The sequence below is a fragment of the Bradyrhizobium sp. Ash2021 genome (assembly GCF_031202265.1).
GTDB lineage: Bacteria > Pseudomonadota > Alphaproteobacteria > Rhizobiales > Xanthobacteraceae > Bradyrhizobium.
Genome location: NZ_CP100604.1, coordinates 7,567,209 through 7,623,544, shown reverse-complemented (window position 1 = coordinate 7,623,544; position 56,336 = coordinate 7,567,209). Strand labels below are relative to the sequence as shown.

Annotated in this window: 54 protein-coding genes and 6 pseudogenes (2 of these 60 cut by a window edge); 37 read left to right on the top strand and 23 right to left on the bottom strand. The window is 60.0% G+C overall.

The annotated features are described in order from the left end of the window. Positions 1-726: the 5' portion of an MFS transporter gene (locus NL528_RS36705; protein ID WP_309185145.1), read on the bottom strand. Its footprint begins 615 nt before the window's first position; only the first 726 of its 1,341 coding nucleotides appear in the window; the start codon lies at positions 724-726; its stop codon lies beyond the left edge, outside the window. 840 nt (positions 727-1,566) lie between these two features. Here NL528_RS36705 and NL528_RS36700 point away from each other — a divergent pair. Together NL528_RS36700 and NL528_RS36695 are read left to right on the top strand one after the other, a co-directional pair. Beyond that, positions 1,567-1,743 (top strand): annotated as a pseudogene (locus NL528_RS36700) (IS5/IS1182 family transposase); the annotation flags it as partial. A 234-nt stretch (positions 1,744-1,977) separates the two neighbouring features. Beyond that, the gene (locus NL528_RS36695; RefSeq protein ID WP_309179249.1) at positions 1,978-2,310 is read left to right on the top strand and encodes a hypothetical protein; all 333 of its coding nucleotides are present in this window, start codon (positions 1,978-1,980) and stop codon (positions 2,308-2,310) included. A 477-nt stretch (positions 2,311-2,787) separates the two neighbouring features. Here NL528_RS36695 and NL528_RS36690 read toward each other — a convergent pair. The 4 genes and pseudogenes from NL528_RS36690 to NL528_RS36675 all read right to left on the bottom strand — a co-directional run. Next, positions 2,788-3,384, bottom strand: a pseudogene (locus NL528_RS36690) (IS30 family transposase); the annotation flags it as partial. After that, the gene (locus NL528_RS36685) at positions 3,332-3,526 is read right to left on the bottom strand and encodes a hypothetical protein (protein WP_309185350.1); all 195 of its coding nucleotides are present in this window, start codon (positions 3,524-3,526) and stop codon (positions 3,332-3,334) included. The pseudogene NL528_RS36690 and the gene NL528_RS36685, both read right to left, overlap by 53 nt. 252 nt (positions 3,527-3,778) lie before the next feature. Next, positions 3,779-4,201, bottom strand: a complete 423-nt coding sequence (locus NL528_RS36680) for an AAA family ATPase (protein WP_309179248.1) — start codon at positions 4,199-4,201, stop codon at positions 3,779-3,781. 724 nt (positions 4,202-4,925) lie between these two features. Next, positions 4,926-5,141, bottom strand: a complete 216-nt coding sequence (locus tag NL528_RS36675) for a hypothetical protein (RefSeq protein ID WP_309179247.1) — start codon at positions 5,139-5,141, stop codon at positions 4,926-4,928. A gap of 1,309 nt (positions 5,142-6,450) precedes the next feature. Here NL528_RS36675 and NL528_RS36670 point away from each other — a divergent pair. From NL528_RS36670 to NL528_RS36660, 3 genes are all read left to right on the top strand, one after another. After that, entirely contained in the window at positions 6,451-6,747 is a 297-nt protein-coding gene (locus NL528_RS36670; protein ID WP_309179246.1) for a hypothetical protein, read from the top strand. Continuing rightward, the gene (locus tag NL528_RS36665) at positions 6,729-7,256 is read left to right on the top strand and encodes a thermonuclease family protein (RefSeq protein WP_309179245.1); all 528 of its coding nucleotides are present in this window, start codon (positions 6,729-6,731) and stop codon (positions 7,254-7,256) included. The genes NL528_RS36670 and NL528_RS36665 overlap by 19 nt, the downstream gene beginning before the upstream one ends. Positions 7,257-7,544: 288 nt before the next feature. Continuing rightward, the gene (locus NL528_RS36660) at positions 7,545-8,207 is read left to right on the top strand and encodes a tetratricopeptide repeat protein (RefSeq protein WP_309179244.1); all 663 of its coding nucleotides are present in this window, start codon (positions 7,545-7,547) and stop codon (positions 8,205-8,207) included. A gap of 604 nt (positions 8,208-8,811) precedes the next feature. On the opposite strand, the pseudogene NL528_RS36655 reads toward NL528_RS36660, so the two are convergent. Next, a pseudogene (locus tag NL528_RS36655) lies at positions 8,812-9,878 on the bottom strand (IS110 family transposase). Between the two features lie 258 nt (positions 9,879-10,136). Then, positions 10,137-10,400: a hypothetical protein gene (locus NL528_RS36645; protein WP_309179243.1), complete on the bottom strand. Its 264-nt coding sequence runs from the start codon at positions 10,398-10,400 to the stop codon at positions 10,137-10,139. A 39-nt stretch (positions 10,401-10,439) separates the two neighbouring features. Between NL528_RS36645 and NL528_RS36640 the strand changes: the two genes are divergently transcribed. Beyond that, entirely contained in the window at positions 10,440-11,306 is an 867-nt protein-coding gene (locus NL528_RS36640; protein WP_309179242.1) for an MBL fold metallo-hydrolase, read from the top strand. Between the two features lie 233 nt (positions 11,307-11,539). Here NL528_RS36640 and NL528_RS36635 read toward each other — a convergent pair whose 3' ends face one another. After that, positions 11,540-12,517, bottom strand: coding sequence for an ABC transporter substrate-binding protein (locus tag NL528_RS36635; protein WP_309179241.1), 978 nt, complete (start codon positions 12,515-12,517; stop codon positions 11,540-11,542). Between the two features lie 578 nt (positions 12,518-13,095). On the opposite strand from NL528_RS36635, the gene NL528_RS36630 reads away from it, so the two are divergent. Next, positions 13,096-14,367 carry a hypothetical protein gene (locus tag NL528_RS36630; protein WP_309179240.1) on the top strand — a complete coding sequence of 424 codons (1,272 nt, stop codon included), beginning with the start codon at positions 13,096-13,098 and terminating at the stop codon, positions 14,365-14,367. Between the two features lie 392 nt (positions 14,368-14,759). Next, complete coding sequence (locus NL528_RS36625) at positions 14,760-16,190, top strand: IS1182 family transposase (protein WP_309179239.1); 1,431 nt, start codon at positions 14,760-14,762, stop codon at positions 16,188-16,190. A 175-nt stretch (positions 16,191-16,365) separates the two neighbouring features. On the opposite strand, the gene NL528_RS36620 is transcribed toward NL528_RS36625, so the two are convergent. Next, the gene (locus NL528_RS36620) at positions 16,366-17,016 is read right to left on the bottom strand and encodes a c-type cytochrome (protein WP_309179238.1); all 651 of its coding nucleotides are present in this window, start codon (positions 17,014-17,016) and stop codon (positions 16,366-16,368) included. A 449-nt stretch (positions 17,017-17,465) separates the two neighbouring features. On the opposite strand from NL528_RS36620, the gene NL528_RS36615 reads away from it, so the two are divergent. From NL528_RS36615 to NL528_RS36600, 4 genes are all read left to right on the top strand, one after another. Further along, positions 17,466-18,911 (top strand): cytochrome C, encoded by a 1,446-nt coding sequence (locus NL528_RS36615; RefSeq protein WP_309179237.1) that lies wholly within the window; start codon positions 17,466-17,468, stop codon positions 18,909-18,911. Between the two features lie 30 nt (positions 18,912-18,941). Then, entirely contained in the window at positions 18,942-19,715 is a 774-nt protein-coding gene (locus NL528_RS36610) for an outer membrane beta-barrel protein (protein ID WP_309179236.1), read from the top strand. Positions 19,716-19,816: 101 nt separating this feature from the next. Beyond that, a complete protein-coding gene (locus NL528_RS36605; protein ID WP_309179235.1) occupies positions 19,817-20,425 on the top strand; it encodes a c-type cytochrome in 609 nt (202 codons plus the stop codon). A 52-nt stretch (positions 20,426-20,477) separates the two neighbouring features. Then, the gene (locus tag NL528_RS36600; RefSeq protein WP_309179234.1) at positions 20,478-21,077 is read left to right on the top strand and encodes a c-type cytochrome; all 600 of its coding nucleotides are present in this window, start codon (positions 20,478-20,480) and stop codon (positions 21,075-21,077) included. A 138-nt stretch (positions 21,078-21,215) separates the two neighbouring features. On the opposite strand, the gene NL528_RS36595 is transcribed toward NL528_RS36600, so the two are convergent. The 3 genes from NL528_RS36595 to NL528_RS36585 form a co-directional block, all read right to left on the bottom strand. After that, entirely contained in the window at positions 21,216-21,632 is a 417-nt protein-coding gene (locus NL528_RS36595; protein WP_309179233.1) for a hypothetical protein, read from the bottom strand. Positions 21,633-21,747: 115 nt separating this feature from the next. Continuing rightward, on the bottom strand, positions 21,748-22,320 hold the full coding sequence (locus NL528_RS36590) for a hemerythrin domain-containing protein (RefSeq protein ID WP_309179232.1): 573 nt from the start codon (positions 22,318-22,320) through the stop codon (positions 21,748-21,750). 90 nt (positions 22,321-22,410) lie between these two features. Further along, positions 22,411-22,617 (bottom strand): DUF2892 domain-containing protein, encoded by a 207-nt coding sequence (locus tag NL528_RS36585; RefSeq protein WP_309179231.1) that lies wholly within the window; start codon positions 22,615-22,617, stop codon positions 22,411-22,413. A 227-nt stretch (positions 22,618-22,844) separates the two neighbouring features. Here NL528_RS36585 and NL528_RS36580 point away from each other — a divergent pair, with 227 nt between their 5' ends. Then, positions 22,845-25,547, top strand: a complete 2,703-nt coding sequence (locus NL528_RS36580; RefSeq protein ID WP_309179230.1) for a bifunctional acetate--CoA ligase family protein/GNAT family N-acetyltransferase — start codon at positions 22,845-22,847, stop codon at positions 25,545-25,547. 31 nt (positions 25,548-25,578) lie between these two features. On the opposite strand, the gene NL528_RS36575 is transcribed toward NL528_RS36580, so the two are convergent. Genes NL528_RS36575 through NL528_RS36560 form a run of 4 tightly spaced genes read right to left on the bottom strand, consistent with a single transcriptional unit; the run spans position 25,579 to position 27,105 of the window. Next, positions 25,579-25,824 carry a hypothetical protein gene (locus tag NL528_RS36575; protein ID WP_309179229.1) on the bottom strand — a complete coding sequence of 82 codons (246 nt, stop codon included), beginning with the start codon at positions 25,822-25,824 and terminating at the stop codon, positions 25,579-25,581. Positions 25,825-25,871: 47 nt separating this feature from the next. Next, on the bottom strand, positions 25,872-26,282 hold the full coding sequence (locus NL528_RS36570; RefSeq protein WP_309179228.1) for a hypothetical protein: 411 nt from the start codon (positions 26,280-26,282) through the stop codon (positions 25,872-25,874). Between the two features lie 51 nt (positions 26,283-26,333). Beyond that, entirely contained in the window at positions 26,334-26,828 is a 495-nt protein-coding gene (locus NL528_RS36565; RefSeq protein WP_309179227.1) for a phage holin family protein, read from the bottom strand. Between the two features lies 1 nt (position 26,829). Further along, positions 26,830-27,105 carry a hypothetical protein gene (locus NL528_RS36560; RefSeq protein WP_309179226.1) on the bottom strand — a complete coding sequence of 92 codons (276 nt, stop codon included), beginning with the start codon at positions 27,103-27,105 and terminating at the stop codon, positions 26,830-26,832. A 197-nt stretch (positions 27,106-27,302) separates the two neighbouring features. On the opposite strand from NL528_RS36560, the pseudogene NL528_RS36555 reads away from it, so the two are divergent. The 3 genes and pseudogenes from NL528_RS36555 to NL528_RS36545 all read left to right on the top strand — a co-directional run bounded on the left by NL528_RS36555 (position 27,303) and on the right by NL528_RS36545 (position 30,304). Beyond that, positions 27,303-28,413: pseudogene (locus NL528_RS36555) on the top strand (MlaE family lipid ABC transporter permease subunit). A 2-nt stretch (positions 28,414-28,415) separates the two neighbouring features. Beyond that, positions 28,416-29,195 carry an ABC transporter ATP-binding protein gene (locus NL528_RS36550; RefSeq protein WP_309179225.1) on the top strand — a complete coding sequence of 260 codons (780 nt, stop codon included), beginning with the start codon at positions 28,416-28,418 and terminating at the stop codon, positions 29,193-29,195. A 2-nt stretch (positions 29,196-29,197) separates the two neighbouring features. Next, the gene (locus NL528_RS36545) at positions 29,198-30,304 is read left to right on the top strand and encodes an MlaD family protein (RefSeq protein WP_309179224.1); all 1,107 of its coding nucleotides are present in this window, start codon (positions 29,198-29,200) and stop codon (positions 30,302-30,304) included. 3 nt (positions 30,305-30,307) lie between these two features. On the opposite strand, the gene NL528_RS36540 is transcribed toward NL528_RS36545, so the two are convergent. Both NL528_RS36540 and NL528_RS36535 read right to left on the bottom strand, forming a co-directional pair. Then, positions 30,308-30,889: an NAD(P)H-dependent oxidoreductase gene (locus NL528_RS36540; protein ID WP_309179223.1), complete on the bottom strand. Its 582-nt coding sequence runs from the start codon at positions 30,887-30,889 to the stop codon at positions 30,308-30,310. 47 nt (positions 30,890-30,936) lie between these two features. Continuing rightward, positions 30,937-31,254, bottom strand: a complete 318-nt coding sequence (locus NL528_RS36535) for a cytochrome c (protein ID WP_309179222.1) — start codon at positions 31,252-31,254, stop codon at positions 30,937-30,939. 195 nt (positions 31,255-31,449) lie between these two features. Between NL528_RS36535 and NL528_RS36530 the strand changes: the two genes are divergently transcribed. The 13 genes from NL528_RS36530 (at position 31,450) to ccoS (ending at position 43,642) form a co-directional block, all read left to right on the top strand. After that, positions 31,450-32,169 carry a helix-turn-helix domain-containing protein gene (locus tag NL528_RS36530; protein ID WP_309185144.1) on the top strand — a complete coding sequence of 240 codons (720 nt, stop codon included), beginning with the start codon at positions 31,450-31,452 and terminating at the stop codon, positions 32,167-32,169. Continuing rightward, complete coding sequence (locus NL528_RS36525; RefSeq protein WP_309179221.1) at positions 32,166-33,410, top strand: cyclic nucleotide-gated ion channel; 1,245 nt, start codon at positions 32,166-32,168, stop codon at positions 33,408-33,410. The genes NL528_RS36530 and NL528_RS36525 overlap by 4 nt, the downstream gene beginning before the upstream one ends. Positions 33,411-33,499: 89 nt before the next feature. Continuing rightward, a complete protein-coding gene (locus NL528_RS36520) occupies positions 33,500-33,640 on the top strand; it encodes a hypothetical protein (RefSeq protein ID WP_309179220.1) in 141 nt (46 codons plus the stop codon). Positions 33,641-33,674: 34 nt separating this feature from the next. Beyond that, complete coding sequence (gene hemN / locus NL528_RS36515) at positions 33,675-35,027, top strand: oxygen-independent coproporphyrinogen III oxidase (RefSeq protein WP_309179219.1); 1,353 nt, start codon at positions 33,675-33,677, stop codon at positions 35,025-35,027. A gap of 112 nt (positions 35,028-35,139) precedes the next feature. After that, on the top strand, positions 35,140-35,574 hold the full coding sequence (locus NL528_RS36510) for a hypothetical protein (protein ID WP_309179218.1): 435 nt from the start codon (positions 35,140-35,142) through the stop codon (positions 35,572-35,574). Positions 35,575-35,770: 196 nt separating this feature from the next. After that, positions 35,771-37,396: a cytochrome-c oxidase, cbb3-type subunit I gene (gene ccoN / locus NL528_RS36505; protein WP_375144095.1), complete on the top strand. Its 1,626-nt coding sequence runs from the start codon at positions 35,771-35,773 to the stop codon at positions 37,394-37,396. Between the two features lie 11 nt (positions 37,397-37,407). Further along, positions 37,408-38,142: a cytochrome-c oxidase, cbb3-type subunit II gene (gene ccoO, locus NL528_RS36500; protein WP_309179216.1), complete on the top strand. Its 735-nt coding sequence runs from the start codon at positions 37,408-37,410 to the stop codon at positions 38,140-38,142. Between the two features lie 12 nt (positions 38,143-38,154). After that, on the top strand, positions 38,155-38,319 hold the full coding sequence (locus NL528_RS36495; RefSeq protein WP_309179215.1) for a cbb3-type cytochrome c oxidase subunit 3: 165 nt from the start codon (positions 38,155-38,157) through the stop codon (positions 38,317-38,319). A gap of 7 nt (positions 38,320-38,326) precedes the next feature. Then, positions 38,327-39,199, top strand: a complete 873-nt coding sequence (ccoP, locus tag NL528_RS36490) for a cytochrome-c oxidase, cbb3-type subunit III (RefSeq protein WP_309179214.1) — start codon at positions 38,327-38,329, stop codon at positions 39,197-39,199. A gap of 99 nt (positions 39,200-39,298) precedes the next feature. Then, positions 39,299-40,762 carry a cytochrome c oxidase accessory protein CcoG gene (gene ccoG / locus NL528_RS36485; protein ID WP_309179213.1) on the top strand — a complete coding sequence of 488 codons (1,464 nt, stop codon included), beginning with the start codon at positions 39,299-39,301 and terminating at the stop codon, positions 40,760-40,762. Positions 40,763-40,832: 70 nt separating this feature from the next. Next, positions 40,833-41,279 carry a FixH family protein gene (locus tag NL528_RS36480; RefSeq protein WP_309185143.1) on the top strand — a complete coding sequence of 149 codons (447 nt, stop codon included), beginning with the start codon at positions 40,833-40,835 and terminating at the stop codon, positions 41,277-41,279. A gap of 12 nt (positions 41,280-41,291) precedes the next feature. Further along, positions 41,292-43,484 carry a cation-translocating P-type ATPase gene (locus tag NL528_RS36475; RefSeq protein ID WP_309179212.1) on the top strand — a complete coding sequence of 731 codons (2,193 nt, stop codon included), beginning with the start codon at positions 41,292-41,294 and terminating at the stop codon, positions 43,482-43,484. Then, positions 43,484-43,642: a cbb3-type cytochrome oxidase assembly protein CcoS gene (gene ccoS / locus NL528_RS36470; RefSeq protein WP_309179211.1), complete on the top strand. Its 159-nt coding sequence runs from the start codon at positions 43,484-43,486 to the stop codon at positions 43,640-43,642. The genes NL528_RS36475 and ccoS overlap by 1 nt, the downstream gene beginning before the upstream one ends. 451 nt (positions 43,643-44,093) lie before the next feature. Here the strand turns inward: ccoS and NL528_RS36465 are convergent, their stop codons facing one another. Further along, a complete protein-coding gene (locus tag NL528_RS36465) occupies positions 44,094-44,483 on the bottom strand; it encodes a DUF302 domain-containing protein (RefSeq protein ID WP_309179210.1) in 390 nt (129 codons plus the stop codon). A 28-nt stretch (positions 44,484-44,511) separates the two neighbouring features. Continuing rightward, on the bottom strand, positions 44,512-46,032 hold the full coding sequence (locus NL528_RS36460) for an aldehyde dehydrogenase family protein (protein WP_309179209.1): 1,521 nt from the start codon (positions 46,030-46,032) through the stop codon (positions 44,512-44,514). A 218-nt stretch (positions 46,033-46,250) separates the two neighbouring features. Here NL528_RS36460 and NL528_RS36455 point away from each other — a divergent pair, with 218 nt between their 5' ends. The 5 genes and pseudogenes from NL528_RS36455 to NL528_RS36435 all read left to right on the top strand — a co-directional run bounded on the left by NL528_RS36455 (position 46,251) and on the right by NL528_RS36435 (position 50,690). After that, positions 46,251-47,174 carry a zinc-dependent alcohol dehydrogenase gene (locus NL528_RS36455; protein ID WP_309179208.1) on the top strand — a complete coding sequence of 308 codons (924 nt, stop codon included), beginning with the start codon at positions 46,251-46,253 and terminating at the stop codon, positions 47,172-47,174. Positions 47,175-47,198: 24 nt separating this feature from the next. Beyond that, positions 47,199-48,541: pseudogene (locus tag NL528_RS36450) on the top strand (IS1182 family transposase). A 52-nt stretch (positions 48,542-48,593) separates the two neighbouring features. After that, a pseudogene (locus NL528_RS36445) lies at positions 48,594-48,779 on the top strand (zinc-dependent alcohol dehydrogenase); the annotation flags it as partial. 146 nt (positions 48,780-48,925) lie between these two features. Beyond that, entirely contained in the window at positions 48,926-50,020 is a 1,095-nt protein-coding gene (locus tag NL528_RS36440; protein WP_309179207.1) for an Acg family FMN-binding oxidoreductase, read from the top strand. 55 nt (positions 50,021-50,075) lie between these two features. Beyond that, positions 50,076-50,690, top strand: coding sequence for an SRPBCC family protein (locus NL528_RS36435; RefSeq protein ID WP_309179206.1), 615 nt, complete (start codon positions 50,076-50,078; stop codon positions 50,688-50,690). 114 nt (positions 50,691-50,804) lie between these two features. Here the strand turns inward: NL528_RS36435 and NL528_RS36430 are convergent, their stop codons facing one another. After that, positions 50,805-51,188, bottom strand: a complete 384-nt coding sequence (locus NL528_RS36430; protein WP_309179205.1) for a carboxymuconolactone decarboxylase family protein — start codon at positions 51,186-51,188, stop codon at positions 50,805-50,807. A gap of 172 nt (positions 51,189-51,360) precedes the next feature. Between NL528_RS36430 and NL528_RS36425 the strand changes: the two genes are divergently transcribed. Continuing rightward, entirely contained in the window at positions 51,361-52,521 is a 1,161-nt protein-coding gene (locus NL528_RS36425; RefSeq protein ID WP_309179204.1) for an IS30 family transposase, read from the top strand. Between the two features lie 25 nt (positions 52,522-52,546). On the opposite strand, the gene NL528_RS36420 is transcribed toward NL528_RS36425, so the two are convergent. Further along, the gene (locus NL528_RS36420; RefSeq protein WP_309179203.1) at positions 52,547-52,852 is read right to left on the bottom strand and encodes a hypothetical protein; all 306 of its coding nucleotides are present in this window, start codon (positions 52,850-52,852) and stop codon (positions 52,547-52,549) included. A 184-nt stretch (positions 52,853-53,036) separates the two neighbouring features. On the opposite strand from NL528_RS36420, the gene NL528_RS36415 reads away from it, so the two are divergent. Both NL528_RS36415 and NL528_RS36410 read left to right on the top strand, forming a co-directional pair. Then, the gene (locus NL528_RS36415) at positions 53,037-54,209 is read left to right on the top strand and encodes an FIST N-terminal domain-containing protein (protein WP_309179202.1); all 1,173 of its coding nucleotides are present in this window, start codon (positions 53,037-53,039) and stop codon (positions 54,207-54,209) included. Beyond that, a complete protein-coding gene (locus NL528_RS36410; RefSeq protein ID WP_309179201.1) occupies positions 54,206-55,564 on the top strand; it encodes an ATP-binding protein in 1,359 nt (452 codons plus the stop codon). Before NL528_RS36415 ends, NL528_RS36410 begins: the two co-directional genes overlap by 4 nt. Here the strand turns inward: NL528_RS36410 and NL528_RS36405 are convergent. Then, positions 55,483-56,336 carry the 3' portion of a response regulator transcription factor gene (locus NL528_RS36405; protein WP_309179200.1) on the bottom strand. 22 nt of this gene lie beyond the right edge of the window, so only the last 854 of its 876 coding nucleotides appear in the window; its start codon lies off the right edge, out of view; its stop codon occupies positions 55,483-55,485. The genes NL528_RS36410 and NL528_RS36405 overlap by 82 nt on opposite strands.

The window sequence follows — 56,336 nt, the reverse complement described above, 5'->3', positions numbered from 1 at the left end:
GGCGGGGTTGAGGAAGGCCTCGCGCCACGGATTCTTGCTCGTCTTCCCCTTGGCCTTGATCTCCTCGTAGACTGGCGACTCCTCGAAGTTTGCACGCATGTAGAGGGTGATGAACACCAGCAGGAAGGAGAACAAGAACGGGATGCGCCAGGCCCAGTCATTGAATACGGTCTCGCCGAAATAGCTGCGTACAGCGATGATCACGACGAGCGACAGTACGATGCCGAGGGTCGGCGAGGTCTGCAGCCATGAGGTATAGTAACCGCGGCGTTCTTCCGGCACGTGCTCGGCGACATAGGTGATGGCGCCGCCGTATGAACCGCCCAGGCAAAGTCCCTGGAGCATTCGCAAACAGAACAGAATGATCGCGGCGCTCAAGCCGATCTGTTCGAAGGTCGGAATCAACCCGATCGCACCCGTACCTAGCGCCATGCCGACAAGCGTCAAGATGAACGTATATTTGCGGCCGACGCGGTCTCCCATCCAGCCGAACAGAAGCGCCCCCAATGGACGGACCAGGAACCCGGCGGTGAACAACGCGATCGTGCTGAGCAGGGCCGCGACGGGATGGCTCTTTTCGAAGAATTTGACCGACAAGATCGTGGCCAAGCTCCCGAAAATATAAAAGTCATACCACTCGATGACGTTTCCCCCGGCCGCGGCCGTGATCACGGTCCGAAAGTTCTTCGGAACTCGAGCGGTTTGAGCCGTTTGTTCTATTGCCATTTGAGCCATGTCATTCTCCTCCTGTTTCAGGGATTCATGACTTCGCGGCGGAAGTCGCACCGGACCGCCGCCTAGCGAAACGCATCCTCGCCATTGAGCTTTGCAAGCTTTTGTTGAACTGAAGTTGGCCGTACTGGCTCACAGTTTTGGTCGGCTTAGTCGATGTTGGGTGGGCCATAGGCGCAACCCCCCTGCGAAATACAGCGAATGCCGCCGCTGGGTCTGGTCAGCGGCGGCTTATCCTGAGTTTCGTGACTTCGAGAGCGTTATTTTTATCTTTAGCAAGGTGTGTTTACCGCCCAGCCCGATAACCTGTTTTGATATTGATCAAAACGCGCCTCATACCTTAGTTGACCTACCTCAAAGCGGGAACCCGCGAGCGGCCTTACTAATATTACACACCGAGCGCCCCTCGGAATGCAGTTACGGTTGGGCCCCGGACTCCCAGACACTCCGGGACTCTGTCGGTTGGGGCACCTCTTTCAGATCAATTTGGTGCCCAGCAAAATAGCCAAGGGTGGTCGCTCCAGGACAGGAGGACGATCATGAACACGCTTCTTTTCTGTCTAGACGTGCTCGCTCTCTCGCTTTGCGCCATCTACGGATTTTGGCTTGCTGAAAGACGGCGAGAAGCACCTCCTCGCCATGTCCGAAGTACGGCACGAGATTCTTAAGCAGATCGGTCAGTTCCGGATTCGGATAGACGCCCTGCGAGAAAAGCCCGGGCTGGCTAATCGACAGGCGATGTCTGCTTCTGGCAGATTTTGTTGAAAAACTCTCCTGTTGAAGCGCAAGGAGTTCGCTGATTCATTCGGTCTCGTAGGCGGGAGGCCGGAAGCGATGATGGGTCCGCGACAGATTGATCAAGCGGCGCTGTTCTACGAGTTCTCACTTGAGCGACACGTTCCGGCCGGCCACTTGCTGAGGTCGATCGACCGGTTCGTCGATTTGTCCGATGTTCGGAGCCACCTGGCGCCATTTTACAGCTCTACTGGCCGGCCTTCGATTGATTCCCAGGCGGCAGCGTAACTTGGTTTCCCAAAATGGCTAGGACGGATATGCCGGGGAGAATGGCTGATGTCTGCGTTTGACCCAACTCAGACGTCAGCGATGTTGCCACGAAACAAAAACTCGGTTCTGAAAGCAGAGTTTTTGATCGGAAATAATTCAGCCATTTGAGCTAGATCAAAGGCCGTCAGGGCCGGGAGGAGCAACATATTCGATATATTCTCTAAGCTATGGAGAGAACAGATGAGCGTTCCGAGATTGTGGACGACGAATAGCCAAGAGCTGGACCCATTCCGACCGCGCCATATTACCGACGCCATGAAATTCGTCCAGGATCGCCCGTTCGCGAATCCAGAAGCCGCCGCGCGGAAACTCCTCGCACTCGTGCTGCAGCAGGATATCGACGTCGGCCAGTTCACCAATATCGGCACGATGAACCGCGCCTTTCTCGACACCGGCGGAAGCGAGTTGGAATACGTCGCCGGCTGCGCCTGCGCGATTGAAAGCCAATGGTTTAAAATTGACCCGTCCGGATTTCGGATCATCCTACTCGATGCCGGCGCCGAGCAGGCCTAACGGGAACCAATCGGCCGCGTCGCGGGCTACGCTAAGCTGCCGCGCGACAGGCGCCGGCCGCGCGGCCCGCGAGATCTATCCCGGCGCCGACTTCATCGCCGCAGACTTGAGCGAGAAAACGTCATTCGCGTCATCTCCGAGGGTTTGCAACTGTTGGGGTCGACGGAACGGCCATCGTTGGTCGAAAGAAGCTACAAAGTCGGCTATCAAAGCGAAGCTACGAAGTAAGGTTTACGTCGCGCGGTAATCGGCGCAGCGCGGCCCGCTGAGCGCCCTACTTTCGTTCCGTTTCAGCCTCTTGCTCCAGCCGCAAAATATGTGCGCGTAGCGCATCGAACCGCTCTTCGGTGAAGGAGCCTGCGGCGAAGCCCCGACGTCGTGAATAAGCGTTGCTACTCCAAACCTAACGAATTCCGAGTTTGGCACGAAACGGACCTGCCGACTGCGGTGCACGATGTCCGCTCTCAGGGTGCCGGCTCAACCGGTCGACGCAACACAGGCGTTAAATCTCTCTGCTGGTGTTTCAAATTGCAAGGTCTCACGTGGTCGTTCATTTAGCTGACGAGCCACTTTGTTCAGATGGGCTTGCGAATGCATCGACAAGTCGGTGCCCTTAGGAAAGTACTGTCTCAGCAGGCCATTGGTATTCTCATTCGACCCGCGTTGCCACGGGCTTTGCGGATCGCAAAAATAGACGTCGATTTTGGTCGCCAACGTAAAGCGACGATGATCCGTAAGTTCCTTGCCCCGGTCCCAGGTCAGGGATTTATATAGCTCCTTTGGTAGCTTCTTCGCCTGCTTGATGAGCGCGGTGACAACCGTCCGGGTGTCCTTGCCTGCCACCTTGGCCAACATCACGTAACGGGTATGACGCTCGACCAAGGTCGCGATGTAGGTGTTGTTCGGCCCGGACAGGAGATCGCCCTCCCAATGACCAGGCACCGCCCGATCTTCAACCGCCGCCGGTCGCTGACGGATTGAGACGATATCCTTGATATGCCCCCGTTTGTCGCCATTCGGGTCAACCGGCCTGGAGCGACGCATCGAGCGCTTCGATCGAAGATGGCCAAGCAAGGCGGCCGAACTGGTGCGCGAGCTGCAGGACTTCCGCGTCAAATATACCGAGGGCGGTCATCTGACGTTCAATGCCAGAGAAGGTCGGCACGACGATTTGGTCCTTGCGCTGGCAATCGCTGTGTGGCGCGCGCGGAAGCATATCACAAAGACCCAAAGCTTTTACATGAACTGGATAGAGCGATGAAACACGGGCGCGTGGTCATGCGCCCTTTCCCGGGGGCCTCCGCGCGCGATGAGGAGATCATCAGGTGGCTTGAGCGGCGTGAGAAGCGCAGGCGGAAAGCCATGTCTGCTCGTCCCCCGATACTGTTGCAAAACTCTTTTTGGACGCCTGGATACAAATTTTCAGAGCCGTACGCGCGGCGATCAAGAAATCATATGGGGGACTACATCATCCCACGATGAACTCACAGGCTACTTCGTTAGCGCGTTTGGGACGAGGTCGATACGCATTTGCTGCTTGTTTCGTCGTTTGGCGGGAAATTGATCGGGCTCCATTTTGGGACTTTTGCAACACTAAAATCTTGAACGTGCCGGCGATGAAGTAGACCTCGACCGTATCGACGTCGAAACCCATCTCCGCCGACATCGCGATCCAGCGCATTCGGATGTCATCTGGATTCTCGCCGGCGAAATAGAGAACCTTTCCCCTCTCGACATTGCGGCTGCCGAGCGGCCTGCCGAGCGCGACATGCGCGGCAATACGCAGCATGATTGCCGTCTTGCCGGTACCGGTTCTTGCTGTGAAGCTGTAGCAGAACCGGCGCTGCAGGATGCCATCTAGAAGGTAATCGGGCGGGATAAACCCCCGCACAAAGGATGCGCTCGATCCGATCAGCGGCTTGCTTGGCGGCGCCTCGTCTTCGATGTCTTCCGGGATGTCGGAATCGACTATCGGCGGGCTCTCGAGGTAGCTGGGCGGCTTGTCGTGATGATCCGCAACATCACGTTCGTAGGCCTCGACCGCGGCATTATCCCAGGGAATGTCGTCGTCGGGATCGACATCAGCGTCTTGATGTGAAGAGGACGGATTACTAGCTTGATCTGCCCCGCCAAGCCCGTAGGAAGGCCCGTGGTGAGTCCTGGTTTTGCAGGCAGTGGAGCGGGGCGATCAGCTGGAGCGCACCAGCGCCCCGCGGCTGCGCAGCCGTGTCGGCAATTGCGCTGCCGGAATGGGGAACTGCTGGCCGCCCGGGGAGTTCGTTTTCCAGGGGAGTGCGATGGTCGCAAGTCCCGAACGCAAGCGTGTAATCCGAACCGCTTGGAAAGAGCGCGGCGTCGCTCAATAGGATCGGGAGTTTCACGGCCGCGGGTTGGCTTCCTTAAACATCCCGGCATCAACGAAAAAGCGGAAGCTGACGCCCGGGCAAGCGCCGCTTCCTCGTCGTGACAATCTCGAATTTCGACTGGAGCGCAAAACGATCGGCCGCAGGCCGGTGACCGCGATCGTGTGCGAAGGGGTGGCCGTCGAATGGTGGCCGGTTAAATCAGGGTGAGACGCGGGGCCTCTCGACCCCGCGCTGGTTCTTGTCACCGCCTCAGCCGCCCTCGCGCACTTCCCGCTCAATCGCTTTCAGCCGTTTTCGGAGAGCGCGATCTATGGCGCTGACTTCTCTAGGCGCGATTCTTCCTGTGGTGATCTCGGTCAGTATCCTGCGCTGAAACTCTGCGATCTGGTCTAACGTCATCTGCTCGATTTGAGCTATCCGCGCCTCAACATCGGCATCTACTCCCGCCGCTTTCCTGTTGCGCATGACTTGCTCTCCTGGTGAGTCGCAGTGTGATCCTGGACCCCGGCGGCACCGAAACAAGACGCCAGCACCGCCGGGATTGTGGAAAACTACCGCCTGAGCCGCCGCCGGTTTCGCTTCCTATGCGATCGGCGCCGCCGGCATCTCATCTCTGTCCTTGAGCCGCGCTGGTGAGCTGCTCTTTGATCTCCCGGCTGGTTCTGGCAAAGCTCGCTATCAGGCGATTAGCGCGTCAGATAGACGTTACGCGGGTCGCAGGGGTGTATGTTGGTCGATTGATCCGTCTCGGCCGCAAAGCCACACTCGGGAAGCGCCGCGTTGCTTGTGGTTGCTGTTTGGTCCCATGGAATTACTCTGTTTATGGGGTTGCGCGGGCGTAGGCTGCTAGGGACACCCTGCGCGGCAGCTGCGGCGACCTGGACTGCCGGTGCGCTTCCCCTCACGACATTCGCATTCACATGGCCAAACGCATACGCGTGGCGCTGATGCGCTGCGGCCGGATTCGCTGCGCCGAGAGCAAGTATCAGAATCAGTATAGAGCGCATATTCATCTCTCCTCATGGCTGGTGTCTCGGGATGAGCAACACCGCTTCTGGGGTCACCTTACTCAGAGCACCGGAACGCTGAATGCCAGGTAGGATCGAAGAGATGCTCGTTCGTCTCGCCGATTCGCGAGATGCACTCATCTCGATCTATCCCCAGTGATGAGAAGCTATTGCCCTCTAGAGATCATTAATCCAACCGATTGTTCAGGTTATTCTAATCGATTTCATGTGTTGGTCGCCAAAATAAGCGTCAAAAAAGCGCGGGACCGAAGCCCGCGCGCGGTTTTGGAAAGAACGACCACGATTGTGAACCAGTTCACATCTGCTCGGCGTGGGGCCTGCTAAATTGACGGTGCTGGGGATTTCAGGGGCCCAGTAACATGCGCCGCCGGGACACGACATTTCGAGCCCGACGGCGTAAATTTTTTGAGGGCAGGTTACCGCCTCAGCCACCTGGCATGAGCCGTCAGCCGCTGCCGGTTGCGCTTCCGATGGTTGCGATTGCGTCGCTTCACGAGCCACGCTCCTCCAGGATTTCGCAAACCATGGTCCTGATCTCCTGTTGATCAGCCATCGACAGGGTTGAGACCGCCGCGGCGAATTCCCTCCCGGTCATGTCCGGGCCCAGCGTGAGAGGGTCGTTTTTGAAGATGCGGCCTTTACCTTCCAGCAACCATTCGAGGTTAACGCCGTGCTGCTCGCTGAAGCGCGCGTGACGCCGTGTGGCGCTCGACTACTCGACCCCGGCATGGTGAGACAATCACAGCATGCCTTGGTCCGCGCCGTTTGATGACCCGATACCGCTGCCGGACGGCCGCCAGATCGTCACGCTCAGAGATGCCGCCACCTACATTACCAAGCTGCCGAAAGCCGAGCACGACGCGCCGGAATGGCGGGCCGCCATCGAGGCGCTGATGCTGGTGGTGGGCCTTGGAGGCCCGACCATGTTCGCCCGCATCGGCGTTGTGCGTGCGCTCAACCGGGGCAGCGCGGCGGGGATACCAAGCCCTCGAAAGAAGGCAGCAAAAAAGTATCGGATCATTCGATGGTTTTGCGAAACGTGATAGCCGCGCTGTTGCTGCTCGCGTCGACCAGCATGGCCATGTCCGGCGACATGACCGGACAAGCCAGCGTCATCGACGGAGACACGCTCGAAATTCACGGTAGGCGCATTCGCCTTTGGGGCATAGACGCGCCGGAAAGCAGCCAGCTTTGCCGGAGTGATGATAGCTTGCAGTATCGCTGCGGCGCGAAGGCCGCGAATGATCTGGATGCCTTCATCGCCCGACGGCCGGTGAGCTGCGTTCCCGTGTCGCTCGATCAATATGGGCGGACCGTGGCGACGTGCTCGGTGGACGGCGCCGACCTCGCGGAATGGCTTGTCCGCAACGGCCTCGCGCTCGATTGGCCGCGATATTCGAGGGGAAGGTACGACCCCGCTCAACGCGGCGCCGAGCACACCGGGCGCGGGATATGGGTCGGGAGCTACGTTGCGCCGTGGCTCTATCGCGCCTGCATGCGCGAGGGCGGAACGCCGGGCGGCTGTTCGGATGACACGAATGCCCATCCGTGATCCCAGCCGGGTTAGAACATCCGTTTCCCAAAACGGTCGCCCGCTAAAGCCGTGGCCGCTGGCAGATAGCCGCCCCCGGGGCGTGGGCTAAGGGCGTCGGAATGGCTGCCGGGTAGCGAGGAGCGACAAGGCGGTTGGCGCACCCAAAGCCACGCTGCGGCCCGGCGCGTGGCTGGCTGGTTGGGTGCGCCGACTAATGTCCGCGAACTTGTTGATGCCGATGCTCAACGATCTGCGAATGTGCAAAGTCCGACTTCGACGGATCTACACATTCAGGGTTGGGCGCTCGTGAACAACAATACGACCCCTGAGGCTGTGCTGAAAGCGGCAGAGTACTACGAGCGCGCTTTGGTTCTCGACCCCAACAACATCGAAGCGCTAGTCGGAAGAGCAACCGTACATACTATCTTCGGCGCCGCGCTAATGGGGAATGACAGCATCCCCCACTTTGTGACAGCTGAAGCAGCTTTGATTGACGCGCTGTCCAAGAACCCTCAGCATGCCACCGCGCATTTGGTCCTTGGATCAGTCTACATTTTTACGAGCCGAGCGATGCAAGGTATTGCGGAATGCGAGCGCGCATTGGCGCTTGATCGGAATTTGGCCAGTGCGCACGCTTTTATCGGCCAAGCTAAGCAACTTCTTGGACGCGGTGAGGAAACTGAAGCCCACGTCAATGAAGCACTTCGGATTTCCCCTCGTGACAACTTTGCATTCTGGTGGATGAACTGGGTCGGTTTCTCCAAACTACGGCTCGACAGATTTGCTGACGCGGCCATGTGGTTTCGGCGAGCCATCGAAAACAACCGAAACTATTCTTGGCCCCATTTTGGGCTCGCCGGCGCGCTGATGCAGCTGGGTGATCTGGAAGCAGCAAGGGCTGCCGTGCAGCATGCGGTTGCGCTTGATCCGAATATCAAGGCCGTCTACGGACCAAGATGCTGTCCATAAATTCAGCCTTAGACGATAAGCATGAGCGATTTCTCAATAGTTTGCTCCGCGCTGGAATGCCGGAGGCGTGATGACGTTGGAGCAAGGTCAACGAGCTGGAGATCCGCTTGTAGCAGTAAAGCGGACTTCGGGCCGGTGTCAGCCGATGTCGCAGTTTGACCCGAATGTATGTTCCGGCCGCGCGTTGCAAGAGGTTTCGTCGACCTGGCAGATGCGGTCTTGCATCAATGTATCCGGCCTCTGATTGGAGCGTGTGGTGCTCCGGGCCATCATGGATATCAGCGCGCATTCGAGCTAATTAGCGGACAGGCCTCGAACGGGCCATTCGGGTCACCAGTGTTCGCATGCGCCGGGAAGACCGATCCTCCATCGTCGTCTCATCCTCTCGAAGACCTCGGCGGGTAAGGGATGTTGGTTACGTCATCGATAGCTCCTCACTTCGCGCTGTTCCTTTGTTCGTGCCTGGCGGTCGTTCCTTCGTCCCGGCCTGCGCGCGCAGACGCGCCGCGCGCAAGGGCCGTCAAGGCCGGCCGTCGTGCTGTCCTGACGTCTTGCTCTACCGCTGCCAGGCTGCGCCTTGACGGCCCCGAGCACGGCGCGAGGATCAAGCGAGTCGGACGCCTGCATCGTCGGTCCTCGTCAGCTCGAAGGCGCGTCCTTTGGCCAGCACCGCCCAGGCGATGCGGGCAAGTTTGTTGGCGAGCGCGGTCGCGAGCACGTTGTGATGCAGCCGCTTCTTGGCCGCCTCGATCCATCGCTTGAGCCCATAGCCCCACCTGGTGGGCTTCACCTTCACAAGCACAACCCATGCCGCCTGCACGAACAGAACGCGCAGGTAGCGATTGCCGCGCCTGGAGATTTTGCCGAGGATCGTGCGGTCTCCCGTCGAGATCTGCTTGGGCACCAGTCCGAGCCAGGCGCCGAAGTCGCGGCCTTTGGAGAATACGTCTCCAGTGCCGATCGCGGCCACCATGGCGCTCGAAATGATCGGCCCGATGCCGGGCACCGTCATCAGGCGCGAACATGCCTGATCTTGACGGGCCAGGGCTTCGATCTCGCCGGAGAGGCCATCGATACGCTGATTCAGTCGGCGCCAGTCGCCTGCCAACTCCTCGATGACACGCAACATGCGTGGCGACAGGGCATCGGTGCGCGTCGCAAGGATGGTGGGCAGTTCCGTGCGCAGGAAGCCGATACCTTGGCGCACGGCGATCCCGCGTTCCAACATGAAGGCGCGAATCTGGTTGATGATGCCGGTGCGTTGCGACACCAGTCGCTCGCGCACCCGATGCAGCGCCTGCAGATCCAGTTGCTCCGCGGTCTTGGTCGCCACGAACTTCATCGTCGGGCGCTGCACGGCTTCGGCAATCGCTTCGGCATCATTGAAGTCGTTCTTCTGTCCCTTGCTATAGGGGCGGACATATTTGGCCGGCATAACCTGGCATCGTGACCAAGCGATGCGAGTTTGCGGCTCAGGTGATGCGCGCCGACGCAGGCTTCCATGCCGACCAGGCAGGGCGGCATATTGGCGAGCCGCGCTTCCACTTGGCCACGCGACCACTTTTGCCGCAGTGCGATGGCGCCGCGCGCATCGTGGCCCACGACGTGGAACGAGTTCTTGCCGATATCGATGCCGATCACGGCGATCGCGGTATTGGGTATCTGAGACATGGCGTGCTCCTTGTCTTTGGCGCCCCTTGCGAGCTTCGCTTGCTGGCGGGGCAGGAGCACGGCCGGACCATCCCATTAACGGACTCCGCCCACCGGCAATTTTGCTTGACGTAGCGGCAAGTTGGTAGAACTGTATCCAAGTTAAGACGCCCGACCCTGCGGAATGAAATACGTCCGAGCGGACCCGCGCCTTCTGTTTATGGCCACGTTTGTTGGCAGGAATGGGAGGTAGCAATGGCAGTCGAATACATTTCACCTTCAATTGCGCGATCTCATGGAAGCCCTTCTCGACGGCAGTTTTTCTGCGATGAGATTGGGCGCCGGGAATTTGTCTGCGGCGGAGGCGCCGGCATCCTGAGTGTGATACTTGCCACGCTCCTTGCTGGCTCGAAACCGGCTAGAGCCGAGGCCGTCACCGGATCGGTTCCTGAGCTTGACCACATAGCGGTTCGGATCGTGATCGATAGCTATCAGTTCGCTGTCGCTCCGAGCAGGAAGCTGCCTAATGTTGATATCCAGCATTTTGGCTGGGGTCTCAGCGACAAGCCGCCGGGCAGAACGTTGGTCAGTGAATTCGGCCTTGCGATGCAGGTCGAGTCACGACGCGGCAACGAGACGCGCAATATCCTGGTCGATTTCGGGTTCACGCCGGAAGCACTTCTCAACAATACCGGCCTGCTTGGCATTGATCCCGCAGCAATCGACGCCCTTGTGCTCAGCCACGGGCACCAGGATCACTTTGGCGGTCTCGTCGGTTTCCTGCAGGCGCACAGCGGCAAGCTCAAGCGCAAACTGCCGTTATTTGTCGGCGGCGAAGGATGCTTTTGCGCGCGACAATGGACTGCACCTCCGGTGCGCGGCAACTTCGGCGTCATCGATCGCAAAGCGCTCGAGCAGGCCGAGGTCGCCGTAACCTCCACCGAGAGACCCGCCCTGGTTGCCGATCACGCCGTGACCACGGGGCAGATCGGCCAGAAGAGCTTCGAGAAGGTGCTATCGCCGAGCGCGATGACCATTGGTTTCGACCGAGGCGTCGGCTGTTATCCCGAGCGCCTCAGCGAGGCGGAACGCAGTGCGCCCGTCGTGCCGGATCAATTTCAGCACGAAATCGCCACCGCATTCAATCTGAAAGGACGCGGGCTTGTCGTTCTGACGTCGTGCAGCCATCGCGGCGTGGTCAATGCGATCAGGCAAGCTCAAGCCGCCTCCGGCGTGGAAAAAATTCATGCTGTGATCGGGGGCTTTCATCTCGCGCCTTATCCGGAGGACTACGTTCGGGACACGGTCAAGGCGCTCCAGGAGATCGATCCGACTTACGTGGTTCCGCTGCATTGTACGGGCGAACCCTTCTACGAAATCGCGCGTGCTGCGATGTCCGCGAAAGTCCTTCGCGCGTACACCGGCACTCGCTTGGTTTTTGAGGCGTGACCGGAGCCTCGCGATTACGTAAATGTCCGTTAGTGGCACTTTTCGGACATGCCGGTTGTCGTGGCGGATGTCCGTTGTCGAGGGTGAACCGGAAGCAATTTGCGCCAGCTACGACTTCCGTTTTTGACCCAAAGCCGTCATCGCAGAACCTCTACGTCAGGCAGTCCATAAAGGTCATTGCATCACAATGTCCGCGCGCTCCATCAATTCCTCGGGCATCGGCACGCCGAGGGCTACTGGATAGTTTGATCGGACCGCTTGAGTACCTCGGGCGGGATGGTGACGCCGACCTCCCGAGCGGTCTTAACGTTCACGACGAGCTCGTAAAGCGTCATCCTTTCCACCGGGAGGTCACCCGGTTTGGCTCCCTTCAGAATTTTGTCGACGTACGCAGTCATGCGGCGGATGGCTGCCACTTGGCTCGTTCCATAGTTGAGGAGCCCCCCCGCGCTCACACGGGACGGCGCAAATAGGGTGGGGAGCCGCTCCTTGGCCGCGAGTTTCGCGATTTGGTCCGCGTAGACCCCGAGCACCGGTTCTTCCAGTATCAGCACCGCCTCCGCATGCTGCTGCCTAATTGCTGCGAATGCTGCATCGAGGTCAGGTACTGGACCTGCGAGTCTGATCCGTTGAGGCTCCAGGCCCATGGCTCGCGCCTGCTCCTCGCCCGCCTTCATCAATGCTTCGGAGACGCCCTGATCGCCAAGGATCGCCACTCGTTTCAGGGAAGGAACCACCTCCTTGAGAAGCTCAAGCTGCTTCTTGGATTGCAGCGGATCAAAGCTCGTCACGCCTGTGAGATTTCCAAGGGGCCGCTCCAAATTTGGGACAACACCATCTGGCACCGGATCGACGACAATGGAGAAGACAATCGGGATGTCTGTGACCGCCTTCTTGGCCGCCCGTGCCGTCACAGCTCCCGTGACTGCAAGGACATCCACCTTCATCCGGCTGAACTCAGCAAGAATTTCGGGAAATCGTTCGTAGTGTCCTTCTGCAAATCGCGCTTCGATTACGATATTGCGGCCATCAATGTAGCCGAGGTCGGAAAGCCCTTTCTTGAATGCATCCAAAAGGGGCAGGGTACGACCCTGGGGTGCAAGAAATCCTACATGGGGGATTTTGTCGGCTTGCTGGGCCTCGGATGAGTTGGATGCCAGAAACACTGACAACGACGTCACGACTACAAGCCCAATATTCCTGAAGTACATGGCCTTCTCCAATCAGCGCTCAAGCACCTTCGTAAGGCACCTTCGCATCGATGACTTCTCTCGCTTTGGCACATCGCGTCGATCCCTGGGATGGTTCGGCATGGCAGCAGTCAAAGGATAACCGGACGCTCTCGCGACATCGGAAGACGGCCGCCCACGAGGCGTAGCACGAAATCGCACGCGGTCGCAGTCTTGACGATTGAAGCGAGGAACGGGCCACGGCATCATAGCGCCACGGCGAACGAATAGTGCCCATCTTCATCGACCGTGGCGCACCACTGTACGATTTTGTGCGAAGTGGTTTCCTGTGGTTCGCAATTGGCGCCTCAAGCCGCCGATAGCCGCAGGTGGAACTTGCTGCCGGTCGCCTCGGCGTAGTGCAAAAGTGTCTTGGCGCTCGGCAACGTCTGGCCGCTCCCCAGTCGGGCGGTTGCGGACTGGCTGGTGCTCATGCGAGCAGGGACAGCCCGGCCCGCAAGCGAGCTCTAAGCAACATTTGTCGCGAGACTCGATAAGGCGTATCCTGATGCGCGACTTAGGTCGTCTGGAATGATCGATGCAGAATCGGAGGCCGCAAAATGCAACGCAGAGCATTTTTGGTGGTCGGTGGCCGCACGGTGGTGGCGGCGCTCGCGGCCGCGACCGGCAGTCCGAACTTGCTGTTTGCAAAAGATCGGACGCCCTCGTCGGTCGCGCTGGAGCAGCGGATCGCAGACGTACTCGCGGCTTACGATGCCCAAGGAAACCACCGCACGGGGACGCCGACCGACAAAGCGTCAGCAGAATGGCTGGCGAAAAAGGTACAGGAATTAGGCGCCGAGCCTGAGCTCGAACCCTTCGCGCTCAGCCGGGTTGATCCGCAATCGTGTCACTTGCGAATCGCGGATCGGCGCATCGACGGAGTGCCGCTCTTCGACGCCAACTTCACCGACGGGGAAGGAGTACGCGGCAGGCTCGGACCCCTCGGTAGCGACGCCGAGATCGGGTTGGCAGAAACCGAGCCGCTTGGGGTCACGGAGGGGTTCAGAGCGCAAGCGGGGCCCGTCGCGGAAGCGCGGCAGAGCCGCCACAAGGCGGTGGTCCTGCTCACGCGCGGCAGCCACCCCGGACTCTTCCTGCTCAACGCCGGATCCTTCACCAAGCCGATCGGCCCGCCGACGCTGCAAGTCTCAAGCGTCGAAAGCGGGTGGCTGCAGGAGCAGGCCCGGCAGCGCCCCGAGGCGACGCTCGTTGCCCACGCGAGCCGGACGGCCGCGGAAGCCTTAAACGTCACCCTCAAGGTCGCGGGCAGCAACCCGGCACTGGCGCCGCTCGTCTTCATGGCACCGCGTAGTGGCTGGTGGCAATGCGTAAGCGAGCAGGGGAGCCGCCTTGCGTGTTGGCTGGAAACGATCAGGGTCCTGGCCGCCGGCAAGCCTGCGCGGGATTCCTTCTTCGTCGCGTTGAGTGGTCACGAACTCGGACTTCTAGGTATTTATGACTATCAAAAACGCCGAGGAGACCTTGTGCGGCGCGCACACGCGTGGATTTTTATCGGCTCTGACATTGGTGCGCCGCGACAGCCGAATCTCATCCACGCCTCCGACGAAGTGCTTGAACAGTGGATGGTCCGGTCACTGGAAAAGGAAGGGCTGACCGTAAACGCGAAAACGCCTTACGCTTCCGCAGCTCGCGGAGAAGCCCGTCCCGTCCAGCAGGGCGGCGGGCGGTTCGTGACGCTGGTGTGTAGCAGCGAGGTCTATCATAACGTGGCCGACCGCTGGCCGGAGGCGGTCGATGTGGCGACACTCGCTCGCTACGCCAGCGCGTTTGCGAACGGCGCCTTGGAGCTTGCACAGCAACAGAGCTGACGCCGCCCGCGATGAGGGCGCTCCATCCCACAGAGACTCCATGCCACCGTTGTAGACGCCAGTTCAGTGCTGAGCTGCTACCAACCTTGAATACGGTTCTGGCCCTTCGCGTCGATCCGGCCCCAGATCAGCGCGTCAGCTATCCACGGGTTACCCGAATCGTTTTGCAGAGCTGTCGGAAAGACTGACCTTCAGGAAACGTAGCACGACACCGCAGGCCGCCGCGCATTTGAGAAGTCCCATGATGTCCGCCATTCCGCCGCTATCGGGGGTGAACCAGACATAAGAGCAGCGCCGGGCTACTTCGCAGTTTGACCCAGACTGTGTGAAAACACCCTCAATGAAAACACCCTCAATGATATGATTCTCCAGCGATTCGGTTGGAGGATTCGATGACGCGCTTTGTCGTTGGCGATGACCGCAGCCAGAGCACGTTGTTTCCCGAGCGGCTGGAAGACTATTTAGCCGAGGATAATCCGGTCCGAGCGATCGATGTCTTTGTCGATGAGCTTGATCTGGCCAAGCTGGGCTTTGGCGGTGTTGAGCCGGAGGCGACAGGAAGGCCGGCCTACCACCCGGCGACATTGTTGAAGATTTACGTCTACGGATACCTCAATCGAGTGCAATCGAGCCGGCGCCTGGAACGGGAATGCCAACGCAACATTGAGTTGGTTTGGCTGACCGGACGCTTAATGCCAGACTTCAAGACGATAGCCGACTTCCGGAAGGATAACGGCGAGGCCATCCGCAAGGTTTGCCGTGAGTTCGTGGTGCTGTGCCGACGCCTTGAGCTGTTCAGCGAAGCGAGCGTTGCGATCGACGGCAGCAAGTTCAAGGCCGTCAACACTCGGGACCGGAACTTCACCCAGGCCAAGATGCAGCGGCGGCTGGCGCAGATTGACGAGAGCATCGCCCGGTATCTCTCGCAGCTCGACAGCGCCGACCGCCAGGGGGAAGCAGTACCGGAGGCCAAGATCACCCGGCTCAACGAGAAGATTGCGACGCTGCGCCAGGAGATACAACGCCTAAACGGTCTGAACACTCTGATGATGCAGACCGAGGACAAACAGATATCGCTGACCGACCCCGATGCTCGCTCGATGGCCACGAGTGGCCGAGGCAGCGGGATGGTCGGGTACAATGTTCAAAGTGCTGTCGACACCAAGCATCATCTCATTGTTACCCATGAGGTGACCAACGTTGGGTCTGACCGGAGCCAGCTATCCCGCATGTCCGAGCAGGCACGCGCAGCGATTGGTTCCGAGACGGCTGTAGCCGATCGCGGGTACTATAGCGGCGAGGAAATTGTTGCCTGTGAGCAAGCCGGCGTCACTGTCTATCTGCCGAAGCCGATAACGTCGGGCCTCAACGTCAAAGGGCGCTTCGGCAAGCAGGACTTCGTCTACGTCGCGGCGGACGACGTTTATCTTTGTCCCGCCGGTGAGCAGCTAGTCTATCACTACACCAACGAAGAGGATGGCAAGACACTGCGCCGCTATTGGACCAACGCGTGCCAGGGCTGCGCGCTGAAGGGTCAGTGCACGACAGGCAAAGAACGACGGATCTCACGTTGGGAGCACGAAGCCGTCCTTGAGGCCGTGCAAGCGAGGCTCGATCGAAACCCGGCGAAAATGCGCCTTCGCCGCCAGACCGTCGAGCATCCATTCGGTACGATAAAGTCGTGGATGGGATCGACGCACTTCCAGATGAAAACGCTCAAGCACGTCGGTACCGAAATGGCGCTACACGTCCTGGCCTACAACATGAAACGGGTCATGAGCATTCTCGGCGTTGGCGGACTAATAGAAGCGATCCGAGCATAGGCTCGGCTCATGAGCCAGCCGGCTGCGCCTCAAACCTCAACATCCGCGTTTTTACACAGTCTGGACCCATATGCGACATCGGCCGAGAGCCCAAACATAGCGATGAGCCGTTTTCAAAGGTGGCTGCGGTAGACCGTTTGTCTTTACGCTCGACTATGCCGACGCGATGGGTTCCTCACTCCAATTGGCTGACATACGCGGCGACGGCTTTGATTTGCGCTTCAGTAAGATCGTGGGCGATCGGCTGCATAATCGCCGACGTATCGGGCTGATCCCTGTTCTGCCCTCTTTCTTTTTCCCAGTTCGTCAGCTTCCTGAAGATGTAGTCATGAAGCTGCCCTGCCAGGCGAGGAAATGCATCGGCCCCCTTCGCATCCGGCCCGTGACAGGAGGCGCAGGGAGGAACGTTGGCGCTCGGAACGCCTTCTTCGTAAATCTTCTTGCCCTCCGGCACGAGCTCCTTTGTGGCGCCTCCCAACGGCTTGGGATTGAGGTCCTTGAAGTATGTGGCCAAGGCCGAGACCATGGATGGCTTCAGAACATGCGCGACATTGAACATGACCGGGTTTGTGCGCCGGTGCTCGATAAACGCTTGCAATTGATTCTGGAGATACTCCGGCTGCTGTCCCGCCAGCCGCGGCATCGGAAAAGACCCGCGAAAGCCTTGCGCCGCCAAGCCGTGGCAGGTCTTGCAATAGTCGGTCTTGGCCTTGAGTTCTTGCCCAGAGACGGCGGACGCCGCCTTGTCTTCCGCATCCGCCAGCGCGGAGACAATGCAGAGGACGGCGGCAAGGGCTGCTGTCGGCGATACCGATCGTAACCTCATGGAACCCTGCCTTTGATCAACTCAAGCTACGCCGCGCCGGGGACTTTGGTCCAGCCTGATTTTTTCGGCGGCGGTTGATCCAGCTCAAAGACTGCCGGACGAATCCCGTATTTTTGCCGATACGCGACGAGGGATTCTCGTTGTATTAGTGGTGTTGCCCCGTGACGAAACGCACCGTTTCGCCGCACGCTTTAGTGTTGTGACTGCAACCTATAGTTGCTAAAATGTCTCGCTGTCGTTGAAATCGGATTCGACCCAGCGAATGTCGCTTGGCCAAGCTCTCCACTCTTGGCCTATTGTTCGCGAGCGCGCCTGGCAATTCGATTCCTGTTTGCCGTGAGCGCACCGCGATGGGACAGCGCGCGATGCGGGGGTACCGTTCTAGTCGACTCTCCGGGAATGGCAGGCTATTCGCTGCGCTCGTGCTTGCTGCAGTGCTGGCGGGCTGCATGACAATTGGCTCTACTTCGCCAGCACAAGCGCTGCCGAGCTTCGCACGTCAGACTGGACAGCCCTGCGGTACCTGCCACACCGATTTCCCCGCGCTTACCCCTTACGGAAGACGGTTCAAGCTGCTCGGATACACCCCTGGCGGCGGCGAGTTTCGCACGACGCCGTTCTCATCCAACGCCGGACGCGACGCACGCGCCGAACTCGACAAATTGCGCGGCTATGCCAAGGCGATTGAACCTCCGGCGAGTGATGGTAACAAGGAATACGTGCCGCCGCTCTCGATGATGGCGATTGTCGGCTTCACCCACACCCAAGCGCCACTGCCCCCGCCGACGGACCCCTACAGCCCAAACGACAACACCGTGCTCTCGCCATTCAGCGCGTTCTGGGGCGGAGCCATCACCAACGATATCGGCGCGTTCGCGCAGGTCACCTATAACGCGCCGCCTGCCGGCGGATTCGGGGATCCGTTCGGACACACCTGGACCTGGGACAATACCGATGTTCGTTTTGCCAGGACGGCGAGCATCGGCCCGCTCGACCTTGTCTACGGCATCACGGCCAACAACAATCCGACCGTCCAGGATTTGTGGAACACTACGCCGGCCTGGTCATTCCCCTATGCGGTATCGACGCTTGCACCGACCCCCTCAAGCAAGACGATGATCGAGGGCGCTTTCGCCGCGCATGTCGGTGGCGTCGGCGCCTACACCTTGATCAACGATCTGCTCTATCTCGAAGTCACGGGTTACAAGACGCTCGGGTTCAGCCAGCAGAACGCGCTGGGCACTGACCCGTTCGGCGCGCCCGGTCTGTTTGGCAGCGTGGCGCCGTATTGGCGCGTCGCCCTCGAGCCGCATTGGGGCAGGCACTCGCTGATGGTCGGCACCTTCGGAATGTACTTCGATGTGCATCCTTGGCTCGATACAAGCTTCGCGAGTTTTTCGACCGGAACGTTTCCGCTATCGGATAAGTTCACGGACATCGGCTTTGATACGCAATACCAGTATCAAGGCGACAATTACTGGCTGACGTTGCGCGGCAGTTATATTCGCGAGTTTCAGCGGCTCGATTCGAGCTTCGCCAACTTTGCTTCGTCCAATCCGACCAACCTCCTGAACAGCCTGAAGCTGCAAGCCTCGTTCGCTTATGGCGGCGACAACCGGATCGTTTTCACCGGACAATATTTCAATATCTGGGGCACCGCCGATGCGACCCTGTTCGGGACCGATCCCGTCACCGGGTTGGCCATGACCCCGAACAGCGACGGCTTCCAGGCTGAAATCGCCTACATCCCGTTCGGGCTCAGCAAGTCGTTCGGCTGGCCATGGTTCAATGCCCGCATTGGCCTGCAATACACCTATTACAACAAGTTCAACGGCACCACGGTCGGGGCCCACGACAACAACACGCTCTTCCTCCACGCCTGGTTTGCCATGTAGGCGGGCGCGCCCGCAGACGGAGATCGTCAGATGAGAAAACTGCTTTTGGCAAATGCCGCAGCGCTTGCAATGGCCGTCGCGGGACCCGTGCTCGCCGCCGACATGCCGCTCAAGGCGGAGACGCCGTTCGCAGCGCGCTTCAGCTGGACGGGTTGCTACGTTGGCGGCCACGTCGGCGGCGGTTTTGGACGCAAGGACATTACCGATCCGGTGCAGCTGGTGCAGGATTCGTTTCTGGGCGCTGGCTCTACTGTGGACGTCACAACGGTCAGTCCATCGCCGACCGGTGTGGTGATTGGCGGGCAGATCGGCTGCGACTACCAGTTCGCTCCCTCCTGGGTCGTCGGCATCGAGGGTGCCGCGTCCGGTTCGACCATGAGGAACACGAGAACCGTCGGGCTGCCGCTCAGCCCCCCCGACACGGCCCTGGTGAAGGCCAATACCGACTTTCTGCCGAGCCTGACTGTTCGCCTGGGCTACGCCATCGACAATGTGTTGCTGTACGCCAAGGGGGGCGTCGCGCTCGCCGGAGATAAATACGATGTCACCGGTTCATTCGGCGGTACCCCGTTTGCCTTTGAGGGGTTGGACAATCGCGTGGGGTGGACCGTCGGTGGCGGCGTGGACTGGGCTTTCACGCATCATTGGTCCGCCTTCGTCGAATACGACTACTATCAATTCGGACATGGCAACGTCTTGATGTCCGATCCGGTCAACGTTTTCTCGGGCCTGGTCGACGTCAAGCAAAACATCCAGGTCGTGAAAGTCGGGCTCAACTTTCACGTCTGGGCAGCCGGCTGGTGACGGTCGAACTATGCTAGGGGAGGAGGACAGCGCGGATGTCACCTGACAGGCGCAAGCGCCGTATCTTAGGGGTCACCGGCTTGCGGTTCGTGTGGCCCGCAGTGCTGCTGGCTGTCGGTTTTTCAGTCGTGGGTCGCGCGGAGGACAGAGTGATCGTCGCGAGGCAGGGCGGCCTGGAGGCGAAACTGGAATATTGCAAAACCTGCCACGGGTTGTCAGCGCAGGGGTATCGTGGATATTTTCCAATGCCGCGACTGGCAGGACAGCAACCGCAATATATGGAGAATCAGTTGCGGGCTTTCATCGAGCGCCGGCGCACGAACCCCATCATGGCCAACGTCGCCCACGTGCTGAGCCCCTCTATGGTCTCGGCCTTGGCGACACATTTCAGAAATCTCGATCCCAAGCCGATCGGAGGCGCGCCAAGGGGTTCATTGGCGTTGGGCAAGAGGATCTTCGAGGACGGGCTTCCCGATGCCAATGTGCCGGCCTGCGCGGCCTGTCATGGGTCCGAAGGCAAGGGTCAGAACGAAATTCCGCGGCTGGCGGGCCAGCTCTATGAGTACTCCGTCGGACAGCTCACGGGTTGGACGAAGGTACGAGGCCAAGGATCGGCAGTCGACACCTCCGCGATCATGGCGCCGACAGCGCATAATCTGACGCGATCACAAATTGAAGCCGTCGCGGCCTATGTCAGCTACCTTCAATGAGAGTTTGGATCCCGCATATGCCGGGTCGGTCAATCGAATTGAGCTTGAGGTCATGAAGCGCACCGGATTGAAAGCAGCGGTCTTGGCAATTGTCGCGTCAATCGCTCCCGCGATGGCGTGGGATGGAGACGCCAGCATCCGCAACTGCACCTGGTGCCACGGAACATCGGGACAGGGTTACATGGTCGCGCCGAGGCTGGCCGGTCAGCGTCCGGCCTATACCGAAAGCCAGATCAGAAGCTTCCGCGAGCACGCGCGCGACAACCCTTTTTCGAAGCAATACATGTGGGGCGCCGTGGCCGCGCTTGATGCTCGCACCGCCCGCGAACTCGCGGCCTACTTTGCAACGATTTCGCCTAAACCCGCCAATGACGGCGACAGGAATCTCGCGGCCGCGGGCAGAACGATTTATATGGAGGGAATTCCGGAAGCCAACGTTGCATCCTGCTATGCCTGTCATGGCCCGAACGCCGAGGGCGTGCGCGAAATTCCTCGCCTTGGGGGGCTTGCTTATTTCTACCTGAAGGCGCGGCTCCAGCAGTGGGGCCAAGGATACCATTCGGATCCGGCCTCTCCGATGCCCCTGGTCGCGCGGCAATTGGGCCCGAACGAAATTGAGGCGCTGGCTTCCTACCTCAGCTTTGTCAGGTAAGCGCGTTGCGCAACATTTCGCTTCGAAGTCCTGGCGGTCTTATCCGAACGAAAACACGAGCCCGGGCGATGGCGTCAATGACGCTCCGGCGCTGACCGCGGCCGATATTGGCGGAGCCTGCCGACGTTGTCCTGATCTTCAGCTCTTGAACCTCACCATGTCGATTGTATCCGCGTTCCCGCAATACTCCACATAGTTTGTCGCAGCAGTCCCGGCCGCGAGCTCCTGATGGCACCGGCGCTTGTGCGTGCAGAACGAACAGACGCGCTCCATGTCGCGCAATAAGGCCGGCTCCGCCCGCCATACGGCCGCTTCGTCGATGCCCAGCGCCGTGAGCGCGTACGGTAACTCGTTCGCGCCGTCCGACCCCTGCCGCACCAGCATCTCTAGATCGGCGGGCGTCACATTGAGATCGCGCGCCACCCGCCCGAGCTCGCCCGGATCAGCTGCGCACCCCATCAGTTCGCTCAACTCCCGCCGCTGCTTGAGCCAGTCGCCAAACAGATCGATCACTTTCGTCACGAAAGGATAAGGTTCACGCTGGGTTGTCGTCATCGTACCCTCCATCGTCTGAGATATAACTCTGGGTACCCGCCCTCGCGGGTCGCCTGCGCGACGCCAACTAGGACTGCGGTCGCGCGACCGCACTGGTCTCTGTTAAAAGGCAGCGTCAGCAATGCGCCGATCGTTCCGCCTCAGCCTCCTGCTCCAGCTGCAAGATATGCCTTCGCACGACCTCGAACCTCTCTTCGACAACCTCACTGAAAAGCGGGTTCCTCTGATCAGTCAATCTCGAGGCGATCTCCGCCCAATCCTGAGGTTGTAGCGCCTTGACTGCGGCCGGAAAGAAATCTCGCTCTTCCATGGCGATATGGCGCCGTTCCTGCTCGATGAAGTCGCGAATGATGTCGTTGATGTTCTGTCGCAGGAGTTCCTGATCAGCTAGTACACTCTCGACCGCCCGCGCGACCCGGCGCAAGCCTTCGGCGCCCCTCCGGTGCTCGGCCGCGAGATCGCCGATATTCGCGGTCGCGGCGGGATCACGCACCTTCAGCTTCTCGAATACCATATCCTCCGTCGGATGATGGTAGGCGTCGGGATAGACCTGGAAATAAGCGATAACCGCGTGGACTACCTCGTAGTCAGGGCGGTCCCCACGAGCGAAGACGCTCAGCTCGCGCTCGAGAACGAGGAGCAACTTCTCAATGTTGCGATGTTCCTGGCGCAGGATTTCAATGACCATTGCGCCCTCCCTGAAGATAGATTTCTTGTAACAGTCGCAGATGTCGCGTCGTAAGACATTGCGATAGATCAATAAGCTGGGAACGGGCGCTTACTGCCGAACCGTGCGGCTCGAGATGCCCAGGGCGCTGTATAGCGGACAGCTCTTGAAGAACGCCGTCACCAGCAGCACCAATCCGATCAATCCGGCCCAGTGCCATCCCTCGATTGACAGGCCGTCCTGGAAAGCGAATGCAACCAGGGCCAATCCCAGAACTATCCGCACATACTGATCAATGGTTCCTACATTTACCGGCATGATGCTTCTCCTCGGTTGAACCTAAAGCTGAGTAAAGCTCGCACGAGATGCCGGACCGGGCTTTGATCTGCCTCAACAATGAATTGACGGCTCAATGTACGGAAAGCACGTCCAGATTTGTCATCAGACCGAGACTGTGCCGGGTTACAATGTCGCTGCAGGAGTCCACTTCGTGGAACTCGCGTCTGGTTTCGCAACGGGCCAGCACCGGCCGGGTATTTTGACCGATGTCGACCTATCGTCTGAAAAATCTGCTCTCGCCCCATTCGGTCGCGCTGGTCGGCGCAAGTCCGCGGCAGGGGTCCGTCGGCCGGGCCATTCTCCACAATATTCAGAAAGCGAAATTCAAGGGTGATTTCGGATTGGTGAATCCGCGCTACGCCGAGATCGACGGCGTCGCCACGGTCGCCAGCCTTGGCAAACTGCCATTCGTGCCGGAATTGGTTGTCGTCACCGCGCCGGCAAGCGCGGTCGCTGCCCTCATCGATGAAGCTGGGCAGCAGGGCGCGGCGGGTGCGGTGATCGTCAGTGCCGGTCTCGGCCATGGCGCCGGGTCGCTGGCGGATGCGGCCGAACGGGCGGCGCAAAAATACGGGATGCGGCTGATCGGACCCAATTGTCTGGGCATCGTGATGCCCGGCGTCAATCTCAACGCAAGTTTTTCAGCGCACATGCCGTGTGCGGGAAATCTGGCGCTGATCTCACAGTCGGGTGCCATTGCCGCCGGCATGGTGGACTGGGCGGCGCAGCGCTCGGTCGGCTTTTCCGGAATCGTCTCCATCGGTGATCAACTCGACCTCGATCTCGCAGATCTGCTTGATTACTTCGCGCTGGACGAAAAGACGCGCGCCATTCTACTTTACGTCGAGTCGATCAAGGACGCCCGCAAATTCATGTCGGCGGCGCGCGCTGCAGCAAGGATCAAACCGGTCGTTGTCGTCAAGTCCGGTCGCATGGCGCAAGGCGCGAAGGCCGCCGCAACCCACACCGGCGCGCTGGCCGGATCAGACGCCGTTTACGATGCGGCGTTCCAACGCGCGGGCATCTTGCGGGTGTCGGATCTTCGCGAGTTGTTTGACTGTGCCGAGACGCTGGGACGCGTCAAACCACCTCCGGGGAAACGGCTGGCAATCCTGACCAATGGCGGCGGCATCGGGGTTCTTGCCATCGATCGCCTTGTCGAGCTCGGAGGAATCCCGGCGGAGATCGGGCCTGATGTTCGTGAGAAGTTGAATACGGTGTTGCCGCGGACCTGGTCCGGATCAAATCCCGTCGATATTGTCGGCGATGCCTACCCCGCGCGCTATGCCGCTGCGCTTGAGCTCCTGCTCGCCGACGCGGGTAACGATGCGATCCTTGTGATGAATGTTCAGACCGCGATCGCCGCGGCCGATGACATCGCTGCTACCGTGACTGGTGTGGTCGAAAAGTATCGCCGCGAGCATCCGGGGACTGCCAAACCCGTCCTAGCGGTCTGGGTCGGAGCGGATCCAAAAATCATCGATCTGCTGAGCAGTGCAGGGATTCCCAACTACCCGACCGAAGACGATGCAGTACGAGGCTTTATGCACCTGGTTCGGCATCGCGAGGTCGTGGAGGCGCTGGCGCAGGTGCCGCCGGCCATGCCTAGCACATTTGAACCCGATATCGACGCCGCCCGAAAAGTCGTCGCCATTGCGCTTGCCGACGGCCGCCACTGGCTCGACCCGGTCGAGATCAAGCGGCTGTTTGACGCCTACGACATCGCAATGGTGCCGACGTTTGCGGCCGCCGACGCTGAGCAAGCGGTCGTCCGTGCCGAAGCGTTGCTCGCACAAGGCTCGACTGTGGTGCTCAAGATCATGTCGCGCGACATCGTTCACAAATCCGATGTCGGTGGCGTCGTTCTCAATCTCACCAGTGCCCACGCCGTCCGGAAGGCGACCGCTGAAATTCTCGCGCGGGCGAGAGCGCTTCGACCGGAAGCGCGGATAGCGGGTGTGATGGTGCAGGCCATGGTCGTGCGGCCGAAGGCGCGCGAACTCATCCTCGGCCTCGCCGACGATCCGACCTTCGGCACAGTCGTTGTGTTCGGTCGGGGCGGAACGGCGGTCGAGATCATCAACGACAAGGCATTGGGGCTGCCGCCGCTCGACCTGCAGTTGGCGCGGAATCTGATCGAACGCACCCGGGTCTCGCGAATCCTGCGCGCCTATCGGGACGTGCCGGCGGTCAAGCCGGATGCCGTCGCCATGGTTCTGGTCAAGCTGGCGCAGGTGGCTGCCGACATTCCTGAAATCCGCGAGCTCGACATCAATCCGTTGCTGGCGGATGAGGCCGGCGTGCTGGCGGTCGATGCGCGTGTCGCCGTCGGCGCGGTGGCGCGGAAGTTTGCGGGCTCGGGCCCCGCCAATTTCGCGGTACGGCCTTATCCATCGCAATGGCAGCGTCACATCCAGGTAAAGGACGGCTGGCGGGTGTTTGTTCGCCCGATCCGGCCCGAGGATGAACCGCTGATTCATGAGCTTTTGCGCCACGTGACCCCCAACGATCTGCGGCTGCGATTCTTCGCGCCGATGAAGCAATTCACTCACGAATTCATCGCCCGCTTGACCCAGCTCGACTATGCCCGCGCGATGGCCTTTGTCGCGTTCGACGAAGCCACCAACGAAATGGTCGGCGTGGTGCGAATTCACTCGGATTCGATCTATGAGAGCGGGGAATATGCGATCCTGCTCAGATCGGACCTCAAGGGCAGGGGGCTGGGCTGGGCCTTGATGCAGCTGATCATCGAATACGCGAGGTCCGAAGGACTCAAGGCGATCTCGGGCGAAGTGCTTGCCGAGAACACGGCCATGCTGGCGATGTGTCGGGAGCTCGGCTTTGAGGTGAAGGCAGACCCCGTTGAGCACAGCATATGCAACGTCAAGCTTGTGCTGGATGGACACTGAAGCCGGGCGATCGGTGCGCGGCGGTAGTGGCTTATCGAACCGTTGTCGTTTCAGACTGCTTCCCAAGCCAGAGCTGCAGCGCAGATATGAGGACCAGGACGGCTCCACCGAGACCGGTCAATTCGATGGCTTTGAGAACAAATGCGAGTTGGAGATATGGCTGCGGCTGATCGGTGTCGGCGATAGGGACGACATCGGGAACGAGAACGGAGCTTGCCACGAACGCGACGCCTGAAACGAGCGCAAGGAGCAGGATAGCTTTCAGATAGGGCAGCATGGAATTGTCTCCATCATTTTGCTCGACGGGAGGAAGCGCGTTCTGCTTTAGAGGTGCGATACCGAAGTCACGCGGTAGGTGTGCATCGTGCCGCGTTCGTTGATCGAGACATATTCGCCGACATTGAAGCGTTCGTCCGCGAAATGAAATCCGGCTTCGTCGGGCAAATCGACTTCGCCGTCGTAGTGGAACCCCCATGAGCCACCGGGGCGATGGACGAGATGTCCAAGGCTGTCTTCTTCGTTCGGGCGCATGCGCGCGACCCGGCATGCGTCGCGGTGCGATTGCCACAGCTTCGGATTGATGGAGCCATCCGCATCGATTGGCGCGACGAAGACATATGCCACTTCGGCGTCGCCGTCGGGATGGGCGGGTTCGCGTGCGAGTGCGATACGGAGTTGCCGAAACTGCGCCGGCAGGGAGGCATTCAGGATCGGCTTTCGTTGGGTCTTGGACATGTTTGTAACGCTCCCTGGTTGATGGGCATGAGGCCCATGCATTCGCCGGGATCAGTGTTGTTCCGTTGCGGCCGGCGCCGCGGCTGCTGCCCCAGCCGTGGATTTCTTCAGACTTTTGACGATGATTGTGATGAGCGGCACCAGCAGCATCGGCAGCACGCCGTTCAGCGGATGCTGGATCATGCCGGAGACCTGGGACTGCATCGCTCGGGCCTCAATTTGCAGCGCTTCGACGGCCGTTCCGTGAATTTCGTTCGCGAGTTCAAGTTCGCGACCTGAGGGCGCCCTGTCCGCAATCACGAACAGGACAGCCGCAATCACGAAATTGACCACGCCAAGGATGGCGGCGGCGGAAATCGCGCTCCAGATTTGCACCAGGACGAAATAGGCCGATAGCTCCAGCATCAAGAGGCCGAAGGCAGCGATCAGCGCCGCAAACGCCCTCAAGCCGAGGCCGACCAGCAGATGCCGCATCCGGATATCGGCGATGATCCGGTCGGTCCGCCAGAGCGCCCGCAGGTTTTTAACGACGTTCTCGCTGTTCACGTCAGTGCCTCCTCAGCATCAAGCCGACGACGACGCCAAGCGCGAAAGCAGAGGCCAGCGTCGTGATCGGACGATCGGCTATCAGTTTCTCGATCTGGTCTTGATCCCCGCTCAGGGTCTCGCCGAGATCCCTCAGGGCAGCCTTGACCTGGTCGGCGAGGGCGTCGGCGCGGCTCTTGGATGCGTCGAAAACGCCTTCGGCTGTGGTATTCAGCAGTGCCGCCACGTCGCCTTTGAGCGCCTGCAACTCATCTTTTACCTCGCTTGAGTCGAACATGGCATTCGTCGTTCCGTCGTTTAGCCCAGCCCGAACTCTATGCGAGAACGCGGCGCTGCGTTTGATTTGCGTCAATCGTCCGGCACAACAGGATTTCCTGTTTGAGGCAAGTCAACACGGCTGTCGTCTCGCCGTTTAAGAAAGGCACTACGCGGAAGAGGATAGCGATTGTGGTGACTTCGCCTCAGTTAACAATCATGCCATCGGGTGATGTGCTTGAGTTACGCCCGGCTGGATCCTGGATCGCGGCCAATGTGACGACACTGGAATCCCTTTCCAACGGCGTTGCGGCCGAGCTCGGCCGTTCGAAATCCGTGAAGCTCGACATGGCTGGTGTGAGCGAGCTCGACACATTTGGGGGCTTGGCTGCTCGAGAAAATCTCGCGGCGAGCGACGTCGGCTGGCCACAGCGCCGATGTGGTCGGCGTGCCCGGCAACTATGCCGGACTGATCGAGGAGGTCCGTCAGGTCAATCGCCACAATCCCGCGCCGCTGCCCGCACTAAATCCTGTCGTGGCCAGGGTGAACGACATCGGCCGCTCCGTGGTCGGTGCGATGGAAGACATCACCGTATTCCTGCAGATGCTGGGTTCGCTGTTTCTGGCCCTCATCGGTGTGCTCCGGAGGCCGAGATCGCTGCGCCTGACGTCGCTGGTTTATCAGTTGTACAGGATCGGCTGGCAGGCGATCCCGATTGTCGCGCTGATCACTTTCCTGATAGGCGCGATCATCGCGCAGCAAGGTATCTTCCATTTCCGCAAGTTCGGCGCCGACTCCTACGTCGTCGACATGGTCGGCATTCTGGTGCTGCGTGAATTGGGTGTGCTGATCGTCGCGATCATGGTCGCCGGACGGTCGGGAAGCGCCTACACCGCCGAGCTTGGCTCGATGAAGATGCGCGAGGAGATCGACGCGCTGTCGACCATGGGTCTCGATCCCGTCGAAGTCCTGATCCTGCCCCGCATCGTCGCGCTGATCTTCGCGCTGCCGATCCTGAGTTTCATCGGATCGATAGCCGCGCTCTACGGCGGCGGTTTGGTGGCACAGTTCTATGGCGGCATGGGGCCGGCGATCTTCATCGCCCGGCTGCATGAGGCGGTCTCCGTGACCAGCTTCGAGGTCGGAATTATCAAGGCGCCGTTCATGGCGCTGGCTATCGGCATCGTCGCTTGCAGCGAGGGCCTGCGGGTAAAGGGAAGCGCGGAGTCGCTCGGCAAGCAGACGACAACGTCAGTGGTAAAATCGATCTTCCTGGTGATCGTGCTCGACGGACTTTTCGCCGTGTTCTTTGCGTCGATTGGAATGTAGCGATGCAGGACCACAATTCGCAGTTCGCCATCCGCGTTCACGATCTAGTAGTCGGTTTCGGCCGGCAGGTGGTGATCGACCATTTGTCGCTGGATGTCCGAAAAGGCGAGATCCTCGGCCTGGTCGGCGCTTCCGGCGGCGGCAAGTCGGTGTTGATGCGGACCATCATCGGGTTGATCCCGCGACGAAGCGGCGAGATCGAGGTTTTGGGTGCCGCGATCGGGCGGAGCCAGGAACGCAGTACCCGCGGTGCGGCGGGCCGATGGGGCATCCTGTTCCAGCAGGGCGCGCTGTTTTCATCCCTCACCGTGCGACAAAACATCCAGTTTCCGCTGCGCGAAAACCTCGTGCTGTCGGATGCGCTGATGGACGAGATCGCGACCGCCAAACTCGAGATGGTCGGGTTGAGGGCGGAGGACGGCGACAAATTCCCTTCCGAGTTATCCGGCGGCATGACCAAGCGCGTCGCGTTGGCTCGCGCACTCGCGCTCGATCCCGCGATCGTATTCCTCGACGAGCCGACCTCGGGCCTGGACCCGATCGCGGCCGGCGACTTCGACGCCTTGATCAAGACGCTGCAAAAGACGCTGGGGCTGACGGTGTTCATGGTCACCCATGACCTCGCCAGCCTCAATACCGTCTGCGACCGCGTCGCGGCGCTGGCGGACGGCAAGATCGTCGCCATCGGGTCGATGCGCGAACTGCTTCAATCCGGGCATCCCTGGGTGCGGGCCTATTTTCATGGCAAGCGCTCCCAGATGCTGCAACCACAAGCGAGTTGAAAATGGAAACCCGCGCTCCCTTCGTTGTTGTAGGCACCTTCGTGCTCGCGGCTATCGTCGCCGTGTTTGGCTTCGTGTACTGGCTGCATAACACCGGCGGGCTTGGTCCGCGCGCGACCTATCATGTCCAGTTCGACGGCTCGGTGCCGGGCCTCCTGGTCGGCGCCGCCGTGCTGTTCAACGGCATCCGGGTCGGCGAAGTGACCGGGCTTGCCCTAGCGGCAGACAACCCGCGCGGCGTCCATGCCACGATCTCGGTCGCTTCGACAACGCCGGTGCGCGCCGACACCAAGGTCGGCCTCGAATTCCAGGGACTGACCGGCGTTCCCGTCATCGCGCTCGAAGGCGGCAAGCTGCAGGCGAATTCCGGTCCGGTGACTACTCTTGTCGCAGAGCCGGGCGCCGGGCAGGGGATGACGCAGGCCGCCCGCGACGCCTTGCGCAGGGTCGATTCCCTGCTGAGCGAAAATTCGGATTCGCTGAAGGACACCATTGCCAATTTCAAGGTTTTCTCGGAAGGCCTGGCGCGCAACACCGGCAAGCTCGACGGTATCGTCGCGGGACTCGAACGCATGACCGGTGCAACCGCGCCGCCGCAAAAGATCACCTACGATTTGAACGCGCCGAACGATCTCGGCCCTGCCAGCAAAACGCTGAAGGGATCGTTGGCAATCCCGGAGCCCACGGCAGTTGTGATGCTCGAGACGCAGCGCTTCCTGTTCTCCCCGGCCGGTGACTATCCGGCATTTGCCGAGGCGATGTGGGCCGACGCTATTCCAAAACTGTTGCAGGCGCGCCTGATTGAAGGTTTCGAGAATTACGATCTGGCGCATGCGCCGCTGCGCACGGCGGACATTGGCCAGGCGGATTACCAGATGCTGGTCGATGTCAGGCGCTTCCGGATTGCCGCCGTTGACACAGAACCGATGGCCGAGATCGGGTTGTCGGTCAAATTGGTCGACAAGAACGGAGCCGTCGTCGCCTCGCGCTTGTTTCAGGAAACGGAAAAACTTGCCAAGCTCGAGCCGCCAGCAGCGGTCGCCGCCTTCAACGCCGCGTTCGGCCGAATGGCGAAGGATATGATCGCCTGGACGGTGCAGGCGTTGTAGCGGCTAACGCGACTCCGCGCCGAGCTTGCGCATGATCTTGAGCCAGCCGGATATCCTAGTGTCGGACGCGTTTTCGACGGCGCCGAACATCGTGACCCGCACTGGCGAGAAGCCGACGAATCTGAATACGTTTCGGCGTAATCCGCGGATGCCGTGGCTGCAATAGAAGGTCCGGTAAAGCCAGGCCGGCATTCCCAAGGTGACGACAAGATGCGCCGAGCGGCCGGTCAATAGCTTTTTGGCGCCATATTTTTCGTAAATGAATGCCACACCGGGACGGATGACCTGTTCCAGGAACGCCTTGGCCAGCGCCGGTGTCGTACCGAGCCACAGGGGAAATATCAGCACAATGTGATCGGAGGCGGCGATGGCGCCGGCTGCCGGTTTCAGGGAGGGCGGCACCTCGCCAGAATTAAATTGTTCCGCGCTTCCCAGAAGCGGAAAATCGAGCCCAGCGATCTCGACGCGGGTGACAGCGTGACCGGCTTGCGTGGCTGCGTCGGCATAAGCGTCAGCCAGCGCGTGACAAAGATGACGGCGCGATAAATCCGGATGACCCTGGATGACGACAATCTTGTTTGGCATGTCCTCAGCTCACCGCTTGAGTATGGCCTAGCCGCTGCGCCTCCGGATTATTCCAGCGTCTTCAGGTACGACAGCAGATCGTGGATCTGGTCGGGATCGAGCTGGAACTCCGGCATTGTCGGATGGCCGGTTGAGATGCCTTCGGCCAGCGCTTCGCCGAGGGTTTCGATCGGATAGCGCAAATGCAACGTCCGGAACGGCGGCGCGATCTTGAACGGGCTTGGCGAAAACTTGTCGATGGAATGGCACCGCGCGCAGTTGTTCAGCACGAAAGTCTTGCCGCGCTGTTCGGCGGGTGAGGCGGCAATTGCCGACGTCAGCATGACGAGCGCAAACGCCAACGGCGTCAGAATTCGTCCAATCATTGCAACCTCAACTCCGGGAGAATGCAGATTTCCAGACATGGCCCGCATCATGAGGCTTAAGTCGTCGCTTGGTTTGATCTGGATCAATCGGCCGGCTGGCAAACGGCTAAGATGGATCGCGTCTCAACGCGATGCTTGCGCCGCCAGCCATGACGGGGAGATGCATCGGCCGATTATCGGATGAACAGGCAGGCTATGATACGAACCGTATCGCCCAATCTGAATCGTGCCAGTTTTGGCCGCTGCTCCGCCTGCGTCGTCCGATCGCTCAGCATCTGCGGCGCACTCGACCAGGCCGACCTGCTGGAATTCGAACGGATCGCCCGTCACGTTGAACTGAAGCACAATGAGGCTCTGTTCACGGCGGGACAGGTAGCCGATTCCGTCCACAATCTGACGGCCGGCGTTGCGCTGCTGTACAAGCTGCTGCCGGACGGACGGCGGCAGGTCATCGGCTTTGCGCTGCCGGGAGATTTTCTCGGCACGGCGACGACCGATCGCTACAGTTTCTCCGCCGATGCCATCGACGCCGTGTCGGTGTGCCGCTTCTCGGCGGAGGCATTCACTCATTTTATTGAACAGCGGCCGCATTTCCTGCTTCGGATCAACAAATTTGTGGCGCGCGAACTCATGCTCGCGCAGGAGCAGATGCTCCTGCTTGGGCGGCGCACGGCGGAAGAGAAGGTCGCCTCCTTTCTCGTCGGCTGGCGGGAACGCCTGAGGAAAGTCGGCGACGACCGGCAAACGATATCGCTGCCGATGAGCCGCCAGGACATCGCGGATTACCTCGGGCTGACGATCGAAACGGTGAGCCGGACATTGACCCGGTTTGAGCGCGAGAAGATGCTCGTCATTGTGACGGGCGGCGTCCGGCTGCTGGACTCTAGCCGCGCCGAGGCATTGGCTGCGGCGTGACCAGATTGCAAGCAGCATATCTCGCTCTCGCAAAGGTTCGGTCCTCCTCGTACGACCTCCTGGAGGGCCCTCCAAAGAGTTCCTACTTCGGCCTGACAGTCAATCGCGTCATCGGCTTGCTGATTGTCGTCAGTGTCAGCGCGACCATCTTCGAATCCGTGCCGCGGTTGCGGGCGGAATACGGCGGTCTGTTCAAGAGCGTCGAGATTCTGAGCCTTGCGGCGTTCAGCATCGAATACATCCTTCGCATCTGGATCGCGTCGGAGCATATTCCCAATCGTCATCTGCGTGCCGCTGCTGCGCAGGGTGCTTATATTTGCAGCCCGCAGGGCATTGTCGATTTTCTGGCTGTAGCTCCGCTATGGGTTGCGTTGCTTGGATTAGGCGATCTTCGGATCTTGATCATTCTGCGTATTCTGCGCGTGTTGAAGTTTGCGCGCTACTCGTCCGGCATGCGCTCGCTCCTCGAGGTGCTGTCGAGCGAGCGGCGTGCGCTCGGCGGTTGTCTGGTCATTCTGCTATGTGCGACGCTGGTGTCGGCGACCGTCATGCACATTGTCGAGGGTCCGGTGCAACCCGAAAAGTTCGGAACAATTCCCGATGCCATGTGGTGGGCGATCGTCACCTTGAGTACGATCGGCTATGGCGACGTTGTTCCTGTGACCGCACTGGGTCGGGTGGTTGCTTCAGGAACGATCGTCGCTGGCCTGATCATGATCGCGCTGCCGGTTGGCATCGTCGCAACGGCGTTTTCGGAAATCGTCCATCGCCGGGATTTCATCGTGACCTGGAGCATGGTGGCGCGGGTTCCGCTGTTTTCTCATCTCAACGCCGGCGATATCGCTCACATTACCCAATTGCTGCGCGCGCAGCAGATGGACCGCGGCGAGATCATTGTCCGCCGCGGCGAGCCCGCGCATTCGATGTACTTCGTGACCGAAGGTGAGGTTGAAATCGAACCTGGGCCTGGCCGCAAGAAACGCGCGATTCGGCTCGGGGCGGGGCATTTCTTCGGCGAACGGGCAATCCTCAAGGAGGAGATTCGCTCCGCAACGGTGACGTCGATCACGCGCACCAAATTGCTTGTTCTGGATGCCGCCGATTTCAAGGCGCTGATCGCTCAGGAAGCTGCGATTGCGCAGCACGTCCACAAGGTCGCCCGCGAACGAAGGCGGTTCAATATTGAGCCGGAGGATGGAGATTTGACATCGGAAGAACTTGCGAGCGGCGGCGTCGGCTGACCGAGGCGCAAGGCGACCAACAATTTGATTTAGCTCAAAGACCGATTGCCGCGGGGCGGGCAACATTCCTCCATTACAGGAGTTTAGCCATGCCAGTCGATTCGATGCTCGTTGCCGCAAGCGTAGTCACGATTTTCGTCATCTTTGCCGCGGTGCTCATGTGGGGGGACTTGCAGACCCGTCCGAAGCAATTGGCTCGGCTGCCCGACATCAGACGCAGGGCCTTCTGAACCGCTGCATTGTCTCGCCCAGGACCGTTTGCCCGTGCAAAAAGACACTGCCGTGAACGATATCGTGCGCCGTTACGCCACACTGCAGGTGCCGCGGTATACGTCCTATCCGACGGCGGCCGAGTTCACGCCCGACGTTGCGTCCGCCGACCAGCGACGGTGGCTGCGGGATCTGGACACGGCCGAAGGGGTTTCAGTCTATTTGCATGTGCCGTATTGTCGCGAAATCTGCCTCTATTGCGGTTGCAACACCAAGAAGGCGCTGCGCGGCGACGTGATAGCTGCTTACCGGGATGCCCTTGAGACCGAGGTCGCTCTCGTCAGCGATATCGTGTCGGGGCCGGTTCGCATCGCCCGTTTGCACTGGGGCGGTGGAACACCGAGCATCCTGGGCGCGGATGGGCTTGCATCCGTCATCAAGGTCCTGCGCGACCGGTTCCTTTTCGAAGCCGATTTTGAACACGCCATCGAGCTTGATCCGAGATACGTGACGGAATCGCTGGTGGCCGGCTTGAAGGAGCTCGGTGTCAACCGCGCCAGTCTTGGCGTGCAGGACGTCAACCCGCTTGTCCAGGCGGCGATCGGCCGATGGCAGCCGATGCAGGATGTCGAGGCGGCTGTCACCCATCTGCGGGCAGCGGGTACGCGCAATCTGAATTTCGATCTCATCTACGGACTGCCCTTACAGACCGTCGCCTCGCTCCGGAAGACCTGCGAGATCGTGGCTGGGCTCTTGCCGGACCGCATCGCCTGCTACGGCTATGCCCATATGCCGCAGCTCAAGGCCAACCAGCGGCGCATCGACGAGAGCAAGCTCCCGGGAATGGAGGAACGTATCGATCAGGCCGATGCAATCGCCGAGGAATTTCTGCGCCATGGCTTCCTGAAAATAGGCATCGATCACTTTGCCAGGCCGGAAGACTCTCTGGCCCGCGCCGCGCTATCGGGTCGGCTTCATCGCAATTTCCAGGGGTATACCGACGACGGGAGGGAAACCCTCATCGGCTTCGGCGCGTCTGCGATTTCCCGATTCAGGGATGGATACGTTCAGAATATCTCCGACGTACCGGGCTATGTTCGCGCGATTTCCAGTGGTCGTCTTGCACCGTCGCGTGGCTGTCGTCTGGATGCCGCCGAAAAGCAGCGTGCCCGCACCATCGAAAGCCTGATGTGCCAGTTTCAGGCCGATCTCGATATCACCGCGCCGGATATGGTGTTTGACGAAGAACTTTCGCTGCTGCAGCCGCTGGTCGGTGACGGCTTGGTCTGCATCCATGGCCGCGTGGTGACCGCTACCGAGGCGGGACGCTCGGTCGTGCGGGTCATCGCGGAGGTGTTCGATGCGCACACGCGCGCCGATGCCGCCCGCTTCAGCAAGGCCGTGTGAGAAACGCGGCCTGCTTGATCCAGCTCAAGGCACCGGCCGCCGGGACGCGCTCTTCTGGCCTCTCACCTAGCGAGGAGAGCCATTCATGATTGCTTCCAACGTTACGGGAAAATTGCCGCGCGCCGGCGGCTTGATCGGCCGGTTAAAGGCCGCTGTCTCCAGGTTCGCCTATGCCAACGAGCTGCGCGGCATCAACCGCGCGGAGTTCGAAGAGATTGCGCGGGATCTTAACCTGTCGCCCCCGGAACTTTATTTGCTTTCGAGCAGAGGCTACCTCTCGGGCGAACTTTTGGAAAAGCGCCTAAAGGAATTTGGGCTTTCTCCGGAGCTGGTGAAAAGGCAGCACCCCGAGGTGCTCCGCGATTTGCAGCGGGTTTGCGGATTGTGTTCCGAGACCAAGCGATGCGCCCGCGAGTTCGAGCATCCAGCGGCGCATTCGGATCGGTTGGACTATTGTCCGAACGCACAGACCTTGAAGGCGCTTGACCGGGAGCATTTGGCTGAGGAAACGCAGGCGTCGCTCCTGATCGGCCCCTCATGTTGCTGAATGCCGCGCATCAGGCGGAGCCGATCCAGCATCGGCTTCCGGCCTGAAGCCGTCCTGATCGATGTTCTCCCCAAAATTCCGCAAAACCTCCCGAGTTTGACTTCGATCAATTTGCCAGGAGCGGAAGTGTGATCATTCGGAGCGGAATTCGCAAAATGAGAACGGGGCCATGAACGAATCTCAAACTGCAAAATCGATGACCCACGGCGAAGCCGGTCTGGCGCTGGTCTTTGCCGTGGGCGCTTTTGTTTGCCTCTTCGCCGCAGCTAAGGCACTGGACACCGCGTTTGCCTTTCACGCATCGCTGGCATGTGCCGCCAGCCTGTGGGCCGTCTTTGCGATTGTAAACCGCTACTTCGATCGCCCTGCATCCTTGCCGCCACAGGAAATCAATGGCCGCCCGAACTACACTATGGGCCCCGTCAAATTTTCGGCGGTCATGGGGATGTTCTGGGGCATCGCCGGATTTACCGTCGGCCTGTTGATCGCCTCGCAACTTGCATGGCCGGCGCTCAATTTCGACCTGCCATGGACGAGCTTTGGACGGCTGCGGCCGCTGCACACGTCGGCCGTGATCTTCGCATTCGGCGGCAACGTGCTGATCGCAACGTCGTTCTATGTGGTGCAGAAAACCTGCCGGGTTCGCCTCGCGGGCGATCTCGCGCCGTGGTTCGTGGTCATCGGCTATAACTTCTTCATCCTGATCGCGGGCACGGGCTATCTGCTCGGTGTCACCCAATCCAAGGAATACGCCGAGCCGGAATGGTATGCCGATCTGTGGCTGACGATCGTGTGGGTGACCTATCTGCTGGTCTTCCTGATGACCATCGTCAAACGCAAAGAACCGCACATCTTCGTCGCGAACTGGTTCTATCTGGCCTTCATCGTCACCATCGCCGTGCTTCATCTGGGTAATAATCCCGCCCTGCCGGTATCGGTGTTCGGCTCGAAGTCATACATCGCCTGGGGCGGTGTTCAGGATGCGATGTTCCAGTGGTGGTACGGGCACAATGCCGTCGGGTTCTTCCTGACCGCCGGTTTCCTCGCCATCATGTATTACTTCATTCCAAAGCGCGCGGAGCGGCCGGTCTATTCCTACCGGCTGTCGATCATCCATTTCTGGGCGATCATCTTTCTCTATATCTGGGCCGGACCGCACCATCTGCATTACACGGCGCTGCCTGACTGGGCGCAGACGCTCGGCATGACCTTCTCGATCATGCTTTGGATGCCGTCCTGGGGTGGCATGATCAACGGCCTCATGACGCTGTCGGGCGCCTGGGACAAGCTTCGTACCGATCCGGTGCTCCGCATGCTCGTCGTCTCGGTCGCGTTTTACGGTATGGCCACGTTCGAAGGCCCGCTGATGTCGATCAAGGTGGTGAACTCGCTCAGCCACTACACGGACTGGACCATCGGTCACGTGCATTCGGGTGCGCTGGGCTGGGTCGGATTCGTCTCGTTCGGCGCGCTGTATTGCCTGTTTCCCTGGCTATGGGATCGCAAGGGGCTTTACAGCCTCAAGCTCGTCAACTGGCATTTCTGGATCGCCACCATCGGCATCGTGCTCTACATCTCCGCGATGTGGGTCTCGGGTATCCTGCAAGGCCTGATGTGGCGCGCCTATACCTCGCTCGGCTTCCTCGAATATTCCTTCATCGAAACCGTGGAAGCGATGCACCCGTTCTACATCATTCGCGCAGCCGGTGGAGCTTTGTTCCTGATCGGCGCGTTGATCATGGCCTTTAATCTCTGGATGACGGTGCGCGTCGGCGGCGAGGCGGAAGTGCAGTCGCCCGTCGCCCTGCAGCCGGCGGAATGAGGAACCATTAAATGTCTTTCTGGAGCAGGCATCAGATCTTCGAGAAGAATTCGATCGTCCTGGTTGGGGGAATCTTCGCGGTCATTGCGATCGGCGGTCTCGTCGAGATCACCCCGCTGTTTTACCTCAAGAGCACGATCGAGGTGGTCGACGGCATCAGGCCGTACACTCCGCTCGAACTCACCGGTCGCAACATCTATGTCCGCGAAGGGTGCTATCTCTGCCACTCGCAGATGATCCGGCCGTTGCGGGACGAAGTCGAACGCTATGGCCACTACTCGCTCGCAGCCGAGAGCATGTATGACCATCCGTTCCAGTGGGGGTCGAAGCGTACCGGTCCCGACCTTGCGCGCGTCGGCGCAAAATATTCCGATGAATGGCATGTGACGCATCTGACCAATCCACGCGCGATCGTGCCGCAGTCGGTGATGCCCGGATATGCTTTCCTGGCTCAGACGGAGGTCGATACCGCAACCATCGCAGACCATCTGCGCACCAGCCGCGCCGTCGGCGTCCCCTATTCGGACGACCAGATTGCCAATGCCGTCGCCGACCTCAAGGCACAGGCCGATCCCGACAACGCCGGCACGGATGCGTTTGCCAAGCGGTATCCGAAGGCGGTTGTGCGGAATTTCGACGGCAAGCCGGGCGCTCCCACCGAAATGGACGCGCTGATCGCCTACTTGCAGATGCTCGGCACGCTGGTCGACTTCAAGCTTTACAACGAAAAAGCAAATCTCCGCTGAGAAGGCAGAACGATGAAAGCAATCCTCACCGTCCAAAATTTTTCATCGGACTTCGTCACGACGTTTTGGACGCCGACCTTTGTTGGAATTTTTATCGCCATCGTGACGTACGCGCTGTGGCCGCGTAACCGGTTAGCCTTCGACGAAGCTGCAAAAATGCCGCTGCGGGAGGATTGAGGGGATCATGACCGAGCACAACGACATCGATCACGTCTCCGGTAAGGCGACCACGGGACATCAGTGGGACGGCATCAAGGAACTAAACACGCCGCTGCCGCGCTGGTGGGTCATCACTTTTTACATCACCATCGTCTGGGCGATCGGCTACTGGATCGTTTATCCGGCGTGGCCGATGCTACGGAGCCACACGACAGGCATATTGCACTATTCCTCCCGTGCGGAGGTGGCCGTGGAGCTTGCCAATCTGGAAAAGATCCGCGGCGACAAGATGGTCGCGCTCGGTGCGGCGCCACTGGCGGAGATCGAGAAGGACCCGGCCCTGCTTGCGCTTGCCCGCGCCCGCGGCAAGACGGTGTTTGGCGACAATTGCGCGCCTTGCCACGGCAGTGGCGCGGCCGGCGCCAAGGGTTATCCCAATTTGAATGATGACGACTGGTTGTGGGGGGGCACGCTCGACCAGATCTTGCAGACGATCCAGTACGGCGCCCGTTCGGGGCATGCCAAGACCCACGAGAGCGCCATGCTTGCCTTCGGCAAGGAAGGAGTTCTCAAAAGGGATCAGATCGTCACGGTAGCCAACTACGTCCGGTCGTTGTCGGGTCTGCCGACAAGTCCGGGCTATGACGCGAGCGCTGGAGCCAAAATCTTCGCGGATAATTGCACGGCGTGCCATGGCGACGCCGGCAAGGGAAATCAGGAGTTGGGGGCGCCCAATCTCACCGACAAGATCTGGCTCTATGGTTCGGACGAGGCGACGCTTGTCGAGACGATCACCAACGGCCGCGCCGGGGTGATGCCGGCCTGGGTCGGCCGTCTCGATCCTTCCACCATCAAGGCGCTGGCGGTCTACGTCCACTCGCTCGGCGGGGGCAAGTAACAGGGCGGCGGCGCGACCGTGAGCGTAGTTTGAGGTGGATCAAATGCGGTTGCGGGTGTGAGCCTACACTCAACGCCAGGCCCGAGATGAACCCCAGCGATGAACAAGCCCGTGAACCCTATCGAACTGCAGTTTGAAGACGACGGGCCGCTTTATGCGGCTCGGAAGAAAGTCTATCCGCAGAGCGTTTCCGGAACCTTCCGCCGAATCAAATGGGGCCTGATGGCGTTCTGCCTCGGCGTCTATTACCTGTTGCCGTTCGTGCGGTGGAATCGCGGACTCGGGGCGCCAGATCAGGCGGTGCTGGTCGATTTACCCAACAGTCGTTTCTATTTCTTCTTCATCGAACTGTGGCCGCAGGAGGTCTACTATTTCACCGGGCTGCTGATCCTTGCCGCCATCGCTCTCTTTCTGATGAATTCTGTGGGAGGCCGTATCTGGTGCGGATACCTCTGCCCGCAAACCGTGTGGACGGATCTGTTCTACGCCGTCGAGCGGTTCGTCGAAGGTGACCGGCGCGAGCGCATGAGAAAAGATGTTGCGGGCGGTTCGTTTACGCCGCGGCGTGTCGCGGAACTCGCGCTCAAACATTCGATCTGGCTGTTGATCGCATGGTGGACCGGCGGCGCATGGGTGCTCTATTTCAACGACGCGCCGACGCTGGTGAAACAGCTTGCGACATTCCAGGCGCCGATGCTGGCCTATATCTGGATCGCTATACTGACGGCGACGACTTACGTGCTCGCCGGCTTCATGCGCGAGCAGGTCTGTGTCTATATGTGTCCGTGGCCGCGTATCCAGGCGGCGCTCACCGACGAATGGGCACTGAACGTCACCTACAAATACGATCGTGGCGAAAAGCGCACGTCGCTGAAGAAAGCGAACGAATTGCGGGCCCTCGGGGAGCAGGTCGGGGACTGCATCGACTGCTATCAATGCGTCGCCGTCTGTCCGACCGGAATCGACATCCGCGATGGCGCACAACTCGACTGCATCCAGTGCGGCCTGTGCATCGATGCCTGCGATACCGTAATGACAAAGATCGGACGGGAAACCCGTCTGATCGGATACGACAACGATATCAACATCCATCGGCGTCAGGCCGGCAAACCGCCGATCTATCGCATCGTACGGCCGCGCACCATCACCTATGTATGCATGATCGTGGGCGTCGGCGCGATCATGCTGTACGCGCTGCTGACCCGCACGTTGCTCGACGTCAACGTATTGCACGACCGCAATCCCGTGGCGGTGAAACTCAGCGATGGATCAATCCGAAACGCCTACACGGTTCGCCTCCTGAACAAGCGTGGCTTCGACCGCGTCATCGCGATCGACATCGACGGCCCGCATAACGCGACGATCCATGTTGTCGGCGTTGATTCCGTAACCCCGGACCGACCAGCGATCATTCTCGGCCGGGATCAGACCACCGAACTAAGGGTTCTCGTCACGGCGCCCGCCGAGAACAACTCCGAGAAATCGGTACCAATAAGATTTCGGGTCACGGACATCGGGCTGGGTGAGGTTGCCTCCACAACCGATAACTTCGTGACGCCATGAGAGTTGATGGGAGGGGCACATGAGCAGACCGCAGGCTCCGAAGCCTTTGACCGGACGCAAGGTGCTTTTGATGCTGGTCGCGTTCTTTGGTGTCGTGATCGGGGTCAACATGATCATGATGAGGCTCGCCATCCAGACACTGCCCGGCACCGAGGTCGATAGCGCCTATAGTGCGAGCCTGACCTATGAGAAGGAAATCGCAGCCGCCCATGACCAGAACGCGCGCGACTGGAAGGTCGACGCACACATTCAGCGCAGCGGGCAGGGCGGCGCAACGCTGGAGGTCGAGGCGCGCGACAGCAATGGCCGACCAATGTCTGGCCTTAAGTTTCAGGGCCGGTTCGAACGGCCGACCGATCGGCGGGCCGATCTCCCGGTTGTCCTCGCCGAAACAGGGATCGGCATCTATCGCGGAAGTGCACCCGCGATCGCGCCGGGGCAGTGGGATCTGGTGCTAGAAGGCGCCGCAGCAGGACAACGGATGTTCCTATCGAAGAACCGCGTCTTGTTGAACTAGGAAGGCCGTATCATGCAGGCGACGCGAGACTTTTCACATTACGTAAGGGACATCGGCTCGGGATTGTCGCATATCGATCTCGCCGTTGAGGGGGTCAATTGCGCCGGCTGCATGTCGAAGATCGAGCGCGGCCTGTCCGCCATCCCGGACGTAACGTTGGCGCGCGTGAATTTGACCGACCGTCGTATCGCGCTGGAATGGAAGGACGGGGCGCTGAACCCCACGCGTTTCGTCGATCGGCTCGCGGAGCTCGGGTACAAGGCCTATCCGTTCGAGCCGGTTCGCGCCGAAGCGCTGGAGACGGAACGAGCGAGCTTTCTCCTGCGCTGCCTCGGGGTCGCCGCCTTTGCCGCGATGAACGTGATGATGCTGTCTGTTCCCGTGTGGTCCGGCAATGTGACGGACATGATCCCTGAGCAGCGCGATTTCTTCCACTGGCTGTCGGCGCTGATTTCCTTGCCGGCCGCGGCCTATTCCGGCCAACCGTTCTTCAGATCCGCGTTCCGGGCGCTTTCCGCGCGAAGCACCAATATGGACGTTCCAATCAGCATCGGCATTGTGCTGGCGCTGGCCATGTCGGTGGTCGAAACCATCAACCACGCCGAGCACGCGTATTTCGATGCGGCGCTGATGCTCATCACCTTACTCGTCGCAGGCCGCTATCTCGATCAGAGCATGCGAAGGCGGACGCGCGCGGTGGCCGGAAACCTGGCCGCCTTGAAGGCCGAAACGGCGACAAAATTCGTCGGCGCCGATGAAATCTGCGAGGTGCCGATCGCTGCGGTGCAGGCCGGCGACATCGTGTTGCTGCGCCCGGGTGAACGGTCGGCCGTCGATGGCTCCGTGATCGAGGGGCAGTCCAAGATCGATCAGAGCCTGATCACCGGCGAAACCTTGCCGGCAAAGGCGGGGCCGGGCACCGCCGTCTATGCCGGCACGCTCAATCTCTCCGGTGCGCTGCGGGTACGGGTGGCGGCGGCGTCCGAAGGCACCCTGCTGGCGGAGATCGGGCGGCTGCTTGAGAATGCCGTTCAGGCGCGCTCTCGGTACGTGCAATTGGCCGACAGGGCGTCGCGGCTCTATGCGCCGGTCGTGCATGTCACCGCGTTCCTGACGATGATCGGCTGGGTGGCGTTCGGGGCATCCTGGCATGACGCGATCATCACGGCGATATCGGTTCTGATCATCACCTGCCCATGCGCGCTTGGCCTGGCGATTCCGGCGGTGCAAACCGTGGTCTCCGGGGCGTTGTTCCGGGGCGGCGTGCTGCTTAATTCCGGCGATGCGATCGAACGGCTTGCCGAAGTCGACAGGGTCGTCTTCGACAAGACGGGCACGCTGACCTTGCCCGAGCTCGATGTCGCCAATGCCGTTGAAATCCCGGATGATGTGTTCGATTTGGCCGGGCAACTTGCTCTTGCCAGCCATCATCCTGTCGCAGCCGCTGTGGCCAGGGCTAGTGACGCCAAGACGCCGTTGGCTGGGGTGGAAGAGGTGCCGGGGCAAGGCGTGCGCGGCTTCGTGAATGGCGTTGAGGTCAGACTGGGCAGACCATCGTTCTGCGGAGCGGATCATCTCGCAAACAGCATCCTTTGTCAGGATCCCGAAGCTTCGGTTGTCGCCTTCCGACGCGGCGATGCACGTCATGTCTTCGCCGTCCGGCAGCGTCTGCGCCCGGATGCCGCCTCTGCCGTTGCTGCCCTTCCGCAATGCGGTATTACGGTTGAGATCCTTTCAGGCGACCGCGAACCCGCCGTGCGGCACGCGGCCCAATCATTGGGAATTCACGAATGGCGGGCCGGCGTAACGCCTGCCGACAAGATTGCCCGTATTGAAGAGCTGAAGCGGCAGGGCTTCAAGGTCATGATGGTCGGGGATGGCATGAACGATGCGCCGGCGCTGGCCGCGGCGCATGTCTCGATGTCGCCGGTCACTGCAACGCACTTGAGTCAGGCTACCGCCGATCTGGTCTTTCTCGGCGACCGCCTGGCTCCCGTCGTCAAGGCGATCGACTATTCCCGAAAAGCGCTGCGGTTGATGCGACAGAATTTGTGGCTGGCAGTAGGGTACAACGTCCTTGCGGTGCCGCTCGCGATTGCCGGCTTGGCAACTCCACTGGTCGCCGCCGCGGCCATGTCGGGCTCGTCCCTGCTGGTGTTATTGAACGCCCTTAGGGCGCACCGCGGCACCCGGAAGCAATCCTGATGGAAGTTCTGGTATTCCTCGTTCCCCTGGCCCTGATGCTTGGGCTGATCGGCCTGATGGGATTTCTCTGGTCGCTCAAGAACGGCCAGTATGATGACCTTGAAGGGGCTGGCTGGCGCGCGATTGCGGATGATGAGCCTGTTTCGCGTGAGCCGTAGCTAGTATCCGCCGGGAGCCCAAAGACAATCACGATAAGCGCGATGAGTGTCGTAACGACCTGCACCCCTTCGACGCGCTTCGACCGCCCCTTAAGAACCAGACTTGTGAGCACTAGTTTGAGCGCGAATTTTTGCATCGTGCGCGACTTTGTGGCGGCGGACCAAGGGCCAAGGCACGGCCCTTGTTCCAAAGTCATTATTTGTCCCGAAGCTTCTCTGCCTTTGACTTGGATCAAACAAAAGTCGTGCCGGAGACGCATTTTTCCGATGGCTCTACCACTGCACATAACGTGTGCACTATGTGTGCACGGAGAGGCCGACTTGGCTTCCAATCCGAGCGAGAAGTTGAGGAGCATTTGCGACGCTCTTGCCGAGGCATCTCGCCTCGGAATCCATTCCGCGTACAAGGACTGGCCGATTTTAGCTGAAGCGTCTGTTTAACCTCACGCCTTCACCCGATATCGGCAATAACCTGCTTGAGCAGATCCCTTACTTGGCTGGCAACCTTTCCGAGGCCGGGGTTATCGACCGCACTCATCGATGCCACCGGGTCGACAGCTGAGATCTCCACCTTGTCGCCGTCGCGTTGCTGCACGACAACGTTGCAGGGGAGCATCGTCCCGATCGTGTCCTCCAGCGTCAGTGCTTCATACGCCATCTTTGGATTGCACGCTCCCAGGATGAGATAGGGCCGAAAATCGACGCCAATCTTCTTGTGCAAGGTATCTTTGACGTCGATTTGGGTGAGGACACCGAAGCCATGTCGCTTCAGTGCGTCAGTTGTTGCCGTGACTGCGGCGTCGAATGAAAGATTGACGGTCTTGGAGAAGTGATAGGTCATCGGAGGATACTTCTCTCAACGACCAAGCTCAAAACAGCCCGAGCGGCTTGGTGGAATAGCTGACCAGCAGGTTCTTGGTTTCCTGGTAGTGGTCGAGCATCATCCTGTGAGTCTCGCGGCCGAAGCCGGAGGCCTTGTAGCCGCCGAAGGCAGCATGGGCCGGATAGACGTGGTAGCAATTGGTCCAGACCCGGCCGGCCTGGATCGCCCGCCCGATGCGATAGGCGTTATTGCCATTGCGCGACCAAACGCCGGCGCCTAGGCCATAAACGGTGTCGTTGCCGATCCGAATGGCGTCGTCGACCGTCTTGAACGGCGCGACCGACAGCACCGGTCCGAAGATCTCCTCCTGGAAAATCCGCATTTTGTTATCCCCGGTGAAAACGGTCGGCCTGAGGAAATAGCCCTTCTCCAGATCCCCGCCGGGATAAGCCGGTCCGCCGCCGGTCACGCATTTGGCGCCTTCCTGCTTGCCGATCTCGATATAGCCAAGGATCTTGCTCAACTGTTCCTCGGACGCCTGCGCGCCCATCTGTGTGGTGGGATCCAGCGGATCGCCGACCTTGATCTTTGCGACGCGAGCAACCGCGCGTTCCATGAACTTGTCAAAGATCGATTCCTGGACAAGCGCGCGCGATGGGCAGGTGCAGACCTCGCCCTTGTTGAACGCGAAGAGGGTGAAGCCTTCCAACGCCTTGTCGAAGAACTCGTCATCGGCGTCCATCACGTCGGCAAGAAAAATGTTCGGCGACTTGCCGCCGAGTTCCATGGTCTGTGGGATCAGGTGTTCGGCCGCATATTGCATGATCTGCCGGCCGGTGGTCGTCTCGCCGGTGAAGGATACCTTGGAGATGCGTGGACTAACGGCGATCGCCTTGCCGACCGAACCGCCAGGACCGGTGACGACGTTCAAGACACCGGCGGGAAGGATGTCAGCCGTCAGGCCTGCGAGGATTAGCAGCGTCAGCGGTGTGTTCGAGGCGGGCTTGATCACCGTGCAGTTTCCGGCGGCAAGCGCAGGGGCAATTTTCCACGCAGCCATCAGCAGGGGGAAGTTCCACGGGATGATCTGGCCGACGACACCCAAGGGTTCCTTGAAATGGTAGGCGATGGTGTCTTCATCGATCGTAGAGATGGAGCCTTCCTCGGCGCGGATGCAGCCGGCGAAATAGCGGAAATGATCGATGGCGAGCGGCACGTCGGCGCCGCGCGTCTCGCGGATCGGCTTGCCGTTGTCGAGCGTCTCTGCAAGCGCAAGCAGTTCGAGGTTCTCCTCCATCCGATCGGCGATCTTGTTGAGCATCCTTGCCCGCTCGGCCGGCGAGACACGCGCCCACGCATCCTTGGCTCTGTGTGCGGCATCCAGTGCCAACTCCACGTCTTGCGCTGTTGATTTGGCCACGTCGACCAGACGTTCACCATTGATCGGGCTGTAATCGGTGAAATATTGCCCGTCGACGGGTGCCGCCCATTTGCCGCCGATGAAGTTGCCGTAGCGGGCCGGAACTTTGCCCTTAGAGCGAACGAGTTCAAATGCGTGATGAGACATGGCTTAGGTCCTTTGCTGAACGGGCGGCGCGCCTTTGATGGTGGGCATGACAACTTTATGTCGGGGTTCGATCTCAGACTTGATCTGGCTCAATCGCCAGGATCTTCGCGCAAGCCGACGCCACAAAGTCAGATCCGACCGCGTTCGGTTGATCTCGGTCAAATGCACATGCCGTCGACGTCTCTAGTTTGCCGCATCGACAAACAGGAGATTGGACGATGGCGAATATGATGAAGGCCGCGGTAGTGCACGCATTCGGCAAGCCGCTGGTGATCGAGGATGTAGCTGTCCCGGTTCCGGGTCCCGGTGAAGTACTGGTGAAGGTGATCGCATGCGGCGTCTGCCACACCGATCTGCATGCGGCGGAGGGCGATTGGCCGCTGAAGCCGAATCCGCCCTTTATTCCGGGGCATGAGGTAGCCGGCGTGATCGCCGCCCTCGGTCCGGGTGTGGCCGATTTGAAGGAAGGCGACCCGGTCGGTGTTGCGTGGCTGCACGACGCATGTACGCACTGCGAATATTGCGAGACCGGCTGGGAGACGCTCTGCGAGCGCCAGCACAACACCGGCTACAGCTGCGATGGCGGTTTTGCCGAATATGTCATCGCCGCAGCGCCATTCGTTGCCCGGCTGCCAGCGGGGGTGGATCTTGCTCAGATCGCGCCCATCCTTTGCGCTGGTGTCACCACCTACAAGGGACTGAAGGAAACGGAAGCTCGCCCCGGCGAATGGGTTGCGATCTCGGGCGTCGGTGGCTTGGGCCACGTGGCGATTCAATACGCCAAGGCGATGGGTCTCTATGTCGCGGCGCTTGACGTTGCTCCCGAAAAGCTGGCCCTGGCACGAGCGTCTGGCGCCGATCTCGCTGTCGACGCACGCTCACCGCATGCCGTGGCCGATGTTCTCAAGGCGACAAATGGAGGTGCCCATGGCGTGCTCGTGACGGCAGTTTCGCCTCCAGCCTTCAGTCAAGCGCTGCACCTTGTCCGCCGCAAGGGCACTGTGGCCCTGGTCGGTCTGCCGCCGGGCGATTTCCCGACCCCGATCTTCGATGTGGTGCTGAAGCGCATCACCGTCCGCGGCTCCATCGTCGGCACTCGCCGTGACCTAGGAGCCTGTCCGATAGTGGCTGTTCAATTCTGAGCGAGTCTGATTCAACCTTGGGCGATGAGCAAGTATTTTCGCCCCTGGAATATCGATCAGACGCTGCTTCTGCCGCCGAATGTGCAGGACTTCGTGCCGAAAGGCCATGTCTCGCGGTTTATCGTTGAACTGGTGCGGGAGAGCCTCGATCTCAAGGAGATCACGGGCAGCTATGTGAGCGGGCTCGGGCAGCCGCCGTTCGACCCGCGCATGATGGTGGCGCTTGTGCTGCACGGCTATGCGAGTGGGCTGTATTCATCGCGGCGGATCGCGAAGGCCTGCCGCGAACGGAATGATTTTGTAATGATTGTCGCGCTCGATCCGCCGGATTTTCGCACGATCAGCGACTTCCGCAAGCGGCATTTGAAGGCGCTCGGCGCACTGTTCCTGCAGGTTCTGAAGTTGTGCGAGACGGCAGGGCTGGTCAAACTCGGCCATGTCGCGCTTGATGGCACGAAGATCAAAGCGAACGCGTCGAAACATAAAGCGATGAGTTATGAGCGCATGAAGAAACGCGAGGCGGAATTGAAAGCCGAGGTCGCTCGCATGCTGGCGGCCGCTGAGGCGGCGGATGCTCAGGAGGACGAGACTTTCGGCAAAGACAAACGCGGCGACGAGCTGCCGGATTGGGCTGGCGACAAGGAGAAGCGGCTGGCGAAGATCCAGCAGGCGATGGCGGCGCTGGAGGCCGACGCCAGGCTGGCCGCGGAGGAAGAGCGTCGCATCGAGGCCGAAAAGGAACAGCAGCGCCAAGCCGAAGGCCGCAAGAAGCCGGGCAAACCGGCGGCGCCGGCATCGGACCAGCCTGATCCCAAGTCGCAACGCAACTTCACCGATCCGGAAAGCCGCATCATGAAGTCGAAGGATGGCTTCGTTCAGGCCTATAATGCACAGGCCGCCGTCGACGCAGGCGCCCAGATCATTGTCGCGCACGAACTGACGCAGTGCGGCAACGATCAGGGCCAGCTGGTGCCCTGATCGAGGCCATCGAGAACAATCTCGGCCGCACGCCGGAGCAGGCCTCAGCGGACTCCGGCTACTGCAGCGAATCCAATCTCGAAGCGCTCGAAGCACATCGCGTTGACGGCTATGTCGCGCCTGGACGCGCCAAGCACCCGACAGCCGCGAACGGAAAAATCGGCGGACCGCTGACCCAACGGATGCGAAAGAAGATCGACGATGGCGGCTTCGAAACGCCCTACCGATTGAGAAAGCAAGTGGTCGAACCGGTCTTCGGACAGATCAAACAGGCGCGCGGCTTCCGCCAGTTCCTGTTGCGGGGTGTCGAAAAAGTGCGTGCCGAGTGGGCCATGATCTGCACCGCCCACAACCTCCTGAAGCTGTTCACCCTCGCAAAGGCTGCCTGAGCCGGCTAACATGCCAATAAATGCCCGTCGCAGCACCTATCTGGACGGACTCCTAGATGAGGCGATTGCTTTCGCGGCCGCGGGGAAGGTGCATGCCGACGTCAGGAAGGCGCCGCTTGACGAGATCAACACGATCTTCGCCAATCTGAAGGCCGGCAAGATTGAGGGACGAATGGTACTGGATCTCACACAGGGCGTGGGGAGCCGGCCTTCCAAATCCGCGCTCGAAACCGCCTAGCCAGCCTCGACACGAGCGGCGTCAGATGGATGTCGCTCGTGTCGCCCGCTCTTCGCGTAGCAGGCTCAAGATCAAAGCTGGGCGAGACCTCGTTGTGGTATGAAGCCGGTATGTCTCACGTTCATCAAGACCGTCGCGGCCTCCTGATGGCGCTGACCGCCGGAGCAGGATCCGTCGCGATCGGCGGCGCAACCGCGCTTGTGATGAATGCCCAACGGCGCTCTGGTTACGAGGATGCCATCAACTCCACCTGGCGGCACAGCGACCGCACAGACCTGCCATTGTCGTGGGCCCGGCGCGAGCTTGTCCGTTACGCAAGCCTGGCCGCAAACAGCCATAACACGCAGCCCTGGCAATTTCGGCTCTCGGATCGCTCCATCCTCGTGCTGTCAGATCTCAGCCGTCGCTTGCCCTCCGTCGACCCCGACGATCATCACCTGTTCGCCAGTCTCGGCTGCGCCGTCGAGAATATGATTCAAGCGGCTCGCGCGTTTGGGCTTCGCGCTGTTCCAAGCTATGACCCTGTTGCGCGCGGGATACGGGTCGAACTGGACACCGCGCCGCCTGAACGGACGGACCTGTTCGACGCTATCCCGCGTCGTCAATCGACGCGCGCCGTCTATGACGGGCGGGCGGTCCCGCCCGAGCATCTCCGGCTGCTGGAAGCCGCAGGGAATGGCGAGGGTGTGCGGATGCTGCTTTTCACGGAGCGACAGCAACGTGAAGATATCCTTTCCTATCTCGTCGCCGGCAATAGTGCCCAAATGGATGATGTCGCATTCGTGCACGAATTGAGAACGTGGATTCGATTCAGCTACGGCGAGGCCATCTCGACGCGAGACGGCCTGTTTTCGAAATCCACCGGCAGTCCTGCCCTGCCGGGCTGGATCGGCCGTTTGATTTTCAGTGCGGTGTTCACGAAGACCGCGGAGAACAGCAAGTATGAGAGCCAACTCCGGAGTTCGGCCGGTGTCGCCGTGTTCGTGTCGGACAGGAATGAACCGGCCGGCTGGGTCGAAGTCGGTCGTTGCTGCCAGCGGCTTGCCCTTCAGGCGACAGCCCTGCGACTTCGGCATGCCTTCATCAATCAACCGGTCGAGGTCGCCGCCGTGCGGGGGCAATTCGCCACATATCTCGGCATCGACGGACGTCGCCCGGATCTCGTGATGAGGTTTGGCTATGGTCCCGAGTTACCCAAATCGCTCCGTCGTCCGGTCGAGCAGGTCATTCTCGAGGCCTGAGCTCATCATGCATATTGCGACTTGTCTGGCGTCGCGAGAGGAGACGCATCGGGCGATGCCGGCCGATTGGCTCGTGCCAGCCCCGATGGGGACTGTCACTCATGCGGTAACGATCAACGCTCCGCCGGAGCGCGTCTGGCCTTGGCTGGCGCAGATGGGCGCCGGCCGCGCCGGCTGGTATAGCTACGACTGGATCGACAACGGTGGCCATCCGAGCGCCAACTTCATCCGGCCGGAGTACCAGCATGTCGCGCAAGGTGACGTCATGCCGGCAACCCCGGGCATGACGGACGCATTCTGCGTGACCACGGTCCGACCGCCGCACGATCTGGTCCTGACGGTGCCGAAGGCGACCGGTGGCCACCAGGTGAGCTGGGAGTTTCTGCTGGAGCCGCTGGATCACCAACGCACCCGCCTCATCGTACGCGGACGGATCTCGCGGCGCTGGCCAGGTTCGATTCGGGAGCGCTCCCGCCCACCGGGCCGCCTTATTCTCATCGAGCGGATCTACGCAATATTGGCGCACACCCCGCGGCCACTTATGCTGGCTGCTGCCGGCTTCGGCCATTACATCATGCAAGCTCGGATGCTGAGAGGCATCAAGCGTCGTGCGGAAAGCGTGACAGCAGGCATCGGATCGTGCCGTAGGTTTTGGTGGCCTGGACGATGAGGGCAGGGAGGGGCGCGGGTGCAAGGGCCTCGATGGCGTCACGCTCCGGCACCTCTTCACCATGTACCGTGCTATTTGCCCACGACCAACAAGGTTAGCGCTGAAGGACGATCATCACTTTGAGAATGCAGGCGCTTTCATCGCGGATCGATTTGCCAGGCTGGTCTCGAATTGCGTGAATGCCTCCAACGCGTGGCTTGCGTACATGACCGACGGGCCGGCGCCCATATAGATCGCCATTCCTAGTGTCTCACCAACCTCATCTCTCGTGGCGCCTTGTTCCACCGCGGCTTTGACGTGAAAGGCGATGCAGTCGTCACATCGCACGGCCACGGCTATGCCGAGCGCAATCAGTTCCTTGGTCTTCATATCCAGCGCCTTCGAAGCGGTCGCCGCTTGAGCAATGCCCGCGAATGCCTTCATGACATCAGGGGCTCCGCCGCGCAAATTACGAAGAAGGGCGCTCAATTCTGTGGTCAATTGCGGCCAATTGTTCATCGGTCTGCCTTGTCGTCTGCGGGATCGCCGCTATCAATAACTTTGACAGCAAAGCACGCAGGCGACATTGCGATGGATCAACGCTTCGGCTGTGATGTATGTCCGGTCTAAACGGGCGGTCTCAACCGATCGACGCAACACTTTATCTTAGAGGGAAAAGATGGAGTGTAGGATGGAACGGAGATTTCATAGAGGTTTTACCGCGGCAGAAAAGACGGAGTTATGGGACCGTTGGAAGCGCGGGGAGTCATTGAAGGCGATCGGGCGAGCTTTTGGTAAGCAGTCATCGTCGATCTATTTTCTGGTTGCCCCGCATGGAGGGTTTCGTCCTGCGGAGCGGCGTCGCTCCAGGTTGGCATTGACGCTTGCGGAACGCGAGGTGATTTCCAGAGGCGTTACCGCACGTCGATCGGCCCGGTCGATCGCCAAACTGCTTGGCCGCTCGCCCTCGACGGTGAGCCGTGAAATGAGCCGCAATGGCGGCTGTGATCGCTACCGGGCGACAGTTGCGGACGAGAATGCCTGGGCACGATCACGTCGTCCAAAATGTTGTAAATTGGCGATCAATTCGCGGCTTCGGCAGGCCGTGGCAGGGAAACTCAGATTGGATTGGTCACCCGAGCAGATAGCCGGTTGGCTGAAGAGAACGCATCCTGAAGATGAGTATAATCAGGTGTCACACGAGACCATCTATCGCAGCCTGTTTGTCCAAGCGCGCGGCGTGCTCAAGAAAGAGCTGCTTCGCCATCTTCGATCGAAGCGCTCGATGCGTCGCTCCAGACCGGTTGATCCGAATGGCGATAGACGGGGACATATGAAGGATGCCGTCTCAATCCGTCAGCGACCGGCTGCGGTTGAAGATAGGGCGGTGCCTGGCCATTGGGAGGGCGATCTGCTGTCCGGGCCGAACAACACCTACATCGCGACCTTGGTCGAGCGTCAAACGCGTTACGTGATGTTGGCCAAGGTGGCAGGCAAGGACACCCGGACGGTTGTCACCGCGCTGATCAAGCAGGCGAAGAAGCTACCAAAAGAGCTGTATAAGTCCCTGACCTGGGACCGGGGCAAGGAACTGACGGATCATCGGCGCTTTACGTTGGCGACCAACATCGATGTCTATTTTTGCGACCCGCAAAGCCCGTGGCAGCGCGGGTCGAACGAGAATACCAATGGCCTGCTGAGACAGTACTTTCCAAAGGGCACCGACTTGTCGGTGCATTCGCAAGCCCATCTGAACAAAGTGGCTCGTCAGCTAAACGAACGACCACGTGAGACCTTGCAATTTGAAACACCAGCAGAGAGATTTAACGCCTGTGTTGCGTCGACCGGTTGAGCCGGCAACCATTGAAGAGCGAGTCCTAGGACGGTTCCCGTCGCGGGAAGAGCAATAAGAAACGGTTGAAGCGGAAGTGCAGGCCGGGCAAGCCGACGTCTATTGAGACATCAGTACCAGACATGACCGGTGTCCAATCGACGGATAAGGCGAGGCAAAAATCCCATCCGTGCCACCGCCAGAATCGACCGCGTCCTTCGCCGGAATCGAACTTCGCTTTTTGGTCGTCGCTTCGCGACGTACAGAATGCCTCGAGTGCCGGCAGGATCGTCTTGACCGCCGACGACATTGCATCGAGACGTGTGTCCATCGCCTGGATTTGGCCGATCAAGGTAGAAGGAAGCCGAGGCCCGTGTGGGGCGCGGATTTCCATCGGACAGACCGTCGAGGAAATTGCTTCCGCCGGTAGTGTCCAAGCTGACGCTACACATTGTTGCGGCGGCCGAAAGAACGGCCTATTCTTAAGAAAACGACCTTGGCGCACACCGAGGCCTTTGACAGCGGGAGAAAGCCACGTGAGCCGAACCGATGATCGGTTCAGCAATTCGTCTAGCGTTGTTGTCGCTCAGTCGAAAGCGATCACGGCGACCTCTGCCGTGGCGGAGATCGTCGCGCAATTGCCGTCCGACAGCCTCGCGTTGGTTCTACTTTTTGTGTCGCCCTGGTACGACCCGCATGAATTTATCGCCGAATTTGCCAGGTTTTCCGAACACAGCAACGTATTTGGCTGCACGACAGCCGGCGAACTCGCGCCCGACGGCTGGGGAGACAACAGCGTCGTCGCGCTAGGATTCGAAGCGCGGGACTTTGTCGTCGTTGCGCGGCCGTTTTCCGATCTCGCTAACTTCCGGGTTGAGGAGGGCCGCAGCCTCGGCACCGAATTGCGTCAGGAGCTGGCTCGATGCGCGCCAGAGATCCCGGATCAAAATTCCTTTGGTCTGTTGCTGATCGATGGCTTATGCCAGCGCGAAGAAGCGGTGATGTCCTCGATCTATGCCTCGCTCGATGACATCCCGGTGGTCGGCGGATCTGCCGGCGATGGACTTCGATTTGAAAAAACCTGGGTATTTTACGACGGCCAGGCGCATACCGACGCAGCCGTTCTGATCCTGCTTAAGACCTCATTGCCGTTCCGGCTTTTCAAGTGCGACAATTTTGAGCCGACTTCAATGAAGATGGTGGTGACGGAGGCCGATATCGAGTGCCGGGTCGTGAAGGAGATCAACGCCGAGCCCGCTGCCGAAGAATATTCCCGCGCTGTCGGCCTCATTGATACCAAGCTCGATGCGTTTTCGTTCGCCTCGCATCCTGTCCTCGTGCGAGTTGGCGGCGCCTACTACGCACGTTCGATTCAGCGGATGAACCCGGACGGGTCACTTAGTTTTTTCTGCGCCATCGACGAGGGAATGGTTCTTACCGCGGCCAAGCCGCGCAACCCTATCGGCGCCGCACTGGATCTATTTGCTGAAACGCGTGACGAAATTGGTGAAGTTTCGCTTTACCTCGGCTTCGAATGCGTACTTCGGCGTCTGGATGCCGAACAGCATCAGTTTGCGCGTGACATGTCGGAGCTTTATCGCGAGAATCGGGTCGTCGGATTTCATGGCTACGGTGAGCAATACCGGTCGATGCATGTAAACCAGACATTGACCGGCGTCGCGATCGGCAAGAGGGCGCAATCAGCATGAATGCACAGACTTACAGCTCGATGGAGGCGCTGCAGCTAGAGACGACAAAGCTCAAAAAGATCAATGCTGCTTTGATGTCGCGGGTCGAGCGGTCGGTCGACCAGCAGTTCAACGCATTTTCCCTGTTTGAGACGGCTATTGCGCTCGACCGGCAAGTTCTCGAACGAACGCGACAGCTTCAGGAAGCCCTGCGCTCGATTGAACGCTCTAATCAGGAGTTATTTCGGGCCAAACAGCAAGCAGAAGCGGCAAGCTCCCTGAAATCCTCCGTATTGATTTCCGTAACGCACGATCTGTTGCAGCCGTTGAATGCCGCGAGATTGACGCTTTCGAGTTTGGCAGAAATGAGCGGTTCGCAGCAGGGGATCGCGCTTATTGAGCAGGTCGACAGGTCACTGCTCACTCTTGAGGGTCTGCTCAGGACATTGCTTGATATATCGAAGCTGGACGCCGGCATGCTTAAGCCCGAGGTGCGGCCCGTTCTGGTCTCGTCGATATTCGAACCGCTCAAGCAGGAATTTGTCACCCTTGCGGCAAAGCGAGGTTTGTTGCTCCGAATACTGCCGACATCGGAGGCGGTAGTGTCTGATCCACTCATGTTGCGCCGGATTCTGCAGAATCTTCTGGCGAACGCACTAAGGTACACGCCGAAAGGGGGAGTGCTGATGGGGTGCAGACGGCAGGGCGAGAATGTCTGCATTCAGGTTCATGATACCGGACCTGGAATTCCTGAAGCCCAACGCCATGCCATTTTTCTGGAGTTCCAGCGTGGAGAGGCGGGGGTCGGCGATCAGGCCGGGTTCGGGCTTGGCCTCTCGATCGTGCGGCGCTTCGCGTCGGAACTCGGTCATGAAATCCAGCTCACCTCGCGACTGGGACATGGCTCGATATTTTCCGTCGCACTACCTCGCGCCGGTTCCGCAGAGCTCTCGGAAATTGAACATGAGACTCAATATGCGAATGTTCATCACAGCGGGCTCGAAGGAGCAAAGATTCTTCTGGTTGAAAATGACCCCTTCAGCGCCGAGGCGATGGCGCTCCTGCTGGAAAGGTGGGGATGTGATGTAGCAACGACAACATCCGCAGCAGACGGGCTCGAACGAATTAGGGCATTGGGGAACGTTCCGGACGCCATCATTGCCGATCTCCATCTCGACAATGGTGAGAACGGATTGGCTGCCGTCGAGGCGATACGCCAACAAATCAAGTTCGAAATACCGGCTTTGATCGTGACTGCGGACTATTCGGCGGCCGCAGCAAAAGAGGCTGCAATCTACGGTCTCGAGCTTCTAAAGAAGCCGGTTCGGCCGGCCGAATTGCGCTCGCTTTTGTCGTTCTTATTGCCGACAGAATAACGTCCGATTGGCGGATCGCCTGCAGGCAAGGCTGTCCTTGTGCCGGTCACATTCATCTGGCCGCTTTCCTGATTCTTGACCGCAGGCCCGCCGGTTAGGTTGATGAAGTCGATCTTCGAGACCTCGATGATCGCCTTGGAGCGGCTTGGCACCTTGAGCTTTCGCAGTACCTCCGACACATGCACCTTTACGGTTGTCTCGCAGATTCCCAGCTGGTAGGCGATTTGCTTGTTCTGCAGTCCGCCCCTCAACATATCCAGAACACGTAGTTGCTGCGGGGTGAGGTCGCGAATGCGTTGTAAAAGCTCACGAATATCCGATTTCGTCTGTCTGCCTTTGGTTGCTTTCTGAATACACTTGGGCAGATAAATCGACCCTCGCAGGACCTCGTTGATGGAGTGCGCCAGCTCCCGCTTCGATATTGATTTCGGAATGTAGGCGGATACGCCGAGCGACAAGACACTGTTGACGATCTGCGGATGTTCGTGGACCGAAATGACGACAATGGGAGTTTTGGGGAAGGAGTTACGGATCTGAATCAACCCCGAAAGTCCGCTCGTACCGGGCATCGATAGATCCAGCAGAATGAGATCTACTTGGTCAGCGGAAGAAAGTACGTCGAGCGCCCCGTCGACCGATGTCGCCTGAAGGATTTCAGCTTCGGCGCTCGCGAGGCAAACGGCGCCCTCCAGCGCCTCGCGAAATAGCGGATGATCCTCGACGATCAGAAAACGGGTCGGGCCCCGATCATCCCTCCGCCGTGGTTCCGAAT

Bases quoted from the DNA above. Each gene is read 5' to 3' on its own strand.
- NL528_RS36695 (WP_309179249.1), top strand. From the start codon at position 1,978: ATGAGCGTTCCGAGATTGTGGACGACGAATAGCCAAGAGCTGGACCCA.
- NL528_RS36685 (WP_309185350.1), bottom strand. From the start codon at position 3,526: ATGCTTCCGCGCGCGCCACACAGCGATTGCCAGCGCAAGGACCAAATC.
- NL528_RS36675 (WP_309179247.1), bottom strand. From the start codon at position 5,141: ATGCGCAACAGGAAAGCGGCGGGAGTAGATGCCGATGTTGAGGCGCGG.
- NL528_RS36670 (WP_309179246.1), top strand. From the start codon at position 6,451: ATGCCTTGGTCCGCGCCGTTTGATGACCCGATACCGCTGCCGGACGGC.
- NL528_RS36665 (WP_309179245.1), top strand. From the start codon at position 6,729: ATGGTTTTGCGAAACGTGATAGCCGCGCTGTTGCTGCTCGCGTCGACC.
- NL528_RS36645 (WP_309179243.1), bottom strand. From the start codon at position 10,400: ATGCTGGATATCAACATTAGGCAGCTTCCTGCTCGGAGCGACAGCGAA.
- NL528_RS36635 (WP_309179241.1), bottom strand. From the start codon at position 12,517: ATGTACTTCAGGAATATTGGGCTTGTAGTCGTGACGTCGTTGTCAGTG.
- NL528_RS36630 (WP_309179240.1), top strand. From the start codon at position 13,096: ATGCAACGCAGAGCATTTTTGGTGGTCGGTGGCCGCACGGTGGTGGCG.
- NL528_RS36625 (WP_309179239.1), top strand. From the start codon at position 14,760: ATGACGCGCTTTGTCGTTGGCGATGACCGCAGCCAGAGCACGTTGTTT.
- NL528_RS36620 (WP_309179238.1), bottom strand. From the start codon at position 17,016: ATGAGGTTACGATCGGTATCGCCGACAGCAGCCCTTGCCGCCGTCCTC.
- NL528_RS36615 (WP_309179237.1), top strand. From the start codon at position 17,466: ATGACAATTGGCTCTACTTCGCCAGCACAAGCGCTGCCGAGCTTCGCA.
- NL528_RS36610 (WP_309179236.1), top strand. From the start codon at position 18,942: ATGAGAAAACTGCTTTTGGCAAATGCCGCAGCGCTTGCAATGGCCGTC.
- NL528_RS36600 (WP_309179234.1), top strand. From the start codon at position 20,478: ATGAAGCGCACCGGATTGAAAGCAGCGGTCTTGGCAATTGTCGCGTCA.
- NL528_RS36595 (WP_309179233.1), bottom strand. From the start codon at position 21,632: ATGACGACAACCCAGCGTGAACCTTATCCTTTCGTGACGAAAGTGATC.
- NL528_RS36590 (WP_309179232.1), bottom strand. From the start codon at position 22,320: ATGGTCATTGAAATCCTGCGCCAGGAACATCGCAACATTGAGAAGTTG.
- NL528_RS36585 (WP_309179231.1), bottom strand. From the start codon at position 22,617: ATGCCGGTAAATGTAGGAACCATTGATCAGTATGTGCGGATAGTTCTG.
- NL528_RS36580 (WP_309179230.1), top strand. From the start codon at position 22,845: ATGTCGACCTATCGTCTGAAAAATCTGCTCTCGCCCCATTCGGTCGCG.
- NL528_RS36575 (WP_309179229.1), bottom strand. From the start codon at position 25,824: ATGCTGCCCTATCTGAAAGCTATCCTGCTCCTTGCGCTCGTTTCAGGC.
- NL528_RS36570 (WP_309179228.1), bottom strand. From the start codon at position 26,282: ATGTCCAAGACCCAACGAAAGCCGATCCTGAATGCCTCCCTGCCGGCG.
- NL528_RS36560 (WP_309179226.1), bottom strand. From the start codon at position 27,105: ATGTTCGACTCAAGCGAGGTAAAAGATGAGTTGCAGGCGCTCAAAGGC.
- NL528_RS36550 (WP_309179225.1), top strand. From the start codon at position 28,416: ATGCAGGACCACAATTCGCAGTTCGCCATCCGCGTTCACGATCTAGTA.
- NL528_RS36545 (WP_309179224.1), top strand. From the start codon at position 29,198: ATGGAAACCCGCGCTCCCTTCGTTGTTGTAGGCACCTTCGTGCTCGCG.
- NL528_RS36540 (WP_309179223.1), bottom strand. From the start codon at position 30,889: ATGCCAAACAAGATTGTCGTCATCCAGGGTCATCCGGATTTATCGCGC.
- NL528_RS36535 (WP_309179222.1), bottom strand. From the start codon at position 31,254: ATGATTGGACGAATTCTGACGCCGTTGGCGTTTGCGCTCGTCATGCTG.
- NL528_RS36530 (WP_309185144.1), top strand. From the start codon at position 31,450: ATGATACGAACCGTATCGCCCAATCTGAATCGTGCCAGTTTTGGCCGC.
- NL528_RS36520 (WP_309179220.1), top strand. From the start codon at position 33,500: ATGCCAGTCGATTCGATGCTCGTTGCCGCAAGCGTAGTCACGATTTTC.
- ccoN (WP_375144095.1), top strand. From the start codon at position 35,771: ATGACCCACGGCGAAGCCGGTCTGGCGCTGGTCTTTGCCGTGGGCGCT.
- ccoO (WP_309179216.1), top strand. From the start codon at position 37,408: ATGTCTTTCTGGAGCAGGCATCAGATCTTCGAGAAGAATTCGATCGTC.
- NL528_RS36495 (WP_309179215.1), top strand. From the start codon at position 38,155: ATGAAAGCAATCCTCACCGTCCAAAATTTTTCATCGGACTTCGTCACG.
- ccoP (WP_309179214.1), top strand. From the start codon at position 38,327: ATGACCGAGCACAACGACATCGATCACGTCTCCGGTAAGGCGACCACG.
- ccoG (WP_309179213.1), top strand. From the start codon at position 39,299: ATGAACAAGCCCGTGAACCCTATCGAACTGCAGTTTGAAGACGACGGG.
- NL528_RS36480 (WP_309185143.1), top strand. From the start codon at position 40,833: ATGCTGGTCGCGTTCTTTGGTGTCGTGATCGGGGTCAACATGATCATG.
- NL528_RS36475 (WP_309179212.1), top strand. From the start codon at position 41,292: ATGCAGGCGACGCGAGACTTTTCACATTACGTAAGGGACATCGGCTCG.
- ccoS (WP_309179211.1), top strand. From the start codon at position 43,484: ATGGAAGTTCTGGTATTCCTCGTTCCCCTGGCCCTGATGCTTGGGCTG.
- NL528_RS36465 (WP_309179210.1), bottom strand. From the start codon at position 44,483: ATGACCTATCACTTCTCCAAGACCGTCAATCTTTCATTCGACGCCGCA.
- NL528_RS36460 (WP_309179209.1), bottom strand. From the start codon at position 46,032: ATGTCTCATCACGCATTTGAACTCGTTCGCTCTAAGGGCAAAGTTCCG.
- NL528_RS36455 (WP_309179208.1), top strand. From the start codon at position 46,251: ATGGCGAATATGATGAAGGCCGCGGTAGTGCACGCATTCGGCAAGCCG.
- NL528_RS36440 (WP_309179207.1), top strand. From the start codon at position 48,926: ATGGCGCTGACCGCCGGAGCAGGATCCGTCGCGATCGGCGGCGCAACC.
- NL528_RS36435 (WP_309179206.1), top strand. From the start codon at position 50,076: ATGCCGGCCGATTGGCTCGTGCCAGCCCCGATGGGGACTGTCACTCAT.
- NL528_RS36430 (WP_309179205.1), bottom strand. From the start codon at position 51,188: ATGAACAATTGGCCGCAATTGACCACAGAATTGAGCGCCCTTCTTCGT.
- NL528_RS36425 (WP_309179204.1), top strand. From the start codon at position 51,361: ATGGAACGGAGATTTCATAGAGGTTTTACCGCGGCAGAAAAGACGGAG.
- NL528_RS36410 (WP_309179201.1), top strand. From the start codon at position 54,206: ATGAATGCACAGACTTACAGCTCGATGGAGGCGCTGCAGCTAGAGACG.